Source organism: Paracoccus ravus, assembly GCF_004522175.1.
Classification (GTDB): domain Bacteria; phylum Pseudomonadota; class Alphaproteobacteria; order Rhodobacterales; family Rhodobacteraceae; genus Paracoccus; species Paracoccus ravus.
Genome location: NZ_SDEB01000008.1, coordinates 1 through 52,820 on the forward strand (window position 1 = coordinate 1; position 52,820 = coordinate 52,820).

The following is a 52,820-nucleotide window of genomic DNA, read 5'->3' on the forward strand; positions in this document are numbered from 1 at the left end:
AGTTATAGGATTTCCAGTTCGTGGTTCGGTAGCGGGCAGGTGCGGAGTTCGTCATGCCGAGCGGATTAACCCACCAGAATCGCCGAGTGAATCCGTCAGATCCGAAAGTTCTGCAACAATGCCCATTTGATTGCTCCAGCCTTGCCGGACGCCCGACGGCTAGTCGGGCGCCCGCCAGGTCCTATCTCTTGAGATCAACCACCACTTCTTCAAGATCGCCCTGGAAGTCGAAGGGCGCCTTGTAATCGGTGGTGACTGTCGTGCCGGTATCCGTTCCGACATCCTGGTTTTCCGAGAGCGAATACTTGAACGGCGTCGTCTGCTCGATGGCACCCGATCCGGCAGCTTGACCGTCGATCGACAGCGTCACCGTGCCGTTCTTGCCCATCTCCTTGCCGCCCTCATAGGCGAAGTCCATCTTCAGCTCATGCTCGCCAGCAGGGACAGCGCTGTCGCTTTCGACTGAATAGACCGCGACGTCGATATAGTTATGCGCGGCCTTCAGCTTGCCGTCCTTGAGATAGAAGGCCCAGCCGCCGGTATTGCCGCCCTGGGTGAAGATCATGCCATTGGCATTCTCCTCGACCTTGACCTTGGCGGTGACGCTGAAGGACTTGTTCTTCAGGTCCGGCGCCGAGGATTCCGGCAGCCCGGCAAGCACGCCGGTATAGGTGAAGCTTTCGCGCCCGCCCGCGAGGTTCGGCTTGCCGGTCCCCTCGGCGCTGAAGCGCTCGGCCCCGCGCCAGTCAAGCGGCAGCGCCTTGTTCTTGGACGCCTCGGCCCACCACAACGCCTTCAGCTCTTCCAGCTTGTCGGGATTCTCGGCTGCAATGTCCTTGGCCTGGGAGAAGTCCTCGTCGAGGTTATAGAGCTCCCACTTGGCCTTCAGCGGGTCGAATTCGCCGCGGACCGGGTCCCAGGGCTCGAAGGACAGCGAGGCTGCCCACCAGCCTTTGTCATAGATGCCGCGGTTCACGAACATCTCGAAATACTGGCTGGTGCGGACCTCATCGGCCTTGGCATCATCCAGAACGCTGAGAAAGCTCTTGCCCTGGATCGGGGTCTGGGCTGTGCCGTTCACGCTGCGCGGTTCGGGGATATGGGCCGCCTCCAGGATGGTCGGGGCGATGTCGATGACATGCAGGAACTGGGTGCGGATCTCGCCAGCCTTCTGGAAGCGGGCGGGCCATTTCACGATCATCGGGTTGCGAACGCCGCCGAGGTGGCTCGCGACCTGCTTGGTCCATTGGAAGGGAGAATCGACCGCCCAGGCCCAACCTGCCGGGAAGTGGTTGAAATGCAGTTCGGTCCCGATCTCGTCGATCCGGTCGATCATGTCCTCGGTCTTCATCAGATAGGCGTTGAAGAAGGCGTTCTCGTTCAACGTGCCATCGAAACCGCCCTCCGCCGAGGCGCCGTTGTCGCCGACGATATAGATGATCATCGTGTTGTCGGCATCGGGCAGGGTCTTGACGTAGTCAAGCACGCGCCCGACCTCATAATCGACCTGCTCGCCGTAAGCGGCGAAGACCTCCATCATCCGCGTATAAAGCTTCTTCTGGTCGTCGTTCAGGCTGTCCCAGGCCGGCAGGCTGGCAGGGCGCGGGGTCAGCTCGGCATTGGCCGGGATGATACCGCGTTCTTTCTGACGCTCGAAGGTCTGTTCGCGGTATGCATCCCAGCCCATGTCGAACTTGCCCTTGTATTTGTCGATAAGCTCCTTCGGAGCCTGATGCGGGGCATGGGTCGCTGCGGGCGCAAGATAGGCAAACCAAGGTTTGTCGGGCTGAATTGCCTCGAGCTTCTTCAGCCAGTCGATGGTGTGATCGGCAAGATCGGTGCTCAGATAGTAGTTCTCGCCATTGGGCGTGCCGATCGGGGTCTGGTTCTCGAAGAGATAGGGGCGGATCTGGTTCGTGTCACCGGCCATGAAGCCGTAGAAATAGTCGAAGCCCAGTCCGTTCGGCCAATGGTCGAAGGGCCCAGCGGCGCTGGTCTCGTAGATCGGGGTGTTGTGGTTCTTGCCGATCCAAGCAGTGACATAGCCGTTCTGGCGCATGATCTCGGCAACCGAGGCCGTGTCCTTGGGAATGACCCCGGTATAGCCGTCATACCCGGTGGCCAATTCAGTAATGACCCCGGTCCCGGCGACATTGTGGTTGCGCCCGGTCAGCAGCGCCGCCCGCGTAGGCGAACACAGCGCCGTGGTGTGGAACCGCGTGAAGGTCAGGCCCTCCTTGGCCAGCTCGTCCATCTTGGGCGAGGGAACCGCACCGCCGGTCACGTCGAACTGCCCGAAGCCCACGTCGTCGAGCAGCACCAGCAGGACGTTGGGCGCGCCTTCCGGGGCCTTGATCGGGGCCGGGAAGACGGCGGGATCGGCATTCAGATAGGTGGTGCCGACATTGCCGCTGAATTTCTGTTCTGCATAGGGCAGCGTGACCTGCCCGTTCTGGGCACCGATCGGCACATCCGCCGACTGGGCATGTGCAGAGATCCCGAAGCTCGCGGCCATGAATGGCAGCGCAAGCAGGCATCGGGATAGTCCGAGCTTCTTCATCAGATGACTCCGTGGTTTCAGGCGGGCCTGGAAAGCCCGTCGGCTTCAATCGGGGTAATTCATCTTGGGCACGCAAAGGCCTGCCCTTCAGGTCGCAGGGAATGGAGCAAATGCCGAAGCAAAAGATTGTCTCCTGTCAGCACTTTCGGCGTGATAGCGAGACCCAGGGTCGAACTTCTTTGGTGCCGCTCCACCTCAATTGACTAACATGTGCCTCAGGCATAACTTGCACAATTAAGTGCAAATTGGAAAAATTTTGAATGACCGAGCATGACCTGCAGGGAGTATTTCACCGCAGGGGCTGGCTTGCCGCCCAGCCCGAGGAATTCCGCAAAGCCTGGCTCAATCTCGCCGAGTTCAGCGAGCTTTCCGTCGGAGAACTGCTCTTTTCCCTCGGTGGCCCGCCCGGTGGCGTTTACGGCATCGCCGAGGGTTACGCCGATGTTCTCATCGCCTCGGGCTATATCACCCCCGCCCTGGCGCATATTGCCCGCCCCGGCTGGTGGGTCGGCGAAGCAACCGCGCTCACTGGTTCACCGCGCCGCGTCGAGATCCGCGCCCGCACCGACCTGAAGGTCTGCTGCGTCTCTCTGCAGGGAATCGAAAGCCTCGAGGCGCAGTTTCCCCGCCTGTGGCGCACGCTTGCGCAGCTGACCGTGCTGCATCTCGACAATGCGCTGATGTATGCCTCGGCTGTGACCAAGGGGGACGCACGGACCAAGATCTTGAGCACCCTGATCAGGCTGGCGGGGCCGGAAATGACGAGCGACGCGGTCATCTCGGTCCCTTGCACGCAGCAGGAACTTGGCGAGATGGCTGGCCTGCACCGAAACAGCGCAGGACCGGTCCTGCGCAGCCTGGAACGCGACGGCCTGATTGCGCGCGTGACCTACAGTCAAATCGCATACAACCCTGTGCGACTGGCCCATATCAGCGAGAAGGAGCTGAGCAGCGGAGCACGGTGATTTCCCTCCGATCGCATCGTACGAATGTCGGCTAAGGGCTCTTCGCGACCGCACCGACCGTCACAGTTTGCGCTGCGTTGTCAGCCCATCTACGCCACGGCGAGGTCGGCTCCAGCTTTATAATCAAGCTTTATGGGCGATGAGGCGCCATTTAAGTGGTACTTATAATTCGTGGGCAAGGAGCGGCTGGCTCGCCAGGCGCCCTATATCGGAACGAAGTCTGCCTATAGGAGCGCTCGCTCTTTTATGGGTAATTGATTTTATTAAATAATTTACGGAGATCAGGTTTCGGGACGCGCAACTTTATGCGCTACGCGCAACGTTATGTGCGTCCCTACAAACAATCAAATATCCAAATTCTCTACGCTCAAAGCATTCTGCTGGATGAAGTCGCGACGGGGTTCCACGACATCGCCCATCAGCTTGGTGAAGATGTCGTCGGCCTCGCTGAGGTCCTCGATGCGGACCTGCAGCATGGTGCGCGCCGCAGGATCCAGCGTGGTCTCCCAGAGCTGCTCTGGGTTCATCTCGCCCAGACCTTTGTAGCGCTGCAGCGACAGGCCCTTTTCCCCTTCGAGGAAGATCGCCTGCAATAGCCCGAGCGGGCCGTGGATCGGGATGTCGCGGTCCTTGCGGATCAGATGCGCGGTCTCGCCATAGACATCCTGAAGGCTGTCTGTCATCGCGCCGAGGCGGCGGCTTTCGCCGCTGCGCAGCATGATGCCGTCAAGGGTGCGGGATTCCTCGACGCCGCGCAGGGCGCGGGACAGGCGGATGCCGCCGTCCTGCGTCGGGCGGCCGGACCAACCGCGCTCATACTCTTCGGCGATCATGTCGAGGCGTTTGGCGACGGCCTCGGCCACGCCTTGCGCATCGGCATCGACCCGGCCCTGCACCAAGGCGCCCGCGATCGCGGCCTGCTCGGTGATATGGCTCGGGTAATGGGTGGGATAGGCGCGCAGGATGCGGCGCGCAGTGCGGGCCTCATCGACCACGCGGGCAAGGTCCGCGCCCGAGATGTTCTCGCCATTGCCGAGGCGCAGCGAGGCCCCCTCGACGCCCTGCTGGATCAGGTAATCTTCGAGCGCGGCCTCGTCCTTCAGATAGACTTCGGAGCGGCCCCGGCTGACCTTATAAAGCGGCGGCTGGGCGATGTAGAGATGCCCGGCCTCGATCAGCTCGGGCATCTGGCGGAAGAAGAAGGTCAGAAGCAGCGTCCGGATATGCGCGCCGTCCACGTCGGCATCTGTCATGATGACGATCTTGTGGTAGCGCAGCTTGCCGAGGTTGAACTCGTCGCGGCCGATCCCGGTGCCGAGCGCGGTGATCAGCGTGCCGACCTGATCGCTGCTGAGCATCCGGTCGAAGCGGGCGCGCTCGACGTTCAGGATCTTGCCGCGCAAAGGCAGAACGGCCTGGTTCTGGCGCGAGCGGCCCTGCTTCGCTGAACCACCTGCCGAGTCACCCTCGACGATGAACAGCTCGGAGAGCGCCGGGTCCTTTTCCTGGCAATCGGCGAGCTTGCCGGGGAGGGAGGCCACATCCATCGCGGTCTTGCGGCGGGTCAGTTCGCGGGCCTTGCGGGCGGCCTCGCGGGCCAAGGCCGCCTCGATGATCTTGCCGACGATCTGCTTGGCCTCGGCGGGGTTCTCTTCGAACCACTCGCTCAGCTTCTCGTTGACGAGGCTCTCGACTGCGGGGCGCACCTCGGAGGAGACCAGCTTGTCCTTGGTCTGGCTCGAGAATTTCGGGTCCGGCACCTTGACCGACAACACGCAGGTCAGGCCCTCGCGGGCGTCGTCGCCCGTGAAATCGACCTTCTCGCGCTTCGCTACGCCGCTGGTCTGCGCATAGCTGTTGATGACGCGGGTCAGCGCGCCGCGGAAGCCCGCCATATGCGTGCCGCCATCGCGCTGCGGGATGTTGTTGGTAAAGGGCAGCACCGTCTCATGGTAGCTGTCATTCCACCACATCGCGACTTCGATGCCGATGCCGTTCTTTTCGCCCTGGATGAAGATCGGGTCGGACATGACCGGGCTTTTCGAGCGGTCGATGAATTTCACGAATTCGCGCACGCCGCCTTCGTAGAAAAGCTCGGTGCGCAGGGGCTCGGCGGGGCGCTCGTCCTCGAGGATGATGCGCACGCCCGAGTTCAGGAAGGCCAGTTCCCGCAGCCGATTTTCCAGCGTCTTGTAGACATAGTCGAGATTCGAGAACGTCCCATTGCCGCCATCGGCCTTGGACGAGGCCAGGAAGCGCACCTCGGTGCCTTTTTCGTCCGGCGCTTCGCCCACGACGCGCAAATGCTCAACCGTGTCGCCATGCTCGAAGCGAGCGACATGTTCCTTGCCATTGCGCCAGACGCGCAATTCCAGCCAATCCGACAGCGCGTTCACGACCGAGACCCCGACGCCGTGAAGGCCGCCCGAAACCTTGTAGCTGTTCTGGTCGAATTTCCCGCCCGCATGCAGTTGGGTCATGATGACTTCGGCTGCCGAGACGCCCTCGGTCGGGTGCATGTCGACCGGAATGCCGCGCCCGTTGTCGCGCACCGAAACCGAGCTATCGGCATGGATCTTAACGCGGACGAAATCGGCATGACCGGCCAGCGCCTCGTCGATGCCGTTGTCCACGACCTCATAGACCATGTGATGCAGGCCCGACCCGTCGTCGGTATCCCCGATATACATGCCGGGGCGCTTGCGCACCGCTTCCAAGCCCTTGAGAACCTTGATGGAATCGGCACCATATTCGGAGGTCTGAAGGGCGGGTTCGGTCATGGTTTTCTTATCCTGCCTTGGGTCCCCATCTTATAGTGGGTCGCGGTCGGAATGTCACGGGAAAGCCACAAGATTTGGTGGCTTTAGGGGGGGTCAGACCAGCCCCGGCTGATCCAGCAGGGTGGTCCCGTCGCGGCTTTCGATCTCGATCACCCAGAGGTCAGGATCGCGGCCGGAATGGCGGGCGATCTCGGTGTCGATCTCGGGCTCGGCAGCCTCGGAGAGCCGCACCCATGGGCGCAGATCGGTCTCGAAATCCCATTCCCGCGCCCAGAGGCTCGCCCGCCCGTTCAGCGTCGCGCATTTGACCATGACGGCCCCCGCCGTGTCATCGCCATGGCGGAGGACATAGGCGGGGATATCGGCAAGCTGCAGCCGCTTGAGATAGGCCGAGACCCAGATCCCGGCCGCCAGTCTTGCTTCAGGCATCGCCGTCTTTGAAATCGAGGCCCATCTCGTTGTAACGCTCGGCCTCGTCGAGCCAGTTCTCGCGCACCTTCACCTGCAGGAACAGATGAACCGGGCGGCCCATGAATTCCGTAAGCTCGGCGCGGGCGGCCTGACCGACGGCCTTGATGGTCTCGCCGCCCTTGCCAAGGACGATACCCTTATGGCCGGGACGGGCGACATAGACGATCTGATCGACGCGGGCCGAGCCGTCCTTCTTCTCTTCCCATTTCTCGGTCTCGACCGTGAGCTGGTAGGGGATTTCCTCGTGCAGGCGCAGGGTCAGCTTTTCGCGCGTGATCTCGGCTGCGATCATGCGCATCGGCAGATCGGCCACCTGATCCTCGGGGTAAAGCCACGGGCCTGCGGGCACTTCCTGCGCCAGCCAATCCATCAGGTCCCCGCAGCCATAGCCTTTTTCCGCCGAGATCATGAAGGTCGCCGCGAATTCGAAAGCTGCGTTGACCTTTTCCGACAGGGCCAGAAGCTGCTCGGCCTTGACGCGGTCGATCTTGTTGATGACCAGCGCGACCGGGGTCTTGCCGGCATGTTCGCGCAGATTGTCGATGATCGACTGTGCGCCATCGGTCAGCCCGCGATGGGCCTCGATCAGGAACAGGATGACGTCGGCATCCGCAGCGCCGCCCCATGCGGCCTTGACCATCGAGCGGTCCAACCGGCGGCGCGGACGGAAGATGCCGGGCGTGTCCACGAAGACGATCTGCGCGTTCTCATGCATGGCGATGCCGCGGATGCGGGCGCGGGTCGTCTGCACCTTGTGGGTGACGATCGAGACCTTGGCCCCGACCATCTGGTTCAGGAGGGTGGATTTCCCGGCATTGGGTTCGCCGATCAGGGCTGCGAAGCCCGCGCGCGTTTCGGTCATGTGGTTCCTTCGATCTGCCCGAGCAGGGCCGTGGCGGCTGCCTGTTCGATGCTGCGTTTCGTGCCCTGGCCACTCGCGACGGCTTCGCGCCCATCGTCCAGCCGGACAGTGATTTCGAATTCCGGGGCATGGTCCGGCCCCGAGCGGGAAGTCTGGACATAGCGCGGCGGGCTCATGCCATTGGCTTGCGCCCATTCCTGCAAGGCCGTCTTGGCGTCGCGCGAATCGTCGTCGACGTTCTTCAACCTTTCGGCCCAAAGCGCCAGAATAACCTCGCGTGCCTTGGGGAAACCGGCATCCAGATAGACGGCGGCCAGCACCGCCTCCATCGCGTCGGCAAGAAGCGCCTCCTTGCGCCGCCCGCCGGTCTTCATCTCCGAGCGCCCGAGCTTGAGCACCTCGCCAAGGCCGATCTCGCGGGCGACGGAGGCGCAGGTCTCGCCCTTGACCAGCGCATTGTAGCGCGGGGCCATCTGGCCCTCGGTCGCGGCGCGATCCGCCGAGAACAGCGCCTCGGCCATGGTCAGGCCGAGGACGCGGTCGCCGAGGAATTCGAGGCGCTGGTTGTCGGGACGCGTGGCCGTCGAGATCGAGCCATGCGTCAGCGCGCGTTGCAGCAGTTCGGGCCGGGCGAAGTCATGGCCCAGTCGCTCGCAAAAGGTTTGCAGTTCGGCAGAAATCTTCATGTTCCGATCCTGCCACGGCCCCCCTTCCGCGGCAATTCTTCCTTAATCGACGGCCTTGAAGAAGCGGTCGGCCCGCCAGGTCCAGAAATACAGGAGCGACTTGCCCGCCGAGGAGAACATGATCCGGTCGGCGCGACCGATCAGATATTCCGCCGGGACCATGCCGACGCCGCCTGCCGAGGCCGGCCAGCGCGAGTCGCCCGAATTGTCGCGGTTGTCGCCGAGGAAGAAGTAATTCCCCTCGGGCACGGTGAATTCCGGCGTATTGTCGCCCGGACCGTTATCGGCAAGGTTCAGCACGTCGTGGCTCACGCCATTCGGCAGGGTCTCGGTCAGACGCTCGGAGACGCATTGGCCGTTATCGGCGGCGCGGATCTGGCTGGGGCAGGGCAGGCTGCCTTGCGGGCCTTGCGGGGCCTGCGCCTCGATGAAGTCGCCACTCGGGGTCTGAGGGACTTCTTGCCCGTTCAGATAGACGACGCCGCCCTTGATCTGCACGCGATCGCCCGGCAGGCCGATCAGGCGCTTGATGAAGTCATCGCCGCGCGTCGGGTGGCGGAAGACCACGACATCGCCGCGCTCGGGCTCCGAGCCCAGCAAGCGCCCCGAGATCGGGCAGATCGAGAACGGGCAGGAATGCGCGGAATAGCCATAGGCCATCTTGTTCACGAACAGGAAGTCGCCGATCAGCAGCGTGTCCTTCATGCTGCCCGAAGGGATCCAGAAGGGCTGGAAGAAGAGCGTGCGGAAGATACCCGCGATCAACAGTGCCCAGAACACTGTCTTCACGGTTTCCCAGATGCCGCCATCCTTGCGGGCTTCGCTTTTGGCCATTCGCCTGTCCCTTCATGCGGAAGTCGCGCGTTCATGGGACGTGCGACGGGATAAAGTCAAGCCGGAGCGCCCGGAATCGGCGGCTCGGGCATATCCTCGGGAAGGGCTTCGATCAGCACGAAAGCCTGCGCCCAAGGGTGGTCGTCGGTCAGCGTGACATGGACGCGGGCGCGATGGCCGGGCGGGGTCATCGCGGCCAGACGCGCCGCGGCCCAGCCCGTCAGTTCCATCGTCGGCATGCCCGAACGCAGGTTCCTGACGGCCATGTCCTTCCAGCTGATCCCCATCGCAAGCCCGGTGCCGAGCGCCTTGGAGCAGGCCTCCTTGGCGGCCCAGCGTTTCGCCAAGGTCGCGGCTTCCAGCTTGCGCCGCGCGGCAAGGGCCAGTTCTGTCTCGGTAAAGACACGGTTACGGAAGCGATCGCCGTGGCGTTCCAGCACCCCCGCGATACGGTCGATATTGGCCAGATCCGAACCGATCCCCAAAATCATGCGCGGGCGGCGTCCATGCGGGCGCGCATTTCGCGAATGGCGTCGTCCAGACCGACAAAGACGGATTCCGCGATCAGGAAATGGCCGATGTTCAGTTCCATGATCTCGGGGATCGCCGCGATCGGGCCAACCGTGTCGAAGGTCAGGCCGTGACCGGCATGAACCTCAAGGCCAAGACCATGCGCCAAGGCCGCCGCCTTGCGCAGCGCCGCCAGCTCGGCATCGCGTTCGGCAAACCGCCCCTCGGTGTCGAAATCGCAATAGGCCCCGGTATGCAATTCAACGACTGCCGCGCCGATCCGGGCCGCGGCCTCGATCTGGCTGCGCTCATGGCCGATGAACAGCGACACACGGCAACCCGCTTCGCGCAAAGGCGCGATGAAATCGGCCAGATAAGCCTCGTTGCCGGCGACATCCAGACCGCCCTCGGTCGTACGCTCTTCGCGCTTTTCGGGCACGATGCAGACCGCGTGGGGACGATGGCGCAGCGCGATGGCCTGCATTTCCGCCGTTGCCGCCATCTCGAAATTCAGAGGCAGGCGCAAGGCAGCCATCAGATTGTCGATATCGGCGTCCGAGATATGGCGGCGGTCTTCGCGAAGATGGGCAGTGATACCATCGGCCCCGGCGGCTTCGGCCAGTTCGGCGGCGCGCACCGGATCGGGCCAAGGCGTGCCGCGTGCATTGCGGATTGTAGCGACATGGTCGATGTTCACGCCAAGGCGAAGCATGGGTTTTCCTCCGGGATTCTCACGCGTTCTAGAATGTCTGCGGCACAGGCGCGAGTCCCGATGCGATGACCCACCAGCCGGGACGAGTGGCAGAGATCGCGGCCTGAGCGGCCTGCGCGGCCTGCGCGCTCTCAAAGATCCCGAAACAGGTCGCGCCCGAGCCGGACATCCGCGCCAATTCCGCCCCGGCTTGCTCCAAAGCGGCCAGGCAGGTGCCGATCTGGGGCATCAGCGCAATCGCCGGGGGCTGCAGATCATTGCGGCATTCCCGTAGGAAGTCGATCAACGCCGCCGCATCGGGGAAAGCGGGCAGGGTCTCGGGCATGGGCGCATTGTCGCGCCGGGTCAGCGCGCGAAAGACCGCAGGGGTCGAGAGGCCCTGCAGCGGGTTGACCAGCACGAGATGCAGGTCCGGCAGCGCGGGCAGCGAGTCGAGGATCTCGCCCAAGCCGCGCATCCGCGTCGGACGTCCGGCCATGCAGACCGGAACATCCGCCCCCAGCGCCTCGGTTCCGGCGGCGGGTGCCCCGAAGGCGCGCAGGACAGCCGCCGCATCGGCAGAACCCCCGCCAATGCCCGAAGCGACCGGAAGGTTCTTTTCCAGAGTGATCGCCGCCTCGCGCCCCGCCAGACGGGCGGCGCGCAGGCAGAGATTGTCGGGATCAGCGGCCAGACCAGGACCGAAGGGACCGGTCAGGTCCAGCGAAAGCGGGCCCTCGCGCAGGGTCAGCACATCGCCCATGTCCAGAAACACCACCAGCGAGTCGAGCAGGTGGAAGCCGTCGGCGCGCTGGCCGGTGACATGCAGCGTCAGGTTCAACTTGGCGGGCGCAAGCTCGCGCCGGGGCAGCAGCATGTTAATTCTTGGCCGGCTCCGGGACCGCGGGCTGAGGTGCGCCGCCGGCGGATTGTTCTTCGGCCAGAATGGCATCCAGTCCCCGCTCGAGCTTGGCGCGGATACGCGCGGCATCGCTTTCCTTTTCCGGCTTCAGCGACAGGGCGCGCTGCCATTGAATCTCGGCCTCGCGATGGCGACCGACCATCCAGTAGATGTCGCCCATATGATCATTGACCAGCGAATCCGCGGCCATCGCGGCCACGGCGCGCTCCATCGGGGCGACGGCCTCGTCATAGCGACCCAGCCGGAAATAGGCCCAGGCGAGCGAGTCGACGATATAGCCGTCATCGGGGCGCAATTCGACCGCGCGCTGGATCAGGTCCAGCGCCTCGTCGAGCTTCTCGCCGCGATCTACGAGGCTATAGCCCAAATAGTTCAGGATCTGGGCGGAATCAGGCCGGATCTTGAGCGCCTCGCGCAGGTCCTTTTCGGCCTTGGGAAACTGGCCCGACCGTTCAAGCGCGATGCCGCGGGCGTAAAGCGGGAACCAGCGGGCCTCGGCGGATTGGTCGCCGATAAGATCCAGTGCCTTGTCATAGGCGGGCACGGCCTGTGCGAACTTGTCCTGCTGGCGCAGCAGGTCACCCAGCGCAATCCAGCCCTGCGCCATGTCGGGCTGCGCGGCGGTCAGGGCCAGAGCGGCTTTTTCCGCGTCATCCAGTCGCTCGGCGCGGGCAAGCGCGTCGATGCGCGACAATTGCGCGATCGGGCGCATGTCCCCAAGATCGCGCAGCGCCTCGAATTCGCGTTCGGCCAGATCGAATTGGCCAAATCCCTGCAGCAATTGCGCGGTCAGCAGCCGCGCCTCACCCAGATGCGGCGCAAGATAGGCCGCAAGCCGGGCATGGATCAGGGCGATGGGATCGGGCTCTTCGGCGGTGGCCAGCACGCCGGCAAAGGTCAGATAGGCCTGGGCGACACCGTCGGCCGGATTGCGCACCGAGTCAAAGGGCAGGGTCTGCCCCTGTTTCAGCCGGTCGCGCATGGCGACAAGCTGCGGCTCTTCTGCGAAGCCCGGCGTCGCCTCGAGCATGGCGACGGCATCGGCATTGCGCTCCAGTTGCGACAGGATCTGCGCGCGGGCGGTGACGCCCATCAGATGCGAACCCGTCTCGGGATCGGCCAGCAGCGCCTCGGCCCCCTCGTAATCGCCGACCACGGCCTTGGCGAGCGCGAGATGATAATTCACCATGGGCCTCGCGCCGCGGATCTTGCCCAGATCCTCAAAGGCGGTCAGCGCCTGACGCGCATTCCCCGCCCCCAGCAGGGCCCAGGCCCGCATCAGCCGATCCAGAAGCATATTCGCCGCAGCACCGGGGTCGTTGGGCGTCGCGCCCCGACCGCTTTCCCTGTCGATATCGCCGATCAAGTCCTGCCAGCGCTCGGTGCGGGCAAGCTCGGTGCGCTGCATCAGCTTGGCAAGCTCGGTTGCCCGCCCCTGTTCGGACATGGTCGATGAGAGTGCCGCCGCGCGCTCCATATTGCCGGCCGAGATCAGGGAAACCAGCGCGGAATCCTGAAGGAAGGGGTCGGTATCGTCCTGCGCCATCGCCTGAAGATAGTAATTGGCGGCGCTGCTGTAATCATTGCCGATCGCGGCCTGCCTTGCCGCCAGATAGGGACCGGCCAGGCCGCGTATCGCGGGGGCGGCCGGGACCGGGTTCGCGGGGTTTGCGGGGCCGGTCGTGGTGTTTTGGGCCAGAACCGGCGCTCCGATGGCCGGAGCGGCAATCAGCGGCGCGGAGGTCAGCGCGATCAGCGCCAGCGGGATCAATCTTTTGGTCACGGCTTTGGCCCAGTCCTTGGCAATACGCGTTCAGACCCTAGCTGTCCCGGCGACAATGGGCAACGCCGCTGCAAGCCACGGCATGGCCCGGCCGGATCACATATTCGGGTAATTCGGCCCGTCGCCGCCCTGTGGCGTCGTCCAGTCGATATTCTGTGACGGGTCCTTGATATCGCAGGTCTTGCAATGCACGCAGTTCTGGAAATTGATCTGGAACTTTGGCCCGTCCTCGCCCTCGAGCACTTCATAGACCCCGGCGGGGCAGTAGCGCTGCGCGGGCTCGGCATATTCCGGCAGGTTCACCCGGATCGGCACCGAGGGATCCCTGAGCCGCAGGTGGCAGGGCTGGGATTCCTCGTGATTGGTGAAGCTGAAACTGACATTGGTCAGGCGGTCGAAGCTGAGCTTCCCGTCCGGCCGGGGATAGTCAATCACCTTGAAATCCGCGGCCTTGCCCGTCGCTTCGGCATCGGTCTTGCCGTGTTTCCAGGTGCCCAGAGGATTCCAGCCGGTCAGGTTCGCGACCCACATGTCGAAGCCGCCAAGCGCGAGGCTGGCAGTCAGTCCAAGGCGCGACCAGACCGGCTTGACGTTGCGCACGGGCTTGAGGTCGCGCGCGACGTCGCCGGAGCGGATCTCGGCCTCATAGGCGGCAAGCTCATCGCCCTCGCGGCCCGCGGCGATCGCCTCGGCCGTGGCTTCGGCGGCGGCAATTCCAGAGAGCATGGCGTTATGGTTGCCCTTGATGCGCGGCACGTTCACCAGCCCCGCCGAGCAGCCCAAAAGCGCTGCGCCGGGCACGATCAGTTTCGGGATCGATTGCCAGCCGCCCTCGGAAATCGCTCGCGCACCGTAAGCCACGCGCTTGCCGCCTTCGAGCAGATCCGCGACCAGCGGGTGATGCTTGAAGCGCTGGAACTCCATATAGGGGTAAAGATGCGGGTTGGCGTAGTTCAGGTGCACCACAAAGCCGACCACGACCTGATTTCCGCCCATGTGATAGATGAAGCTGCCGCCGCCCGCATTCTTGCCAAGCGGCCAGCCCATCGTATGGGTCACGGTGCCGGGCCGTGCCTTGGCGGGGTCGATCTCCCAGATTTCCTTCATGCCGAGGCCGAATTTCTGCGGCTCATGCCCGGCGGAAAGATCGTATTTCCCGATCAATTCCTTGGCGAGCGATCCCCGCACGCCCTCGGCGATCAGCACATATTTGCCGCGCAACTCCATGCCGGGCTCGTATTGCGGGCCAGGCGTGCCGTCGGGCTCCAGTCCCATTTCGCCGGCGACGACGCCCGCGACGCGGTCGCCTTCATAGACCAGCTGCGAGCAGGCCATGCCGGGAAAGATCTCTACCTCCAGCGCCTCGGCCTGTTCCGCCAGCCAGCGGCAGACATTGCCCATGCTGACGATGTATTTGCCGTGGTTCGACATCAGGGGGGGCATCGGCCAGTTCGGGACACGCATCTGCCCGCCTTCGCCGAGAATGTAGAAATTATCCTCGTTCACCTCGGTCTCGACGGGCGCGCCGCGTTCCTTCCAGTCGGGGATGAGCTTGTCCAGTCCGGCGGTGTCGAGCACCGCGCCGGACAGGATATGCGCCCCGATTTCCGAGCCTTTTTCCAGCAGCACGACCGAAAGCTCGGGATTGACCTGCTTGAGCCGGATTGCCGCCGACAGCCCCGCCGGGCCGCCGCCAACGATTACGACGTCATATTCCATCGACTCGCGGACGATCTCGGTCATGGCTCGGCCCCTTGCTCCCTGGCTCATTCTCTGCGGTCACAGGTAGCGCGTCGTCCGGCTGCGGGCAATGCTGACCCGACGGGCGGCAGAGCATGAAAATCCGGGCACCGGCAAATGATCGCAGGCGATTTCCGCGGGACTTGAAACGCGAAGCCAATCGCGCCACGATGCCGCAAAATTCGATGAACGCCCTCGGCCCAAGGTCGGGGGCGTTCCAACGCCTTGTTATCGCGAAAGACATGCAGCCGCTGACGCGCGGCCGGAAGGACGAGATGGAAAAGATACCGATGACCCGTGCAGGTTTTGACCTGCTGGACGAGGAACTGCGCGAATTGCGCGCAGTCGATCGCCCTGCCGTCATCCGCGCCATTGCCGAGGCGCGAGAGCATGGCGACCTGTCTGAAAATGCCGAATATCACGCGGCCCGCGAAAAGCAGAGTTTCGTCGAGGGCCGGATCAAGGAACTCGAGGGCATCATCTCGCGCGCCGAGGTCATCGACCCGTCGAAATTCTCGGGCAGCGTCAAGTTCGGCGCGACCGTCACGCTGGTCGACGAGGATACCGAGGAAGAGCGCACCTATCAGATCGTCGGCGAGGCCGAGGCCGATCTGGAACGCGGTCTTTTGAATATGCGCTCGCCCCTGGCGCGGGCGCTGATCGGAAAGGACGAAGGTGACAGTGTCGAGGTCGTCACGCCCGGCGGCGGGAAATCCTATGAGATCATTTCCATCCGTTTCATCTGACGGGGGATCGGGCGCGTGAATGCGCTCGATTCCCTGCGCCGGGTCGCGGCGGAGCAGTCCCGCGCCCGGCTTCCGGCAATCGGTGCGCTGGCCAGTCTGGTCTGGCTGGCACTGGTGGCCCTGTTCGCCTGGCTCGATCCCAGAGAGGCGTCGGATGGCCTGACCGGCTGGCTGGTCTGGATTCTGGGCGCGGCGCTGCCCTTGGGGCTGATCTGGTTCGCGATCTGGTCCGCCCGCAGTCTGGCCCTGCTGCGCCAGGAAGCCGAGGATCTGCGCGCGAGCCTGCGCGAGATCAGATCGGGCACTTCGCCCGCGCATGAGCCGCGACTGGCCCCCCGCAGCAAGATGGCGTCCCTTCCTGCATCGGCATCTCGGCCACGTCCCGCGAACGATATGCGGCAGGCACCGCTGGATCTGGGGGGCGAAGCTGCTCCCGAACTGACGCCCGACGAGCTTTTCTTTGCCCTGAACTTTCCCGACGGTCCGGATGACCGCGAGGCGATTCGCTGCCTGCGCCTTGCTCTGGCCGATCCCGGCCTTGCCCGGCTGATCCGTGCCGCGCAGGATGTCGTCACGCTGCTGGCGGGGCAGGGGGTCTATATGGACGATCTGGACATTCCGGCGACCCTGCCCCTGCTGTGGCAGCGCCTTGCCGAGGGCAAGCGCGGCCCGGATCTGGCCGGGCTTGCCGTGATCGAGGATCGGGATGCGACGGCAAAGACGGCGGCCATGATGCAGACTGATCCGGTCTTTCGTGACGTCGCGCATCATTTCCTACGCCATTTCGACCGGCTTTTGTCGCGCCGTGCCGAAACCGACCCGCCCGAGCTTCTGGCGATCATGTCGGAAAGCCGCTCCGGGCGGGCCTTCCTTTTGCTGGGTCAGGTCAGCGGTCTGTTCGGCAGGGCCGGACAAGAGCCGGGCTAGATTACCCGCCGCAGGACATGGGCGGGCGGATGCCATGGCCAGCCCAGCCTTTGCCGCCCGGCATGATGGAAGCCCAGGGCGAGCCACGCGGCGAGGGCCGCGTGATTGCGCGCCTCGACCTCGGCCATGAGCGCGGGGTGGCCCAGGTCGCGGGCCTCTTGCAGGGCCGCTGCAACAAGCGCCCGGGCGACGCCCCGGCCGCGCCAATGCGGACGCACCGCGACACCGTCCAGGATCAGGTCGGGGGTCTCGCGGCCGGGCCGATGCAACCTGCTACCCAGATGCCGCATCCCGCCGCGGACGCCCCCGAACACCTGATGGAAATCCGCGGCTGCGGGCGAGAGAAAACCGCCCTGCGCGCCGCGCAAGCCGGCAATGCCGACCAGCGTGCCACGATCGCTCACCGCCGCGAGCGCGCGGCTCGCGACCATGACGGCGGCGATCAACGCTGCGCCGTCGCGCGGATGGGTTGGCACCGGCTGAAGGCCCCCGCCCAATCCGCGCCAGTAAAGCCGCGCGGCCGCGCCGCGCAGATGCGTCGGCACGCCTCGATGGATGGTAAAGACCGCGTTCCGGCTTGCCGTCAAATTTCGCCCACCCTTGCACCTGCGCTCGGCTTTGGCCAATCTGGCGCAACCTTCCAGCGCAAGTCGATACCGTTTCCACCATGACCTATCCAGACAGTCCTTTGGCGATGACGCCCGAGGCCAAGCCCGTCCTGACGCCCGAGCAGCAGAGGGTCCTGGCTCGCAGCCCGGCGCAATGCTTTCGGCATGGCATCGTGCAATCCCTGCCGTTCCTGCTGGTGCTGGTCCCGTTCGGCCTGCTTTTCGGGGTTCTCGCCGCCGAGGCGGGGCTGGATCTGGCGCAGGTCATGGGCTTTTCGGTGCTGGTGCTGGCGGGAGCTTCGCAATTCACGGCGGTCCAGCTTTTGACGGATCATGCGCCGGTGCTGATCGTGATCCTCTCGGCGCTGGCGGTGAACTTGCGCATGGCGATGTATTCGGCCTCGCTCGTGCCCTGGCTGGGGAATGCGAAACCAAAGCAGCGCGCCATGGTGGCCTATCTGCTGATCGACCAGACCTATGCCCTGTCGATCAGGCAGTTCGAGGACAATCCTCGCTTGCGCATGGATCAGCGCATCGCCTATTTCGTCGGAACGGCGGTCTGCGCCTGCACGCCTTGGCTGATCGCCAGCGCCTTGGGATTTCTGGTCGGCCGCGCCATCCCGGAAAGCTGGGCGCTGGATTTCGCGCTGCCGATCACCTTTCTTGCGATGATCGCGCCGATGCTGCGTTCGCTCGCGCATATCGCGGCGGCGGGCGTTTCCATCGTCGCGGCGCTGGTCTTCACGGTCTTGCCCTCGGGGCTGGGTATCCTGCTGGCTGCGCCGCTTGCGATGGCGACCGGGGCCTGGGTTGAAAAACGCACGGAAGGCCTGCGGGCGGAGGCACGGACATGAGCGGCTTTGACCTGAAGATCTGGTTCGTGATCCTTGTGCTGGGGATCGGCACCTATCTGATCCGCTGGTCGTTTCTGGGTGCCATCGGCAATCGCGAGATCCCGGAATGGGCGGCGCGGGCGCTGCGCTACACGCCCGTGGCGGTGCTGCCCGCCATTGCCGCGCCGCTGGTGGTCTGGCCCGCCGCAACCGGGGGCGAACCCGATCCGGTGCGGCTGACGGCGGCGGCGGTCACGCTGGGCGTGGGGCTTTTGACCCGCAACACACTTCTGGCGATCGTTGCGGGTCTGATCGCGCTTTTCGGGATGCTTTATCTCTGGGCGTGAAGCTGACCGTCATTGCCATAGCCCATGACCACGCCGTCCTTCTGGCGCAGCAGGACATCGTGGTTATTGGCCGGATCGCCGTCCATGTGCTTTTTCGACGTCACGCCCGGCAGCGTCAGGAACCAGTTGCGCAGGTTCAAGGGTGAAAAGCCCGTTGGCGCGCCCTCAAAGCCCGGCACGCGGCTCAGCGCCGTGCCGGTATTGACCGCGCAGAAGCTCTTGTTCGAGGCCCCTTGCCGCTCGACCGAGCGGATCGCGGCCTCGGCCACTTCCAGCGGAACCTGCACCGTGTCCTCGGCCACCCAATAGGTCTGGCGGGCGTGGTAATCGATGTAGAAATTCTTGAAATTCGGAGTGATCCCGTAAAGCACGTCATGCCGTTCCGGGATCGAGGGGTGTCTCCAGCTGCCTGCGGGATCGTAGATCACGCGCTGCGTGCCGTTGATCATCACAGCCGAATGGCCGCCTTCGCCGCGCGGAATGCCGATCACCGTCAGAAGCGTGATCGAGGGCGGCTCGTTCGACACATAGCGGGCCCTGCGGACGGCCTCGTCGCTGGCCCAGTTATTGTCGGCACCGCAAGCCGCAAGCGCAGCCGGCAGCGCCAGCGCGAGGAAGGCACGCCTTTGCATTCTTATTCTCCGAGGATTGTGTCAGGCGTTCGCGAGCGCGAGAAAGACCAGCACGGCGATCGACAGCCCGACCACCCAGGTCGAGACCTTGATGAAGCCGGCAAAGGTCTTTTGATGGACCGAGATGTCCATCTCACCATGCCGGTGTTCGGTGACTTCGTGATGCGAGGCCATGTGTTCCCCTGTTCGCAACGCCGCTCTGGGCACAGGGATAGCCCAAGCGTCGCGCCCTGTCACGCCCCCCAGAGTATCGCGCCTTGATCGGTCTTGCCTCGGGGCCACACCTGTCCCCGGGCGCGCAGGTGGTTGATATGGCCGACGGCCTCGGCCAAGGCCAGACCGAATTCGGGCTTCGAGATCATCCGGCGATAAAGCAGGTCGAAACAGCCGACGGTTGTGCGCGGTTCCTCGCGCAGACCTGCCAAAAGGCGCTCCAGCGCGGCGTTCTGGTTCTCGATCAATTGGCGCAAGCGGGTCGGCAAGCCGCGATAGGGCAGTTTGTGACCGGGCAGGACAAGTTGTTCGGGCCGGGCAAAGGCTTGCAGGCGGCGGCACGACTCGATCCATGCGCCCACGGTGTCTGCGTCGGGCTCATTCGGATAGACCCCCAGATTGGGCGAGATCGAGGCCAGCAACTGATCGCCGCCAATCACCAGATCATCGTCCATCGACCACAGGGTGACATGTTCCGGGGCATGGCCCTCACCCATGCGGATGGTCCAGCGTCGGTTGCCAAAGCGGACCTCGCCGCCATCGACAAGCCGCAGATAGCCCGGCGGCATCGGCGCGCTGGCATCGGACATGTTGAACGGGCGCTCGGCGGCGCGCTCGGCGATCATCGCCGCGTCCATCCCGGCCGCGCGCCAGAAGGCCAGGGCCTGAGGTGTCGGACGTTCCTGCACGTCGAGGATGCTCATCCGCGCCATCAGCCAGGCCGTGCGCGAGGTCCATAGCTCGGCCCCCTGCGCCTGAAACCAGCCCGCGAGACCGATATGGTCCAGATGATGATGCGTCGCGATCAGGCGGTTGACCGGGGCGCCGCCCAAGGGACCGGCAAGCAACCCTTGCCAGATCTCGCGGGTATCGGGGGTGTCGATCCCGGTATCCACCACGGTCCAGCCGTCCTCGTCGCGAAAGGCATAGACATTCACGAGGCTGGGCTTGAAGGGCAAAGGCATCTGCATCCACAGCACGCCCGGCGCGATTTCATGCGCTGTGCCCGCGGTGGGGCCGGTATCTGTCAGAGTCTTGATCACCCCGCCATCTGGCCAAGGAACAGGCTGTCGTCAAGGGCTTCCAGATCCGCAACGCCCGCCTTTGCCACCGCGAGATCGGCCGCGAATTGCGGCAGGACGCGGGTGATGTGGATGCGCGCCAGCGTGACGCTGCCACCTCTGGTCGCGGCACGCAGATGGTAATGCGCGCCCAGCACCCGGGCAAAGGCCATCAGATAGGGCACCGCCCCGGCGAAACGGTCGGGCAAATCGCGCTCGATCAGATCCAGCGTCACCTCGCGCAGGGTTTCGGCCGCCTGCCAGACCTGATTGGCCAGTTCGGGCAATGTGGCCTGCGCCAGTTTCGCGCCGTCGAGGATCTCGTCCAGAAGCGCGGTCGCCGCCGCGCCGCCATCGCCAAATTTGCGGCCGACGAGGTCCATGGCCTGAATGCCGTTGGTTCCCTCATAGATCGAGGTGATGCGGACATCGCGCAGATATTGGGCGATGCCGGTTTCCTCGACATAGCCCATGCCGCCATGCACCTGCACGGCAGTATCGGCGACGCGGGTGCCCGTCTCGGTGCCATAGGCCTTGGCGATCGGCGTCAGGAATGCCGCGCGGGCGGCCCAATCGGCGCTGCCGGTGGCGCGGGCCATGTCGATGGCGACCGCGCAGGACAGGCACAGTGCCCGGGCGGCAAAGACTTCGGCGCGGGAGGTCGCCAGCATCCGGCGCACATCAGGATGGCGGATGATCGGGCCCATCTGGTTGCGCTCGGCGGCATAGGCGCTGGCCTGTTGCAAGGCCGCCTCGCCCTGTGCCACGCCTTGGATACCGACCCCGAGCCGGGCGCAGTTCATCATCGTGAACATGGCGGCCATGCCCTTGTGCTCTTCGCCGACTAGCCAGCCTTGCGCGCCCTCGAAACTCATCACGCAGGTCGGGCTGCCATGGATGCCCAGCTTGTGTTCCAGGCTGACGACGCGCAAATCGTTGGCGATGCCCGGCTTGCCTTCGGCATCGGGGATGTATTTGGGGACCATGAACAGGCTGATGCCACGCGTGCCCGGCCCGCCATCCGGCAGGCGCGCCAGAACCAGATGGCAGACATTCGCGGTCACGTCGCTGTCGCCCCAGGTGATGAAGATCTTTTGCCCCGAGATGCGGTAGGTGCCGTCCTCGGCGCGCTCGGCCCGCGAGGTCAGCGCGCCGACATCCGAGCCCGCGCCCGGTTCGGTCAGGTTCATCGTGCCCGACCATTCCCCGGAATTGAGCTTGGGCAGATAGAGCGCCTTCAGCGCCTCGCTGCCATGATGCTCCAAGGCCTCGATCTGGCCCTGCGTCAGCAGCGGGTTCAGTTGCAGCGCCAGACAGCCCGAGGCGACCATTTCCATGACGGCCATGTTCAACGCCTGCGGCAGGCCCATGCCGCCATGTTCGGGGCTGGCGGCAAGGCCGATCCAGCCGCCCTCGGCCAGCGCGCGGAAGGCATCGGCAAAGCCGGGCGAGGAGCGCAGCGCGCCGTTTTCCAGCCGCGCGGGGGTCAGGTCGCCGGCGCGATTCACCGGGGCGATGATTTCCGTGGCCAGTCGTCCGGCCTCGGTCAGAATGGCGTTGACGGTTTCGGGCGTGGCCTCGGCAAACAGGTCGGAACGGCTGACTTCGGGAAGTCCCGCGACCTCGTTCAGGATGAACGCGATCTGCTCGACTGGCGCGGTATAAGGCATCTTCCCCCCTTGCGCCTTGGCAAATCGTGATCGGGCGCATAACTGATCCTCTTGCGGGCCGATCATATGGGCGGGCCGGATCCCATCAACCACAACCCGACGTAACAAATGCACACGCGCCTGCTTTCACCGGATGATCAAGGCCTTGCCATAGCCTGTGACTGGCTTTCGCAGGGCGATGTCGTGGCCATGCCGACCGAGACGGTCTATGGTCTGGCGGGAGATGCGCGCAATGCGACCGCCGTCGCGCGCATCTATGAGGCCAAGGGCCGGCCCAGCTTCAACCCGCTGATCGTGCATCTGCCCGATCAGGTCGCTGCCGAGCGGATCGCGCATTTCGACGAGTCGGCTAGGGCTTTGGCGCGGGCCTTCTGGCCGGGCGCGCTGACCATGGTACTGCCGCTGCGCGAAGAGGCGGGGATCGCCTCTCTGGTGACGGCGGGGCTTGATACCGTGGCGCTGCGGGTTCCGGCGCATCCGGTGGCCCATGCGCTGCTTGAACGCTTCGGCGGACCTCTGGCGGCGCCCTCGGCAAATCCTTCGGGGCGGATCAGCCCGACCTCGGCGGCCCATGTCGCAGATGGCGAGACGGGTCTTGGCGGGCGGATCCCGGCCGTTCTGGATGCCGGGTCCTGTCCGGTCGGCGTCGAATCGACCATTATCGGCTGGATCGGCGGCAAGCCTGCATTGTTGCGCCCCGGCGGCGTGGCGGTCGAGGATATTCAGGCGGTTCTGGGCAGGGAGGTGGTCCTGCCCGAGATCAATCCCGATGCCCCGAATGCGCCGGGCCAGTTGACCAGTCATTATGCGCCGCGCGCCAGTTTGCGGCTGAATGCCGATGAGGCGCGGCCGGGCGAGGTGCTGATCGGCTTCGGGGAGGTTGACGGCGACCTGTCTCTCAGCCCGTCCGGAGATTTGACCGAGGCTGCCGCCCGACTTTTCGATCTACTGCGTCAGGCGGATGCCATGGGCCGGCCCATTGCCGTCGCAACGATTCCCGAGCGGGGGCTGGGTGCTGCGATCAACGACCGGCTGCGCCGGGCAGCAGCCCCGCGCTAGGCGCGTCCGGCGCTCGGTGAAAGTACCAGCGGGTCGATGCCCATGCCCGCCAGCGCGGCGCGCCACTTGTCGGAATTGTCGGGGCCAAAGATCAACTCATCCAGCCGGTCGCTGGTCAGCCAGCCATTGGCAAGAATCTCGCTGTCCAATTGGCCCGGTCCCCAGCCGGCATAGCCAAGCGCGAGAAGCGCGGGTTGCGGTCCCCGGCCATGCGCGAAATCTTCCAGAATGTCACGGGTGGTCGCCATGGCCAGATCGCCGTCGATCAGCATCCGGTTCTCGTCCACCCCGTCGCCGCGCCGGACGCGGTGCAACACGAAGCCGCGGCCCGGCTCGACAGGGCCGCCAAAGCGGACGGGAATATTGAAGGCGTTCTCGGCGGGATCGATTCCCAATTGGGCCAATAGATCCGAGAATTCGATCTCGGGCATGGGACGGTTGATGACCAGACCCATCGCCCCTTCTTCGGAATGCGCGCAGACCAGAATGACCGAATGCTCGAATCTCGGATCACGCATGCCGGGCATGGCGATCAGCATCTTTCCGGTCAGGTTCGCGGATGTATCCAAGAGTTGCTCCTGTTCTTTCCTTTCAAAGATCGGGACTGACGCTGGGTTTCGCAAGAGTGCAATGGCCTGTGTCGGGAATGTGACTTCACGCATCCCCCCTGTGCCAACTATGAAAGCAGGCATGAAATGGTGTGCTTTCCTTTTGCTTTCAGTCGGTCCTGCGCTTGCGCAGGAAACGGCGGCTGCGTCCGATCCGGCATTTGCGCAACAGCCGCCCGGCCTTGTCTCGGCCGAGCTACTGCCGGGTTGGATCACACCCGAGGGCCATCGCATGACCGCTCTGGCGCTGCGGCTCGAGCCGGGCTGGAAGACCTATTGGCGCAGCCCGGGCGATACCGGCGTGCCTCCGGAATTCGACTGGCAGGGCTCGGTCGCGGCCGGTCAGGTCACGCTGCACTGGCCGAGACCCGAGGCGATCGAATCGGGTGGCGAGCGCACGCTGGGCTATCACGACATGCTGGTCCTGCCGATCGAGGTGGCCTCGGGCGCGGAAGAGGCGCGGCTGAGCGCGGTGATCAATTTCGGGCTTTGCGACGATATCTGCGTGCCCGCGCAGGTCAGCCTGACAGCGCCGCCGCCGGGGCAGGGGCCCGATCCCTTGATCGAGGCCGCCCTTGCAGAGGTCCCCGAGATTTCCTCCGACCGGCCCGAATGCCGCGTCGAGCCGATCCCGGACGGGATGCGGGTCACGGCCGAATTCGCGCGCGAGGACGCACCGGAAGTGGCGATGGAACTGGAAAATGACAATGTCTGGGTCTCGCAGCCCGAACTGACGCGCGCGGGGACCAGCCTGATCGCGCAGGCGGATTTTGTCGACGAGACCGGCAAACCCTTTGCGCTGGATGCCGAAGAACTACGCCTGACCCTGATCAGCCCGGATGACGCGACCGAGTTTCGGGGCTGCGAAATATCCTTGGACTAGGGCTTTTCGCCGACTTCGAGCCTCGCGGCAAGCGACAGCAGATCGCTCCAGGCCTCGCGCTTGGCAATGGGTGTGCGCAGCAGATAGGCCGGATGGGTCATCGGCAGGGCGGGCAGGCCAAAGGCCGTGTCCCAGACGCCCCGCAGCTTCAGGATACCCTGACGGTTCAATCCCGCGATGCAGGGGGTATTGCCCATCAGCACCAGAATTTCGGGCTGCGCCAGTTCGATATGGCGGCGCAGAAAGGGCAGCATCAGCGCGATCTCTGCGGCTTCCGGGCGTCGGTTTCCCGGCGGCCGCCAGGGCAGGACATTGGTGATGTAAAGCGCTTTGTCCGCATCCACGGCGTCGCGCGCAAGCCCGATCGCCCCGAACATCCGGTCGAGCAATTGCCCGGCGCGTCCGACAAAGGGGCGGCCCTGAAGATCCTCTTCCTCGCCGGGGGCCTCGCCGATCACCATGACGCGCGCGCCGGGCCGGCCATCGGCGAAACAGAAATTCCGCGCGCCCTTGCGCAATTCGATCGCTTCGAACGCCTCCTGCGCCTCGGCCAGCGCGGCCAGCGTCGTGGCCGCGGCTGCGATGGTTTCGGCCATGGCGACCAGATCGCGGCCCGCGTCGCGCGGCGGCAGTGGCGCGGGCTTTGCGGCTGCGGGCCCGGCCGGAACGCGGTCGGGCAGGTCATAGCGGTCGAGCGGATCGTCAAGGCAGGGCTCATCCGCGCCCAGCTCTGCTTGCCATTGCAAGAGCGCCAGCGCCGTTTCCGCGTCCAGCGCGATGCCACGATAGGTCGGATCAGCCATCATGCCCGCAAGCTAAGGCGCGCGGCGGGCGTCGGCAAGTCGCCGCAGTCAGGGCGACTGGGTCAGAGGGGTGGTTCCGCCCCCCATGCCGACGAGTTTCTCGATCAGCGGCTTTGCCTTCGGACCGATCCGGTCGCAGGCCTCGGGGTCGTCGAGCAGCTTGAAGGCGGGCCCATAATATGTCCGGTCATAGCTTGTCGCGTCCAGCCCAAGCCGGGCCGCCAACTTGTCGCCGGTGCCGGTGATCAATGTCCATTCGCCATTGCTGATTTCATATCCTGCGCAGTTCGAGGTGATGACATTCACATTCGCAAGTTCGGCAATGAGCGACCGGGCCTCGTCATCCTCAAGGCCCGAGATGTCGGGCAGCTGGACGGTGACGCCTCCAGCCAGCGCCGCGCCAGCCATGACGGCCAACGCACCGGCAAGTGCCGTGAATGCCTGCATGGGTTCCCCCTCGTTCCGTTTGCCGGGCCATCCCGCCCCAAGGTGACATCGCGTGCAACCCAATTCGCCGTGAACTTGACGGGGCCGACCCGCCCCGCTACGCGGATTGCCGAACGTCGAGTAGCACGAGAGGATGCCCTGCGATGACCACCCATTCCCTGTTGATCCTGCCCGGTGACGGCATCGGTCCCGAAGTCATGACCGAGGTCCGCAAGGTCATCGGCTGGTTCCAGACGAACAAGGGCATCCAGTTCGATGTCAGCGAGGATCTGGTGGGCGGCGCAGCCTATGACAAGCACGGCGTCCCGCTGGCCGACGAGACCATGCAGAAGGCGCAGGAAGTCGACGCGGTCCTCTTGGGCGCGGTCGGCGGCCCGGCCTATGACAATCTGGATTTCTCGGTGAAGCCCGAGCGTGGGCTGTTGCGCCTGCGCAAAGAAATGGACCTGTTCGCGAACCTGCGCCCGGCGCAATGTTTTGATGCGCTGGCCGATTTCTCGTCGCTGAAGCGTGAGGTCGTCGCCGGTCTCGATATCCTGATCGTGCGCGAACTGACCTCGGGCGTCTATTTCGGCGAGCCTCGCGGCATCCATTCCGACGACAACAACCCGCAGAACGAGGGTGGCCGCGTGGGCATCAACACCCAGCGTTACACCTCGGGCGAGATCCGCCGCGTTGCCCGCGCCGCCTTTGAACTGGCCAAGAAACGCGGCAACCGCGTCTGTTCGATGGAAAAGGCGAATGTCATGGAATCGGGCATCCTGTGGCGCGAGGAAGTGCAATGGGTCCATGACAACGAATACCCCGAGGTCGAGCTGTCGCATATGTATGCCGATAACGGCGCGATGCAGCTTGTCCGCCGCCCGAACCAGTTCGATGTCATCGTGACAGACAACCTCTTCGGCGACATCCTGTCCGATGCGGCGGCGATGCTGACCGGCTCGCTCGGCATGCTGCCCTCGGCCAGCCTCGGCGCGCCGATGGCGAATGGCCGTCCGAAAGCCATGTATGAGCCGGTCCACGGTTCCGCCCCCGATATCGCGGGGCAAGGCAAGGCCAACCCGATCGCCTGCATCCTGAGCTTCGCCATGGCGCTGCGCTACAGCTACGATCTGGGTGCCGAGGCCGATCTTCTGGAGAAGGCCATCGAGAAGGTTCTGGCCGACGGCGTGCGCACCGCCGATCTGATGGGCCCCGAGGGTGGCACGCCGGTCACCACCTCGCACATGGGCGACAAGATCGTCGAGGCCCTGTCCGCTCTCTGAGCCAATCAAGCGCCCGCCTTTCCCGGCGGGCGCTGTCTTTTCTGGCTTGGGGGAGCGATGCCGGGAAATCTCAAGGGCGCGCTTTTGGCGCTGCTGTCGATGGGGATCTATTCGACCCATGATGTGATCATCAAGCTGCTGGGCGGGGGCTATCCGGCGCTGCAGATCCTGTTCTTTTCGGCTCTTTTTTCCTTTCCGCCCATCGCTGTCCTGCTTCTGCGCGACCCGACGCATGGCACATTGCGGCCGCGCTCGCCCTTCTGGGTGGCGCTACGCTCGCTCTGCATCGTGAACTCGGGGATTTGCGGCTTCTACGCCTTTTCGGTCCTGCCGCTGGCGCAGGTCTATTCCATCCTCTTCGCCTCGCCGCTGGTCATCACTCTGCTTTCCGTGCCGATCCTGGGCGAGCGTGTCGGTCTGGCGCGCGGGGGTGCCGTCGCCATCGGGCTACTGGGCGTGCTGGTCGTTCTGCGGCCCGGTTATGTCGATCTGGGGCTGGGCCATTTCGCGGCCATGCTCGCGGCCTGTTCCAGCGCCATGGCGGCGGTTTCGGTGCGTAGGCTCGGGCGCAGCGAGCGGACGGTGATCCTGATGCTTTGGCCGATCATCGGGAATTTCATCCTGACCGGCATGTCGCTTGGTCTTGCCTATCGCCCGATGGAGGGTCTGGACCTGGCCCTGACCGGGTTGATCGCGCTGCTGGGACTGCTTGCGGGTTTCCTGTTGATCCAGGCCTATCAGGCGGGCGAGGCCGCCAATGTCGCGCCGATGCAATATTCCCAGATGCTCTGGGCAATCGCCTATGGCTGGCTGTTCTTTGATGAAAGCCCCGATCTGGCGACGCTGGCGGGTGCGGCGCTGATCATCGGCTCGGGCCTGTTCATCCTGATGCGCGAGCGCAGCGGTGCCTCGCGTTTGCGACCGGTCACCGAGGCAAGGCTGCGCAGCGAAACCGTGACCGCGCCGCGGGCCGCATTGTTGCGTCGTTTGCTGCGCCGCGAGTGACGCGCGCAGAAATCCTGAATTAGCCCCTTGCATTCCTCTGCGCCACAGGCTACCTGCCAGCCCACGGTCGGAGCGTAGCGCAGCCTGGTAGCGCACCTGCTTCGGGAGCAGGGGGTCGGAGGTTCGAATCCTCTCGCTCCGACCATATCAAAAATCCCGAAAATTCAGTCTATAGCAATACGGATGGCATCGTGTCCGGGGACATTTGCCCCGGCCGGAAATGCGTTGCCTGTCCTGTTTGGTGCTGAGCGCTTGCCGCAGCGCGCGATCAGGAATTCAAAGGTTGACCCCGAGGATACGGCAAGCGCGGCTTGCCCGACGCGGGAATCGGTCTGCCGATCGATCCTCGTCGCGCGCGCGGCACCTGCCGATATGCAGCGGAACAGTGTCGATGACAGGCTCGAAGCCTGTCACGATGCCGTCGGCAGATCCCGTATCCGGGATCTGCGCCTTGCTGTTTCGTCAGTCCAGACTGACATTCGCGGCCTTCACCACGGGTTCCCATTTCGCCATTTCGGCAGTCACATGCTTGCCCAGATCCTCGGGCGAAGAGGCGACGATGGTGGCCGAGAACTCGCCCATGCGCTTGGCGACCTCGGGATCGGCCATGGCCTCGAGCGCGGCCTTGTTCAACGCGGCAATCGCCTCAGGCGGTGTGCTCGCCGGGGCGAAAAGCGCGTTCCAGCTATAGGTCTCATAGCCGGGCAGGGTCTCGGCAATGGCTGGGACATCGGGGAAGGACGGCGCGCGCTCCTTGGTCGTGACGCCCAATGCCTTGAGCTTTCCGCTGGCGATATGGCCCGAGGACGAGGGCAGGTTGTCGAAGATGATCGGCACCTGATTGCCCAGAACATCGGTCAGCGCCGGACCAGAGCCCTTATAGGGGATATGCGTGATGTCCACGCCTGCCATCGACTTGAACAGCTCGCCCGAAAGGTGCAACGGCGTGCCATTGCCCGAGGAGGCATAGGCAAGCTGCTCTTTCTTCGCGAGGTCGATCAGCTCCTGCACAGTGTTGACCGGCAGGTCCGGATGGACCGCCAGCACGTTCGGGACCAGCACCAAAAGCGAAACCGGCGCGAAATCCGTCACCGGATCATAGGGCTTCTGCTTGAGGATCAGCGGATTCAGGGCATGGGTCGCGACCGTGCCCATCAGGATCGTGTAGCCGTCTGGATCGGCCTTGGCCACTTGCTGCCCGCCCAGGCTGCCGCCCGCGCCGCCGACATTCTGAACGATCACCTGCTGGCCCAGAGACTTGCTCATCCGGTCGGCGACGATGCGCCCGACCACATCGGTCGAGCCTCCGGCGGCAAAGGGAATGACCAGCGTGATCTGGCGTTCCGGAAATTCCGCCGCTGCGGTGCCTGCCAGTCCCATGGCCAGGGCCGCGCCCAAAAGCAGACGGCGGGGCAGTGTCATCTTCATCTTCTTCCTCCCTTGGTGGTTCATGCGTCGCTTTCGGTAAAGACCTCGTCCCGGCGTCGGCGGATCTGCGGCGTAAAGACCAGAACCAGAACGCCAAGGGTCAGCAAAAGCAGGATCGCGCTGATCGGACGGGTGACGAATGTCGTCGGATCGCCGCGCGACAGGATCATGGCGCGGCGCAGGTTTTCTTCCAGCAGCGGGCCAAGGACGAAGCCCAGCAGCAAGGGCGCGGGCTCGCAGCGCAGCTTGGACATCAGGTAGCCGAGCAAGCCGAAAAAGGCGACGGCGAAGAGATCATAGGTGTTCGAGGCGACCGAATAGACCCCGATCGAGCACATCGCCATGATGATCGGGAACAGGACGTAATAGGGCACCGTCAGCAGCTTCACCCAAAGCCCGATCAGCGGCAGGTTCAGGACCACGAGCATCAGATTGCCGATCCACATGCTGGCGATGATGCCCCAGAACAAGGCGGGCTGCTCGGTCACGACATTCGGCCCCGGCACGATGCCCTGAATGATCATCGCGCCGATCATCAGCGCCATGACGGGGTTAGCCGGTATGCCCAGCGTCAAGAGCGGGATGAAGCTCGTTTGCGCGCCCGCGTTATTGGCGCTTTCGGGGCCTGCGACGCCCGCCAGCGCCCCCTTGCCGAACTCGCCGGGATTGGTCGAGAGCTTCTTTTCCACCGTATAGCTCGCGAAACTGGCAAGGATTGCGCCGCCCCCCGGCAGGATGCCCAGGACCGAGCCGACCGCCGTGCCGCGCAGGACCGGGCCGACCATCTGGCGCAGTTCATCTCTGGTCGGGAGAAGCCGATTTATGGACTTGGTCATGACCTCGCGGTCATGTTCGTCCTCGAGATTGCGCAGGATCTCGGCGATGCCAAAGACCCCCACGGCCAGCGCGACGAAATTCAGCCCGTCGGAATATTGCGTGATCCCCAGGGTGAAACGCGGCGTGCCGGTATAGATGTCGGTGCCGACCAGACCCAGAAGCAGGCCCAGAACGACCATAGCCAGCGCCTTGAGGACCGAGCCATGCGCCAGCGCGACCGACATCACCAGCCCCATGACCATAAGGCTGAAATATTCCGCCGCGCCGAATTTCAGCGCGATGGTGGTCAGCGGCGGGGCGAAGATCGCGACAAGAAAGGTCGCGACCGTTCCGGCAAAGAACGATCCCAGCGCGGCGGTCGCGAGCGCGGTTCCCGCGCGGCCCTTGCGGGCCATCTGGTAGCCGTCGATCGCGGTCACGGCGGACGAGCTTTCGCCCGGCATGTTGATCAGGATCGCCGTGGTTGATCCGCCATATTGCGCGCCATAATAGATCCCCGCCAGCATGATGAGCGAGCTGACCGGTTCAAGCTGAAAGGTGATCGGCAGCAGCATGGCAATGGTGGCGGTGGCCCCGATGCCGGGCAAGACCCCGATCAGGGTGCCAAGGATCACCCCGATCAGGCAAAAGGCCATATTGGCCAGCGACGAAGCGACCGAGAAGCCCAGGGCGAGATTGCTCAAAAGATCCATCTGTCGCCCCTCAGAATTGCAGCCAGGGGCCGAAGCGACGGAACGGCAGCCCTAGCCCGTAGCTGAAGATCAGCGTCGAGGCGATGGTCACGACGATAGCCAGCAGCAGCGAATAGAGCGGTTTCATCCGGCTCGATGCCTGGGCCGCGATCAATGCAGCCAGAAACAGGGCGGGAACGAAACCGAGGCCCCGGACCGTCAGGCCGAAAAACACCGGCGCGGGCAGGATAAAGGCCATGCCACGCCATGCGATCTTGCCAAAGGGCTCGCCCTCGCGGCCGAATGCCTTGATCAGCACCAGCGCCCCCAGCAGAAAGAGAAGGCCCGAGAGGACCATCGGAAAATAGCCCGGCCCCATGCGCAGGGATGTGCCGATCTCAAGCGTCCGGGTCTGCCAGCCGAAAAAAGCGGCCGCTGCCATCAGCAGCAGGCCGGTGGCGATATCGGTCTTGTCCTTGGGTTTTGTGGACATGTTCTTCCCCCCGTCATGCAGGACCCCGCCGCAAAAGCTGCGCCGGGGTCAAGGCGATCAGTCGGCGTAGGTTCCCGCCGCGTCGATCACCGGCTTCCAGCGCGTGATCTCGGATTCGAGCTTCGCCTTCAGTGCAGCGGGGGTCGCATCCTCGGCCGAGGAGGGCGCGGTTCCCAGATCGGCCATGGCCTTGGCGACGCCAGGGTCGGCCAAAGCCGATTGAAGCGCTTTGGACAGGCGTTCATTCGCCTCGGCGGGCGTGCCCTTGGGCGAGTAGATGCCGTGCCAGATCGCGAATTCAAGGCTGTCCAGACCCGATTCCTTGGCCGTCGGCAGGTCGGGGAACAGGGTCAGGCGCTCGGGCGTGGTCACGGCATAGGCTTTGATCGTGCCGCCCTGGATCTGCTGGGTGGTGTTCGTCGTCTGGTCGCACATGATATCGACCTGTCCGCCCAGCAGGTCGGTCATGGCCGGGCCGGTGCCTTTATAGGGAACGGTGACCAGCGGTGTCCCAAGCGCCTGCATCAGCAGCATGCCGCACAGATGCGAGGCCGCACCGATCCCGGCATTGGCCAGCGTCAGCTTGTCGCCATTTGCCTTGACATGTTCCATGAAGCCCGCGAAATCCGCCGGCTCGAAATCCTTGCGCGCGACGACCACCATCGGCACTTCGGTGACGAGGCCGACATATTCGAAAGCGTTCAGCGTGTCATAGGCCAGATTGCGATAAAGCGTTGCCGAAGTGGCCATGCCGATATGGTGCAAGAGCACCGTATAGCCATCTGGCTCGGCCTTGGCGACCTGACCCGCCCCGAGCGTGCCGCCCGCGCCGCCGACATTCTCGACCACGATCTGCTGTCCGAGATCCGTCGACATTTTCTCGGCGACCAGACGCGCGACGGTATCCGTCGGCCCACCGGCCGAGAAAGGCACGACCATCGTGATCTGACGTTCCGGATAGCCCTGCGCAAAGGCTGGCGCAGTGACCAAGGCGGCAGCGACGAACGTGCCGAAAAGCTTCTTGAAAGCCATCTTACCCTCCCAAGGAATAGGACCGGCGGTCTCCTCTCTTGCCGCCGCTGGGACGAGATTGCGCCGGCCTTGGCGAATCGGACAATGTAAATCCGCTGCAGAGGGGCCAGTTCGGTATCCGGGCGGCAATAATGGGTGGAAAAGGTAACATCACCGGGAAAACCTGGGTGGAAACTTACCCATCCTTGCCAGTATCGACGATCAGCCGTCGGTCGAGTGCGTATTTCTGCATCTTTTCGTAGAGCGTCTTTCGCGAGATCCCCAGAGTCTCATAGACCGGGCGCAGCCTTCCTCCATTGGCGGCGATCGCCCCGGCGATCACACTGCGCTCGAATTCGGCGACGCGCTCGGACAGCCGCGCGCCCAGAACAGGGAGCGGGTCAGCGCCTTCCAGTCCCAGGACGAAACGCTCGGCCAGATTGCGCAATTCGCGCACGTTTCCGGGCCAATCGCGGGCCGCCAGACCGGGCAGCATCGCGGCCGGGACGCTGCGTTCGCCGAGATTGTGCCGGGCGGCGGATTCGCGGACGAGTTGCAGGAAGAGCAGGGGAATATCCTCGCGCCGGGCGGCCAATGGCGGGACATGCAGCACGGCGACATTGAGCCGCCAGTACAGGTCCTCGCGGAATTCGCCGCGCGCGACTGCCGCTGCCAGATCGACCTTGCTTATCGCGATAAAGCGCAGATCCAGTGGCACGGGATCGTTCGAGCCAAGCCGGGTGATGACGCGCTCTTGCAGCACCCGCAGCAGCTTGGCCTGCAGATCCAGCGGCATCGAGCCGATTTCATCCAGCAGCACCGTGCCGCCCCGGGCATGTTCGAACTTGCCGTAGCGGGGCCGCAAGGCGCCGGGGAATGCCCCTGCCTCATGCCCGAACAATTCGGATTCGATCAGCGATTCGGGCAGGGCCGCGCAGTTGATCGCAAGGAATGGCCGCCCCGAGCGCGCCGAGACATCGTGGAGCGCCCGCGCGACCACCTCTTTTCCCGCACCGGTCGGGCCGATGATCAGCGCGTCGGCATCCGAGGATCCGATGGCGCGCAGCCGGTAGCGCAGGTCCACCATGACCTGCGTTCGGCCGGGAAGCCGGGCCTCGACATCGTCGCGCTTGCCGGCCACCGCCCGCAGGCGGCGGTTTTCCAGTACCAGCCCGCGATGTTCCAGCGCGCGGCGGATCACCGTCGCGAGTTCCTGAACGACAAAGGGCTTTTCGATGAAATCATAGGCCCCGCCCCGGATCGCCTCGACCGCCAGCGGAACCTCGGCATGGCCGGTGACTAGGATGACCGGGATCTCGGGATCGATCTCATGGAGCCGCCCCAAGAGGGTCATCCCGTCCATGCCCGGCATACGGATATCGCTGACGACCGCACCCGCGAAACCCGGCCCGGCCAGCGCCAGCGCCTCATCACCCGAGCCGAGCGCCTCGACCGAAAACCCGGCGAGTTCCAGCGCCTGCGCGGTCGAGTTGCGCATCTGCTCGTCATCTTCGACCAGAAGGACAGGCCCCGTCACGCCGCCGCCTCGCGGTTTTGGGCCCGGGGCAGGCGCAGGACGAATTCCGCGCCCGGTGCCGCGTTGCGGCAGGTGATCTCGCCGCCGAAATCGCGCACGATATTGGCGCTGATCGACAGCCCAAGCCCCAATCCCGCGCCCATGCCCTTGGTGGTGAAGAAGGGATCAAAGATCCGGGCGGCGATGGCATCCGGGACGCCCGGACCGCGGTCACGGATGCGGATCACGACGTCTTCGCCCTCGGACCGGGCGGAGAGTGTGATCCGGCGGTCGGGGCCGTTTTCGACCGCGTCTGCAGCATTGGTCAGCAGGTTCACCAAAACTTGCTGCAGCCGAGTCGGACCGGCCCGCAGCATGGGCAGGTCGGCGGGGATGTCGATCTCCAGAAAGGCCCCGCTCGCGGCGAAACGCGCCTCTGTGATGGTGCGCGTCTCGGCCAGAAGCGGCGGCAGGGCGACCGCGCCCAGAATATCATCCGGTTTGCGCGCGGCCTGACGAAGATGCTTGCCGATTGCCGCCATGCGATCCACCAGCAACAGGATCTGGCCGATATTCTCACGCGCCCGGCCCAGCTCGCCCCGTTCGATCAGGACCTGGGCGCTGTCGGCATAATTGCGCGCCGCCGCCAGAGGTTGGTTGATCTCATGCGAAAGCGAGGCCGACATTTGTCCCAGAGCGGCCAGCTTTCCGACCTGCACCAGACTGGCCTGCGCCGCGCGCAGCTCTGCTTCGGTGGCACGGCGCTCGGCGATTTCCTGTTCCAACTGCCCGTTGGCGCGGGCCAGGGCGGCGGTGCGCTCGACCACGCGGCGTTCCAGCTCGGCATGGGCGAAACGTTCCAGCGCGAGCCGCTCGGCCGCTTGCGCCCGGCGCTGGCGCCACATCAGACCGGCGATGCCCCCGGCCGACAGCAGCAGCACAAGGCTCGCCACGGCAAGCTGGGCCTCGGCACGCAACTCGGCGCTGTCAAGCAGCACATGCACCGTCCAGCCCGCATCGGGCATTTCGTCCGAGGCGACGATGTAATCCCGCGCGCCCCGGCGATCGGCCAGATGCAGGACCGCGACGCCATGCTCGCTGTCCCGTTGCAGGGCGAATTCGGCCAAGGGCGTCTCGGCATAGCGCCGCGATGCCGCGCTGCGCGCCAGCCTGTCCGGGGTCAGCGGCTCGAGGCTGTGATAGAGCCAGCCCGGTTCGGAGGACAGGAACACCGTCCCGTCCGGATCGGTCACCAGCACGCGATATTCACTGCCGCGCCATGACGCCTCGATCCGGTCGACGCCGATCTTGACCGCGACGACGGCGGTGATCCGGCCCAGATCATCGCGCACCGGGGCAGAGAAATAGTAGCCCCGCACCCCCGAAGTCGTGCCGACGCCATAGAAACGCGCAAGCCTGCCGGCCATGGCGTCGAGAAAATAGGGGCGGTAGCTGAAATTCTGCCCGATGAAGCTCTGCGGACCCTGCGGCGTCGAATGCGCGATCGTGTCGCCATTGGGCAGGATCAGATAGATGTCCGAGGCCTGTACGGCGCGGTTCTGTTCGGCAAGCCAGTCGTTGGTCTGCTTGCGCAGGACCGGATTCGCCGGATCGGCGGCGAGTTGATGGATCAGGTCCAGATCGCCGACCAATTGCGGCACGACCTCGAACCGGGCCAGATCTGCCTGCAATGCATTCACCGTCAGCCTCAGGGCCGTCGCCGCGCGCCCTTGCCCTGCCATGAGGTAATGCTGAAACGAAAGCGTCGCGCCCAGCCACAGGATGGCCGCCAAAGCTGCCGTTACCGCACCCGCATGCCAGCCCAGCCGCATCGCCATGCCGATCACCTCCGTTCCTCCGAGGGGAAATGTGACAGCGGGCTTGCGGCGGCGCAATCTCAGATCACGAGAACGCCGGAATGCTTGGCCTTGTGTTCTGGCTCGACATGGATGGTGATGAGCGCCTCGGGCAATTGGCGCTTGAGCGCCTGCTCGACGCGGTCGCAGATGTCATGCGCCTGTTCGACGGTGGTCTGGCCGTTCACCACCAGATGGAAGTCGATGAAGGTCTTGGGGCCGGCATGGCGGGTGCGCAGGTCATGGGCTTCCAGTGCTCCTGTCGCATGGTCCGAGATCGTGTTTCGAATGCGCTCGAGCGTTTCCTCGGACACGGCCTCGTCCATCAGCCCGGACAGCGAGGCTTTCATCACCCGCCAGCCCGACCACAGGATATTGACCGCCACCAGCGCGGCCAGCGCGGGGTCAAGGATGGCCCAGCCGGACAGCACCGCCAGCGCCACGCCGATCACCACCCCGCCCGAGGAGATCACGTCAGAGAGCAGGTGATGCCCATCCGCCACCAGCGCCGGAGAGCGCAGCTTCCGGCCGCGCGAGATCAGCACCCAGCACCACCAGCCATTGAGGCAGCTTGCCGCGATATTGATCAAGAGCCCCTCAAGCGGCGCGTCCAGCACGCGCGGGTTCTGAAAGGCATGGAAGGATTCGCGCAGGATCAGCAGGGCGGCGACGATGATCATCACCCCCTCCAGCACGGCGCTGAAGAACTCGGCCTTGTGATGTCCATAGGGATGCTCGCGATCGGCGGGGCGTGCGGCGACGCGGATGGCGATCAGCGCGGCCAGTGCCGTCGCCACGTTCACGATACTCTCCATCGCGTCCGACAGGAGCGCGACCGATCCGGTCAGCCACCAGGACAGGGTCTTGAGGGCAAGGACCAGAAGTCCGACGAAGATGCTGCCGATTGCGATTCTTTCGGTGGCAGGCATGCGCGCTTCCCTGTTCGAATCTGCCGAAGGGGTGGTTTAGCGGGGATTGTCGGGATCGCCAACTGTAGAGGTGAAGATTGGCTGCTCCGCGAGCTGCGTGGAGGTTCAACGGCGTGGTGAACATATGCCGGTGATCATTCGTAAGACCTGCGCATAATTCTAGATGTGCTTTTGCCTGGATTGCTTTTCCGTTTTTGCTCGGAGATTAGATAGAGCTGTGGATCTGTTTAGTCGGTTGAAGGTTCGTCTAAGTTGGAAATTACAGCTCTCATAGTGCTCGCCGCATTTGCTGCGGTATTAATGTTTTGGCGTCTCAGCCGATCGCGCATGCGGCAAGAGTTGGAAGACGAGATCGCGCGTGCATTCCCAGCAAATCGCGAGGAGGAGTCAGTCAGGTCGGGCACCAAAGCTGTAGAGCACGTTCCAACTCGGAAGGTACTTCAAGGGGCCGCCTATGTTGTGGACGGCGATACCATCACTATTAAGAAGACCCAGATACGTCTTTTCGGCATCGATGCCGCTGAATTGGACCATCCTTACGGAAAGAAGGCCAAGTGGGCTTTGACTTCGCTTTGCAAAGGCCACTCCGTCCGGGCCGAGGTCACCGAACAAGATACCCATGGGCGGACTGTGGCAAGATGTTACCTGCCGGATGGCCGTGATCTCTCCGCTGAAATGGTCAAGCTGGGCTTGGCTATCGACTGGCCGAAGTTTTCGGGTGGGCAGTATCGAACGCTCGAAACTGCTGATGCACGGAAGAAGCTATGGCTTGCCGACGCTCGGCAGAAGGGGCGGTTGGACGTGTGGGAGAGGTTCGAAGCCAAACAGGGCATGCGCAAGTCCGAAACGTAGCCTGGGCTCAAGGGCTTAGGCGGCTCGTGGAATGCCCCTCGCAGTTCCTGTTCGGGCGCCCTCACCTCACCTCACCTCACCTCACCTCTGCGCCAAGGCGCTCCCGTCACGTGGCCGTGGCCTGCCCGTTTGATCCAAGCAAAACACGGGTGACACTTGATAGCTTGGAAAGGGCACATACTGCCTTTCTCAAAAATAGAAACGGGGGCCAAGTGGCCCCCGCTCCTTTATCTTCACTCCGCCGGCACCGCCGCCAGATCCTCGACATCCGCGATCGGATGCTTGAGATGCGGAAGCATCTCCTTCGGGCAGACCTGCAGGAAATTGGCTTTTTCTTCGGCCCAGTTCTGCAGGATATCGGCTGCCCGACGCGAACCCGTTTCCTTGAAGTGGCGCTCGACCAGACCCTTCACCTCGGCTTCCCAATGGTCTTGGGTGACGGGGCACAGGATCAGCGTCTCGGGGTTGATATAGTCGCGTGCCAGACCTTCGGGATCGTAAAGATAGGCCATGCCCCCAGTCATGCCAGCGCCGAAGTTCGCGCCAATGCGGCCAAGGATCACGGCAACACCGCCGGTCATGTATTCGCAACCGTTCGAGCCGCAGCCCTCGATCACGACTTTCGCACCCGAGTTCCGCACCGCGAAACGCTCACCCGCACGACCCGCCGCGAACAGGTAGCCATCGGTCGCACCGTAAAGCACGGTATTGCCGATGATGGTGTTGTCCGCTGCGGTCAGCGGGCTCGCCATCGGCGGGCGCACGGTGATCGTGCCGCCCGACAGGCCCTTGCCGACATAGTCGTTGGCATCCCCCGAAACCTCGATCTTGAGGCCCGGCGCGGCAAACGCCCCCAGCGACTGGCCTGCCGAACCCGTCAGACGCACCGTCAGGTGGTCGGGCTGCAGGTTGTTCCGCATCCCGAAGGTCTGGACGATCATCGACGAGGTCCGCGTTCCGACGGTCCGCAGGGTGTTCCGCACCGCATAGGACAGCTGCATCTTCTCACCATCCGAGAAGAAGCGGCTGGCGTCACGGATGATCTCGGCGTCCAGCGTGTCCGGCACCGCGTTGCGCGGCTTGGAGCGGTCGTAGACGATCTTTTCCGAGCCATCGACGGTGATCAGCAGCGGGTTCAGGTCGAGGTCGTCGAGCGACTTGTCGCCCCGGCTGACCTGGGTCAGCAGATCGGCGCGCCCGATCACCTCATCCAGCGAACGGGCACCGATGCTGGCAAGGATCTCGCGCACTTCGGTGGCGTAGAAGGTGATCAGGTTCACCACCTTATCCGCCGAGCCGTTGAACATGGCGCGCAGCTTCTCGTCCTGGGTGCAGACGCCCACCGGGCAGGTGTTCGACTGGCACTGACGGACCATGATGCAGCCCATCGCGATCAGCGCGGCGGTGCCGATGCCATATTCCTCGGCCCCCATCATCGCTGCCATGACGATGTCGCGGCCGGTGCGCAGACCACCATCGGTGCGAAGCGTGACGCGGTCGCGCAGACGGTTCATCGCCAGAACCTGATGCGCCTCGGTCAGGCCCATCTCCCACGGAAGACCGGCATATTTGATCGAGGTCGCGGGCGAGGCACCCGTGCCGCCATTGTGCCCCGAGATCAGGATGATGTCGGCCTTGGCCTTCGCCACACCCGCCGCGATCGTGCCGACGCCCGAGGAGGCCACCAGCTTCACCGTGATCTTGGCGCGCGGGTTGATCTGCTTCAGGTCATAGATCAGCTGTGCCAGATCCTCGATCGAATAGATGTCGTGATGCGGCGGCGGCGAGATCAGCGTGACGCCCTTGGTCGAGTGGCGCAGCCGGGCAATCAGGTCGGTGACCTTCATGCCGGGAAGCTGGCCGCCCTCGCCGGGTTTCGCGCCCTGGGCCACCTTGATTTCCAGCTCTTCGCAGGCGTTCAGGTACTCAGCGGTGACACCGAAACGGCCCGAGGCGACCTGCTTGATCTTGGCGCAGGGGTTGTCGCCATTCGGCAGCGGGTGGCTGTGCGCCGGGTCCTCGCCGCCTTCGCCCGAGTCCGACTTCGCGCCGATCCGGTTCATGGCGATGTTCAGCGTCATGTGGGCTTCCGGGCCAAGCGCCCCCAGCGACATGCCCGGCGTTACGAAGCGCTTGCGGATCGAGGTGATGCTCTCGACCTCTTCCAGCGGCACCGGTTTGCCGAGCGACTTGATGTCCAGCAGATCGCGCAGGTGGATCGGCGGGTTCGCCCGCATGGTTGCGGTGAACTGCTTCCAGACGTCATAGGACGCTTTCTCGCAGGCGAGTTGCAGCAGGCGCATGGTATTGGCTTCCCAGGCGTGCTTCTCGCCCGAGCGGCGCGCCTTGTAGAAGCCGCCGACCGGCAGCAGGTCGGTGGTTTCGCTTTGGAAGCCCTTGGCGTGGACGTCTTCCAGCTTGGCTTGCAACCCGTGCAGACCGATGCCCGAGATGCGCGACTGCATGCCGGGGAAATATTCCGCGACCATCGCACGGGACAGGCCCACGGCCTCGAAGTTCAGACCACCGCGATAGGAGGACAGGACCGAGATGCCCATCTTGGCCATGATCTTCAGCAGACCGCCGTCGATCGCCTCGCGGTAGTTGCGCATGTTCTCGATCAGCGAGCCGGTCAGCAGGCCGCGCTCAAGGCGTTCCGAGATGGTGTCCTGCGCGAGATAGGGGTTCACCGTGGTCGCGCCGCAGCCGATCAGCACCGCAAAGTAATGCGGGTCGATACATTCCGCCGAGCGCACGTTCAGCGAACAGAAGGTCCGCAGGCCCTTGCGAGTCAGCCAGCTATGCACCGCGCTGGTCGCAAGGATCATCGGCAGGCCGATGCGATCGGGACCCAGATGCTCGTCGGTCAGGACCAGATGGCCCGCGCCGGAGCGCACGGCATCTTCGGCCTCGGCACGGATACGGGCAAGGGCTTCGCCCATCGCCTCATTGCCTGCGCCATCGGCAAAGGTGCAGTCGATCTGGGTCACGGTCTCGCCGAAGAGCTTCGTCATCTCGGCAAATTCGCCATTCGCGACGAAGGGCGATTCCAGCACCAGAATCTCGGTCTGGGACGAGGATTCGTCCAGCACGTTCTTGAGGTTACCGAAGCGCGTCTTCAGGCTCATCACGCGGGTTTCGCGCAAGCTGTCGATCGGCGGGTTGGTGACTTGGCTGAAGTTCTGGCGGAAGAAATGCGACATCGGGCGGTATTGCCCCGACAGAACCGCAGGCGGCGTGTCGTCACCCATCGAGGCGAGGGCTTCTTTCCCGTCCTCGGCCATGGGGGTCAGCATGGTCTCGATTTCTTCAATCGTGTAGCCAGCCGCGATCTGGCGGCGGCGCAGCTCATCACCGGCAAAGGCAACCTGCTCGGGCAGGTCCTTCATCACTTCGGAAAGCTGGGTGACCTTTTCAAGCCACTCGCCAAAGGGCTGGCTGTTCGCCAGACGGTTCTTGATGTCGCGGTCGTGGTAAAGCTTGCCGTGCTTCATATCGACGGCGATCATCTGCCCCGGCCCGAGCGCGCCTTTTTCACGCACCGTGGTCTCATTGACCGGAACCATGCCCGCTTCCGAACCCGCGATCAGCAGGTTGTCGCCGGTCACGACATAGCGCAGCGGGCGCAACCCGTTGCGGTCCAGACCGCCGCAGACCCAGCGGCCATCGGTCATCGCCAGCGCGGCCGGGCCGTCCCACGGCTCCATCACGGCGTTGCAATAGGCGTACATGTCGGCCCAGACCTTGGGCATGTCGGTCGTGGCTTTCGACCACGCTTCCGGCACCAGCATGGTCTTGGTCATAGGGGCCGAACGGCCCGAGCGCACCATGACCTCGAAGACTGCGTCGAGCGCCGCCGAGTCCGACGAGCCCGCCGGGATGATCGGCTTGATGTCCTCGGCCATGTCGCCGAACGTGCGGCTGGCCATGCGGATTTCGTGGCTTTTCATCCAATTGGTGTTGCCCCGCAGCGTGTTGATTTCGCCGTTATGGGCAAGCATGCGGAACGGCTGGGCCAGCCACCATTGCGGGAAGGTGTTGGTCGAATAGCGTTGGTGATAGATCGCGAAGGCCGATTCAAATCGCTCGTCCTTGAGGTCGGGATAGAATTCCGCGACCTGCTCGGCCAGCATCATGCCTTTGTAGATGATCGAGCGACAGGACAGGGTGCAGAGGTAAAGCCCGGCAATCTGCGCGGCGATGGCGGCTTTCTCGATCCGGCGGCGGATGATGTAAAGCTCGCGCTCGAACTGCTCTTGATCGATGTCCTTTTCGCAGCGGATCAGGATCTGCTCGATCTCGGGACGGGTCGCATTGGCCTTCTCGCCAAGGACCGAGGTATTCACCGGGACATGGCGCCAGCCATAGATATAATGGCCCATGCGCAGAACTTCGGATTCCACGATGGTCCGGCAGGCCTCTTGCTGGGCGAAATTGGTGCGCGGCAGGAAGCATTGGCCGACGGCGATCAGCTTGGACTGATCCGGCTCATGCCCGGTGCGGCGCACTTGGTCATAGAAGAAGGGGACGGGGATCTGCACATGGATGCCCGCGCCATCGCCGGTCTTGCCGTCGGCATCGACCGCGCCGCGGTGCCAGATCGCCTTGAGCGCATTGATGCCGGCCTCGACGACCTTGCGGCTGGATTTGCCATCCAGATTGACCACCAGACCGACGCCGCAGGACGAGTGCTCGTCCTCGGCACGGTAGAGCGAGTTCTCCGCCATCCAGTCGCGGCGTGCCTGTTCCTCTTGTTCCCAGTTCATCACGTCCGTGCCTCCTTCAAGATCATAAGCTGCCTGTTGAGGTCGGGCTTTCCGCCCCGGACCATCTGCAGGTCGCAATCATATTCCGGCTTGGTCGAGCCAAATCCGGGCTGGCCCGGAAAGGAAAAGCTCACCGGACTGTCATTCGTGTTCTCGCTGGCGCCGCTCCAGTCCGAGGATTTCTCGACGCCACCGTAAAACCGCCCTTGCGCGCGGCTGATGAACTGCTGACCTTCGCGTTCGATCAGCACGTCACCGGACTCGTTGCGGGTGGTCAGATGGAACTGGGTGATTTCCAGCTCTACCCCGTCCATGTTGACCTTTTCACCGGTCAGCCGGTCGCTGCCCTGATGGTGAAGCCGCTCGCCCGAATTCGACGAGGTCCAGAAGTCGAAATCATCCGCCCCCGTCTTGAGTAACGTCGAGAAGGACGCGTGGTCCTTGGCATCCGGTTCCAGCGTGTCGATGATGCCGGTCGTCAGGTCGGTGCTTTCCAGCCAGCGCGTCTCGCTGTCGATGCGCGACTTGTAGGACTGCCCGTCGGGCGTGAAATAGGTCACCCATTGATCGCCCGGCGCATCTCCGCTGCAACGGTAGTGCTGCGAGACCGTGCAGCCACGGTTTTGTACCGTGACTTCAAGCTTGCATCCTTGGGGCGGCGTGAAATTTGCCGCACTCGAGGGCAGGGCCGAGAGGGTCAGCACGGCTGCCCCTGTCGCCACTCCGCGCGCAAATGCCCGCTGCCGGTTTACGCGCGGTGTACAGCCAGTGATCGGCATGTGCACCATGGTCACGTCTCCTATTCGGCCGCGACGCGGGCTGCGCCCGACAGGTAGCCGACGATGCTGTCGGCGGCCTCGCGGCCGTCGCGGATCGCCCAGACCACGAGGCTTGCGCCGCGCACGATGTCGCCGACGGCGAAGACGCCGGGCAGGCTGGTCTGATGGGTCTGGAAATCGGCTTTGATCGTACCCCAGCGGGTCACGTCGAGGCCCTCCACGCCCCAAAGCTTCGGCAGTTCTTCCGGCTCGAAGCCAAGCGCCTTGATGACCAGATCGGCGGGCTCGTCGTAATCGGCACCTTCGATGAGTTCCGGCGATTGGCGACCCGAGACATCGGGCTGGCCAAGGCGCATCTTCTGGACGCGGACGGCGCTGATGGTGGGCACGTCGCCGACCTCGTCCATGTCGCGCTCCTGCGCTTCCATGGCCTCGCCGGTGACATGGCCGCTGAACGAGCCGGGGGCGGAGAGCCACACGAATTCAACGCCTTCTTCCTCGGCATTCTGCACTTCGCGCTGCGAACCCGGCATGTTCGCACGGTCGCGGCGATAAAGGCATTTCACCGATTGCGCGCCTTGGCGGATCGCGGTGCGGACGCAGTCCATCGCGGTGTCGCCGCCGCCGATGACGACGACGCGCTTGCCCTTGGCGTTCAGCTCGCCATCCTCGTAATCGGGGATCTCGTCGCCCAGGTCGATCCGGTTCGAGGCGGTCAGGTAGTCCAGCGCCCGCACCACGCCCTTGGCATCGGCATTGTCGATGTCGAGATCGCGGGTCTTGTAGACCCCGGTCGCGATCAGCACCGCGTCATGCTTGCCGCGGATCGCGTCGAAGCTGATATCCTCGCCGACATTGGCGTTCAGGACGAACTCGACCCCGCCATCGGCCAGAAGTTGGTTGCGGCGTTCGACGACATGCTTCTCCAGCTTGAAGCCGGGGATGCCGTAGATCATCAGGCCGCCCGCGCGGTCGTGACGGTCATAGACCGTGACCTGGTAGCCCATGCGGCGCAGCCGGTCGGCCGCGGCGAGGCCACCCGGACCCGCACCGATGATCCCGATGGATTCGGGGCGCTCGACGAGCGGGACGATGGGCTGAACCCAACCTTCTTCCCAAGCGGTGTCGGTGATGTATTTCTCGATCGCGCCGATGGTGACGGTACCATGGCCCGATTGCTCGATGACGCAATTGCCTTCGCAAAGCCGGTCCTGCGGGCAGATGCGGCCGCAGATCTCGGGGAAGGTGTTGGTCTCCTGGCTGCGCAGATAGGCTTCCTGGGTCCGGCCCTCGGCGGTCAGGCGCAGCCAGTCGGGGATGTTGTTGTGCAGCGGGCAATGCGACTGGCAATAGGGAACGCCGCATTGGCTGCAACGGCTCGCCTGTTCCTTGGCCTTGGCTTCGGCGAATTCACGATAGATCTCGTGGAAATCCTCCGAGCGGGATGCCGCGTCACGTTTCTCGGGCATCTCGCGACCGATGGTGACGAATTTGAGCATCTTTTGCGTGGCCATGGCTGCGCATCCCCCCGGAGAACTGATTGGTCAATGCGTGATAAATCAGGGCGAAGGTGATTAAAAGTCAGCAAAGCTGACCTATTTTGCGATTTCTGCCGCCAAACCGTCAATTTTCATTCTGGCAAGCCCGGAAAATAGGTCAGCAAGACTTACCAACCTATCGTCAGGGCTGCCAAAGCAACTGCGCCAAGGATGATTCTCCACCAGGCAAAGACCGCATAGCCATGCTGAGAGACGTAGTTCAGCAGCACCTTGACAACGACGAGCGCCGAGAGAAACGCGCAAATGAACCCGATGACGATATTCCCAGCCGAAGCTGCATCGAGAATGTCGCGATTCTTGTAGAGATCATAGACAAAAGCGCCCAGCATCGTGGGCATGGACAGGAAGAAGCTGAACTCGGCGGCAGAGCGCTTGTCCGCGCCCAAGAGCAAGGCACCCGTGATGGTCGCGCCGGATCGCGAGACGCCGGGGATCATGGCGAGGCATTGGATCAGCCCGATCCCGAAGGCGCGGCCCAACGGAATGTCTTCGGCTGCATGATAGCGGGGATTCTTCGCCATCCGATCGACGAACAGCAAGACGACGCCGCCAAGGATCAGCATCGAGGCAATCAGGATCGGCGTCTCGAACAGGACTTCCTTGATGAGGCGATGTGCCAGCACGCCGATCACCGCGGCCGGAAGAAAGGCCAGCAGCACTGACATAATGAAGCGTCGGGATCTAGGATCATGCGGTGCGGTGGAAAAGATCCGCCACAGCCGCGTCGCATAGACGCCGAGAATGGCCAGGATCGCACCGAACTGGATCAACACCTCGAAAGCCCGACCCGGAGAGTCGAAGCCCAGGAAATGCCCCGCAAGCAGGACATGACCAGTGGACGAGACGGGGATGAACTCGGTCAGCCCTTCCAGCAGACCGAGAAGGGCGGCAACGATCGTGTTATGTTCCATCAGCTCCGGCGCAGGTTCTTCGCGGTTGCGGTCATCGCTTCATACTGACCCGAGGGACGGAAGCGCCACAGGTATTCATTGATGACCGAAGGAGCCGAGATCGGCTCGATCCCCAGATCAGCGAAGGTCCTGGCACCCTCTGCGACCTTGTTCGGCCGCTTGAGCATACGCAGCTGATCGCGGGTCAGGATGCGGTTCGTCAGGAGCCCGCCGGTGATCCATTGCAGGCCATCCAGCACTGAGGCGAGAATCTTCGCGAAAAGCGAAGGCATGCCGATCACCAGCTTGCGGCGGTCGATCGCGGTCAGGACCTGACCGGCCAGTTCGCGCATGGTCACGACATCCGGCCCACCCAGTTCATAAATCCCGGGCTGGGCCTCGCCCGTGGCGCCCTTGGCGGCGGCGGTGGCGACGTCCAGCACATGGACGGGCTGCATCTCGGCATTGGCGCCGGGCAGCGCCATCACCGGTCCGAAACGCGACATCGAGGCGATGCGATTGTAGAAATTGTCGTCCGAGCCAAAGACCACCGAGGGGCGCAGGATCACCGCATCGGGTCGCGCGGCAAGCACCTCGGCCTCGCCCCGTGCTTTCGAGGCGGCGTAATGGCTGTCCGAATCCTTGTCCGCCCCCAGTGCAGAGACATGAACGAAATGCGCCACGCCCATCTGTGCCGACATGCGGGCTAGTCGGCCGGCGGCCTCTTCATGGACGGATTTGAAGCTGTTCTTGCCCTCTTCGACGAGGATGCCCACGCAATTCACCACGGCATCGGCATCGGCCATGCAGGCCGCGACCGAGCGGTCGTCACGGACATTGCAGGGCACCGGCTCGATCTGGCCCGGCGCGCCATAGGTGCGCACGATCCCCGCCTCGTTCGGGCGGCGGACGGCGACGCGGACGCGCCAGCCCTGCGCTGCCAGGACCTTCGCAACCTGACGGCCGACGAATCCGGACCCACCGTAGATGGTGACAAGCTTTGCTGCGGACATGGCTTTCGCTCCTTCGTGGCGTGCTTCCCGCTCATTACCCAAGCCAGCCGACAGCGGCAAGCCGTGGGTACGCTTTGCGCGGGCTCCTTGGCGATCAGGTGGCGCTTTGGGCGATCAGACGTGCCGCGGCCTCGATCCCGCCGGGACCGTGGGCAATCCCAAGCGCATCCATTCCGGCCTCGATCACCGCGAGCGTACCCAGAAGCTGGTGCGCGCTCACATGACCCATATGGGCGATGCGCAAACCGGCCTCGGGGTCCGCCGCGCCCAGACCGATCCCCAGCGTCAGGCCAGCTTTTTCCTGGGTCCAGATTCGCAGCGCCGTGGCATTCGGAATCGTGACGGCGGTGACCGAGCGCGCCCGCCCCGCAGCAGAGCCGATGACCGGCGAAATGCCCGAGCCGCCCGCGCCCCAGGTCTCGATCGCGGCCCAGGTCGCGCGGGCCAGCGCCTCGTGTCGCGCCCAGGCGGCGGGCAGGGTCTCTTCCTCCAGAAGCAGGCTCAGTGCCTCGTTCATGCCATAGATATGCTGGACCGGAGGCGTGCCGCCCCAATATTGCCACAGAGCCTCGGCCTCGGCGCGGGGCGTCCAGTCCCAATAGGGAGTCGCAAGATCGGTGCGGCCGCGTTGTTTCAGCCGGTCAGAGAACCAGACCAGTGCCACGCCCGGCGGCACCATCAGCCCCTTCTGGCTGGCCGAGACCAGCAGATCGAGCCCCCATTCATCGAAATGCATCGGCTCGCATCCCAGCGAAGCAATGGCATCGACCGCGAAATAAGCCGGATGATCGCCCATCGCCTTGCGCAGCGCCGGAATATCGGCGCGGGCCGAGCTTGCGGTATCGACCTGACAGACCAGCACGGCCTTGATGCGGCCCTCGCGGTCATCTGCCAGCCGGGCTGCCAGCCGCTCCGGATCGGGCGGCTCGAGGCCGAAATCCAACTCTTCGACCTCGATCCCGAGGCCCCTCGCGGTCTGCGCCCAGCCGCGCCCGAAATGGCCCGAGGTCAGCACCAGCGCCAGATCGCCCCGGTTGAACAGGTTGACATTGGCAGCCTCCCACCCGGCATGGCCATTGCCGATATAGGGCGCGAGATGGGCCTCTGTGCCTACCAGCCGCTTGAGTCGCGCGACCATCTGGCGGTTTTCCTGGGCAAGTTCGGCCCCATAGATATCGGGGGAGGGACGATGCATCGCGCGCAGCACGCGATCGGGAACGGGCGAGGGGCCGGGAATGGCGATGACCGGACGCCCAAGGGCAAAGCTCATGACGTGACGCCTTTCAGACTGACGCGCCATCGGTAGGCCCGGGCCCGAGCGAGGTCAACGGCCCCCGACGTGTTGCTGCGACAGCTGCCCGCGTCAACGGCCCCCACTTGCCCCGAAAGGCCGTGCGGCTTATCCCTTGGCCAGTTTCACGCGGGGCCCCGATGGCGGATAAAATACAGAAAACAGCCAATCTGTTCTCGCGGATGTGGCGCGACTACCTGCATCCCTATTGGGCACGGATCGGGCTCGCGATGTTCTTCCTGATCCTCGAAGGCTCGACGCTGGGGCTGCTCAGCTGGATGCTGAAGCCGCTTTTCGACCGTGTCTTCGTCGGCGGCGAGAGCGACGCGATCTGGTGGGTCGGAGGCGCGATCTTTGGCCTGTTCCTGCTGCGCGCCGCGACCTTCGTGATCAATCGCAGCCTGATGACCTCGGTCTCGCTGGCGGTCTCGACCCGGATGCAGACCGACATGCTGCGCCACATCATGTCGCTCGATGGCAGCTTCTTCCAGAAGAACCCGCCCGGTGCGATGATCGAGCGCGTGCAGGGCGATTCCATCGCTGTGCAGGGGGTCTGGTCCACCTTCATCTCGGGGGCGGGGCGGGATCTGGTCTCGCTGGTCTCGCTGTTCGGCGTGGCGATTGCGGTCGACCCGGAATGGACGCTGGCGGCGCTGATCGGCGCGCCGCTTCTGATCCTGCCAATGGTGCTGGTGCAGCGCTACATCCGGCGCAAGATGCGGCAGAACCGGCAGAATGCGAGCCAGCGCGCGACGCGGCTGGACGAGGTGCTGCATGGCATCAACGCGGTCAAGCTGAACCGGATGGAGGATTACCAGGCCGGGCGCTTCGCCCAGATCGTGGACCGCATCCGGATGGGCCAGATCAAGATGTCGGCAATCGGCGCGACCGTCCCGGCGCTGGTCGACATCGTCACCGGCGTGGGCTTCATGGGCGTCCTCTGGCTCGGCGGCGCCGAGGTCATGTCGGGCGAGCGCACGGTCGGCGATTTCATGTCCTTCTTCACCGCCATGGCGCTGGCCTTCCAACCGCTGCGGCGCTTGGGCAGCCTCGCCGGCACCTGGCAGACGGCGGCGGCGAGCCTCGAGCGGATCTACGAGATCCTCGACATGCGGCCCTCGATCGTGTCGGGGCCGCGCCGCGACATGCCGGCGGACACCACGATCCGCCTGCAGGACGTGCGTCTGTCCTATGACAATCACGCCGTGCTGAACGGGCTGAGCTTCACCGCCGAGGCCGGCCAGACCACCGCCCTGGTCGGGCCCTCGGGGGCGGGGAAATCGACCGTCTTCAACCTGCTGACGCGGATGGTCGATCCGGCCTCGGGCAGCATCACCCTGGGCGGCGTGCCGCTGGCCGAGTTCGACCTCGCGGCGCTGCGCGACCAGTTCTCGACCGTGAGCCAGGATGCCGCGCTGTTCGACGAGACCCTGCGCGAGAACATCCTTCTCGGCCATCCCGAGGACGAGGAGCGCCTGCGCGCCGCGATCGAGGCCGCCCATGTCGCCGATTTCGTCGATCCGCTGCCGCACGGGCTCGACACGCCCGCCGGGCCGCGCGGCTCGGCTCTGTCGGGCGGGCAGCGCCAGCGCGTCGCCATCGCCCGCGCCATCCTGCGCAATGCGCCGATCCTGCTTCTGGACGAGGCGACGAGCGCGCTCGACGCGCAGAGCGAGCGGCTGGTGCAGCAGGCGCTGGACGGGCTCTCGGTCGGGCGCACCACGCTTGTCATCGCGCACCGGCTCTCGACCATCCGGCAGGCCGACAAGATCGTCGTCCTCGAGGCGGGACGGGTTGTCGAAGAGGGCAGCCATGACCAATTGATGGCCAAGGGCGGCGCCTATGCGGCGCTGGTCAAATTGCAATTCGGAGAAGAATGATGCGGCGGATTCTGGCGATTTCGGGTCCGGATCGAGTGCAGTTCCTGCAGGGTCTGGTGACGAACAAGGTCGGCGACGTGCCGGTCTGGGCGGCGCTGCTGACGCCGCAGGGCAAGTATCTTTCGGACTTCCTGATCGTTCCCGAGCATGAACGACTGCTGATCGATGTTGATGAGCGGCTGGCCGGCGATCTGGCGAAGCGGCTGATGATGTACAAGCTGCGCTCGGCGGTCAGCGTCGAGCCGACCGATCTGACTGTTTCACGTGGCGTAGGCGACATGCCCGACGCGGCCATTGCCGATCCCCGGCATGAGGCCCTTGGCTGGCGGCTTTACGGTGGACAGGCCGAAGATGGCGCGGATTTCGACGCCATCCGGGTCGAGCATTGCATCCCCGAAAGCCTTGTCGAACTGATCCCGAACGAGACCTTCATCCTCGAGGCCGGGTTCGAGCGGTTGCATGGCGTCGATTTCCGCAAGGGCTGCTATGTCGGGCAGGAGGTCACCGCCCGGATGAAGCACAAGACGGAGCTGCGCAAAGGGCTGGTGACCATCGGGATCGAGGGCGAGGCCCCCGTGGGCACGCCTATCCTGATGGCCGACGGTCGCGAGGCCGGGACGCTTTTCACCCAATCCGGCGGGCGCGCCATCGCCCATATGCGCTTCGACCGCATGGGCGAAGGTTTGAGCGCGGGGGATGCCCGCATCAACGCGTGAGCGAGGGCGACGCGCGCATCCGCCGCATCGTCCATGTCGACATGGACGCGTTCTTCGCCTCGGTCGAGCAGCGCGACAATCCCGACCTGCGCGGCAAGCCCGTCGCGGTCGGCGGCATCCAGAGGGGAGTCGTCGCGGCGGCCAGCTACGAGGCGCGGCGTTTTGGCGTGCGCTCGGCCATGCCCTCGATGCGGGCCAAGCGGCTATGTCCCGACCTGATCTTCGTCAAGCCCCGCTTCGAGGTCTATACTGCCGTCAGCCGCCAGATCCGCGAGATCTTCGCCGCTTACACGCCTCTGATCGAGCCGCTGTCGCTCGATGAGGCCTATCTCGACCTGACCGATTACCTCGAGGGTCGCACCGCCACCCGCATCGCGCAGGAGATCCGCGCCCGCATCCGCGCGGCGACCGGGCTGACAGCCTCGGCCGGGGTCAGCTACAACAAGTTTCTGGCAAAGCTGGCCTCCGACCAGAGAAAGCCCGACGGGCTGTTCGTGATCCCGCCCGAGGCCGGGGCGGAATTCGTGCAATCCCTGCCCATCGGCCGCTTCCACGGCGTAGGGCCCGCGACCGCCGCCCGGATGGAGGCGCATGGCATCCTGACCGGGGCCGATCTCGCGCGGCAAAGCCTCGAATTCCTGACCGCGCGCTTCGGCAAGTCGGGGGCCTATTACTGGAATATGGCGCGCGGCATCGACACGCGCGAGGTGCGGCCCGACCGCATCCGCAAGTCGATCGGGGCCGAGAACACCTTCTTCGATGATCTGCGAGATATCGACGCGGCCCATGCCGAGCTTGCGCCCTTGGCTGACAAGGTCTGGCGTCACGCCGAACGGGCGCAGAAGGCCGGGAGGACGGTTACACTCAAGGTCAAATATGGCGATTTCCGCCAGATTACGCGGGCGAAATCCCTGCCGCGCCCGGTTGCAAGCTGCGCGGAAATGCTGGAGATCGCCCGAGAACTGCTGGACCCGGTCTTTGCGGACCGGCATGGGGTGCGGCTCTTGGGGATCACCCTCTCGGCGCTCGAGGCGGCGGGGGCGGGCGATGCCCCACGCCAGCTTGGTCTTTTTGATCAGGCGTAAAGATTGGTCGCGCCGACCTTTTCATGGATGCCGTTGACCGTGGCCTTGTCGAGGCCAAGGGCGGTCGCGAAAGTATGCAGGTATTCCGCTTCGCTGCGGCTGTCGAAGTCAATGGCGAGCAGCGACATCATATAGACCTGCGGCCCAAGACCCTGCGGTACCTCTTTGGCGAGAGCCGCCGCATCGACAGGGGCGTCCATCTGCGCCTTGATGAAGGCGCGCTCCTCGTCGTCGAGCTCGCCGAATTCCTTCGTCAGCCGGGCTTGCTCGGCCTCGTCGATCTTGCCGTCGGATTTTGCGGCCTGGATCATCGCTTTGAGGATCAGCCCTGCGACCGCATTCTGTTCGGGTGTCGGCTTGATCGAGGGTTCGCCGCCATTGACCAGCGCATCGTTTAGGACTTCGCCGAAACTCGCGTCGCTGCTGGGTTGCGCATCTTTCTGTGCCAGCCCGCCTCCGGGACCGGCATTGGCCTGCGATCCGCCCAGAAGCTCGCCCAGAATGCCGCCAAGGCCCCCAGCCGCCGCGCCGCCGCCCAGGATCTGTCCGAGGCTTCCGCCCAGGCCGCCGCCGCCGCTGCCGGCGGTCGTGTTCGTAGCGCCGCGTCCGGCGGTCAGCTGGTCGAGAATGCCGCCCAGCCCGCCGCTGGCGCGCCCGGTGGGGGAATGCGTGCCGCCATAGGGCGATCCGCTACCCATGCCAGATCCGCGACCGCCAAGGACCTGGCCGAGGATCTCTCCCAGCCCGCCGGAACCCGCTCCGGGCTGACGGCCCGCGCCGCCGGTCCTGCCAAGGATTTCGTCCAATATGCTTCCCGAGGGCGCATTGCGCGCCTGGGTGGAACCGCCGGGCGCGGCGCTGCCGCCTTGGGCGCCTTTCATCATGGTACCGATACCCTTTGCCAGCATGATACCGGCCGCAACGCGGGCAAGTGACTTCATCAGGCTCATCTCGTCCTCCGACGTGAAAAGGCACCCGCCTCCCTGACGGGTCACCGACAGAGCCTCAAGCATTCTCGGCCGGGCTTGGTTCCAAGCGAATTCCGGCGGCCACGCCTTGCGGCGAATTCGCTGGCACTGCCCGGCTGCCCTTGATTTTTCTCCAGCGCAAATATAAGTCGCGGCGGATGTTTCACGGTGGGGGCTGTCGCGCGGGTGGCCCTCTCGCATAGGAGGCCATGATGGCAAAGGCAAAGTTTGAACGTAACAAGCCGCACGTCAACATCGGGACCATTGGTCACGTTGACCACGGCAAAACGACGCTGACGGCTGCGATCACCAAGTATTTTGGTGACTTCAAGGCCTATGACCAGATCGACGGCGCCCCGGAAGAGCGCG

At 64.5% G+C, this 52,820-nt stretch carries 47 protein-coding genes and 1 tRNA gene; 15 read left to right on the forward strand and 33 right to left on the reverse strand.

Annotation, left to right across the window (positions count from 1 at the left end; translation table 11 throughout):
* Positions 1 to 181 precede the first annotated feature (181 nt).
* Complete coding sequence (locus ESZ60_RS08480) at positions 182 to 2,560, reverse strand: arylsulfatase (protein WP_134680149.1); 2,379 nt, start codon at positions 2,558 to 2,560, stop codon at positions 182 to 184.
* Positions 2,561 to 2,820: 260 nt separating this feature from the next.
* On the opposite strand from ESZ60_RS08480, the gene ESZ60_RS08485 reads away from it, so the two are divergent.
* Positions 2,821 to 3,525: a Crp/Fnr family transcriptional regulator gene (locus tag ESZ60_RS08485; RefSeq protein ID WP_134680150.1), complete on the forward strand. Its 705-nt coding sequence runs from the start codon at positions 2,821 to 2,823 to the stop codon at positions 3,523 to 3,525.
* Positions 3,526 to 3,869: 344 nt separating this feature from the next.
* On the opposite strand, the gene gyrB is transcribed toward ESZ60_RS08485, so the two are convergent.
* The 10 genes from gyrB to ESZ60_RS08535 form a co-directional block, all read right to left on the reverse strand.
* Positions 3,870 to 6,305 carry a DNA topoisomerase (ATP-hydrolyzing) subunit B gene (gene gyrB / locus ESZ60_RS08490; RefSeq protein WP_134680151.1) on the reverse strand — a complete coding sequence of 812 codons (2,436 nt, stop codon included), beginning with the start codon at positions 6,303 to 6,305 and terminating at the stop codon, positions 3,870 to 3,872.
* Positions 6,306 to 6,398: 93 nt separating this feature from the next.
* Entirely contained in the window at positions 6,399 to 6,734 is a 336-nt protein-coding gene (locus tag ESZ60_RS08495; RefSeq protein WP_134680152.1) for a DUF1491 family protein, read from the reverse strand.
* Positions 6,727 to 7,638 (reverse strand): GTPase Era, encoded by a 912-nt coding sequence (gene era, locus ESZ60_RS08500; RefSeq protein WP_134680153.1) that lies wholly within the window; start codon positions 7,636 to 7,638, stop codon positions 6,727 to 6,729. Before era ends, ESZ60_RS08495 begins: the two co-directional genes overlap by 8 nt.
* Entirely contained in the window at positions 7,635 to 8,324 is a 690-nt protein-coding gene (rnc, locus tag ESZ60_RS08505; RefSeq protein WP_134680154.1) for a ribonuclease III, read from the reverse strand. Before rnc ends, era begins: the two co-directional genes overlap by 4 nt.
* A gap of 42 nt (positions 8,325 to 8,366) precedes the next feature.
* On the reverse strand, positions 8,367 to 9,158 hold the full coding sequence (lepB, locus tag ESZ60_RS08510; protein ID WP_134680155.1) for a signal peptidase I: 792 nt from the start codon (positions 9,156 to 9,158) through the stop codon (positions 8,367 to 8,369).
* Between the two features lie 56 nt (positions 9,159 to 9,214).
* Positions 9,215 to 9,649: a holo-ACP synthase gene (gene acpS, locus ESZ60_RS08515; protein WP_134680156.1), complete on the reverse strand. Its 435-nt coding sequence runs from the start codon at positions 9,647 to 9,649 to the stop codon at positions 9,215 to 9,217.
* Complete coding sequence (locus ESZ60_RS08520) at positions 9,646 to 10,380, reverse strand: pyridoxine 5'-phosphate synthase (RefSeq protein WP_134680157.1); 735 nt, start codon at positions 10,378 to 10,380, stop codon at positions 9,646 to 9,648. The genes acpS and ESZ60_RS08520 overlap by 4 nt, the downstream gene beginning before the upstream one ends.
* Before the next feature lie 28 nt (positions 10,381 to 10,408).
* Positions 10,409 to 11,236 carry a 4-(cytidine 5'-diphospho)-2-C-methyl-D-erythritol kinase gene (locus ESZ60_RS08525; RefSeq protein ID WP_134680158.1) on the reverse strand — a complete coding sequence of 276 codons (828 nt, stop codon included), beginning with the start codon at positions 11,234 to 11,236 and terminating at the stop codon, positions 10,409 to 10,411.
* A gap of 1 nt (position 11,237) precedes the next feature.
* A complete protein-coding gene (locus tag ESZ60_RS08530; protein ID WP_245155629.1) occupies positions 11,238 to 13,064 on the reverse strand; it encodes a tetratricopeptide repeat protein in 1,827 nt (608 codons plus the stop codon).
* A 96-nt stretch (positions 13,065 to 13,160) separates the two neighbouring features.
* On the reverse strand, positions 13,161 to 14,807 hold the full coding sequence (locus ESZ60_RS08535; RefSeq protein WP_134680159.1) for an electron transfer flavoprotein-ubiquinone oxidoreductase: 1,647 nt from the start codon (positions 14,805 to 14,807) through the stop codon (positions 13,161 to 13,163).
* A gap of 272 nt (positions 14,808 to 15,079) precedes the next feature.
* On the opposite strand from ESZ60_RS08535, the gene greA reads away from it, so the two are divergent.
* Positions 15,080 to 15,550 (forward strand): transcription elongation factor GreA, encoded by a 471-nt coding sequence (gene greA / locus ESZ60_RS08540; protein ID WP_134680160.1) that lies wholly within the window; start codon positions 15,080 to 15,082, stop codon positions 15,548 to 15,550.
* A 15-nt stretch (positions 15,551 to 15,565) separates the two neighbouring features.
* Complete coding sequence (locus tag ESZ60_RS08545) at positions 15,566 to 16,477, forward strand: hypothetical protein (RefSeq protein WP_134680161.1); 912 nt, start codon at positions 15,566 to 15,568, stop codon at positions 16,475 to 16,477.
* Here ESZ60_RS08545 and ESZ60_RS08550 read toward each other — a convergent pair.
* On the reverse strand, positions 16,474 to 17,064 hold the full coding sequence (locus tag ESZ60_RS08550; protein WP_134680162.1) for a GNAT family N-acetyltransferase: 591 nt from the start codon (positions 17,062 to 17,064) through the stop codon (positions 16,474 to 16,476). The two genes, ESZ60_RS08545 and ESZ60_RS08550, sit on opposite strands and share 4 nt — an antisense overlap.
* A gap of 80 nt (positions 17,065 to 17,144) precedes the next feature.
* Here ESZ60_RS08550 and ESZ60_RS08555 point away from each other — a divergent pair, with 80 nt between their 5' ends.
* Positions 17,145 to 17,939, forward strand: a complete 795-nt coding sequence (locus ESZ60_RS08555; RefSeq protein ID WP_245155630.1) for an AzlC family ABC transporter permease — start codon at positions 17,145 to 17,147, stop codon at positions 17,937 to 17,939.
* Positions 17,936 to 18,265, forward strand: a complete 330-nt coding sequence (locus ESZ60_RS08560; protein WP_134680163.1) for an AzlD domain-containing protein — start codon at positions 17,936 to 17,938, stop codon at positions 18,263 to 18,265. Before ESZ60_RS08555 ends, ESZ60_RS08560 begins: the two co-directional genes overlap by 4 nt.
* On the opposite strand, the gene ESZ60_RS08565 is transcribed toward ESZ60_RS08560, so the two are convergent.
* From ESZ60_RS08565 to ESZ60_RS08580, 4 genes are read right to left on the reverse strand one after another with little or no spacing between them, the layout of a single operon-like run.
* A complete protein-coding gene (locus tag ESZ60_RS08565) occupies positions 18,250 to 18,897 on the reverse strand; it encodes a hypothetical protein (protein ID WP_134680164.1) in 648 nt (215 codons plus the stop codon). The two genes, ESZ60_RS08560 and ESZ60_RS08565, sit on opposite strands and share 16 nt — an antisense overlap.
* A 21-nt stretch (positions 18,898 to 18,918) precedes the next feature.
* Positions 18,919 to 19,071: an aa3-type cytochrome c oxidase subunit IV gene (locus ESZ60_RS08570; protein ID WP_134680165.1), complete on the reverse strand. Its 153-nt coding sequence runs from the start codon at positions 19,069 to 19,071 to the stop codon at positions 18,919 to 18,921.
* Positions 19,072 to 19,130: 59 nt separating this feature from the next.
* Positions 19,131 to 20,153, reverse strand: coding sequence for an MBL fold metallo-hydrolase (locus tag ESZ60_RS08575; RefSeq protein ID WP_245155631.1), 1,023 nt, complete (start codon positions 20,151 to 20,153; stop codon positions 19,131 to 19,133).
* Positions 20,150 to 21,841 (reverse strand): acyl-CoA dehydrogenase, encoded by a 1,692-nt coding sequence (locus ESZ60_RS08580; protein WP_134680166.1) that lies wholly within the window; start codon positions 21,839 to 21,841, stop codon positions 20,150 to 20,152. Before ESZ60_RS08580 ends, ESZ60_RS08575 begins: the two co-directional genes overlap by 4 nt.
* Positions 21,842 to 21,949: 108 nt before the next feature.
* On the opposite strand from ESZ60_RS08580, the gene ESZ60_RS08585 reads away from it, so the two are divergent.
* A complete protein-coding gene (locus ESZ60_RS08585) occupies positions 21,950 to 22,900 on the forward strand; it encodes an L-threonylcarbamoyladenylate synthase (protein ID WP_134680167.1) in 951 nt (316 codons plus the stop codon).
* On the opposite strand, the gene ESZ60_RS08590 is transcribed toward ESZ60_RS08585, so the two are convergent.
* Complete coding sequence (locus ESZ60_RS08590) at positions 22,897 to 23,469, reverse strand: YqgE/AlgH family protein (RefSeq protein WP_134680168.1); 573 nt, start codon at positions 23,467 to 23,469, stop codon at positions 22,897 to 22,899. The genes ESZ60_RS08585 and ESZ60_RS08590 overlap by 4 nt on opposite strands.
* 121 nt (positions 23,470 to 23,590) lie before the next feature.
* Here ESZ60_RS08590 and ESZ60_RS08595 point away from each other — a divergent pair, with 121 nt between their 5' ends.
* Positions 23,591 to 24,391, forward strand: coding sequence for a protein-disulfide reductase DsbD domain-containing protein (locus tag ESZ60_RS08595; protein WP_134680169.1), 801 nt, complete (start codon positions 23,591 to 23,593; stop codon positions 24,389 to 24,391).
* Here the strand turns inward: ESZ60_RS08595 and ESZ60_RS08600 are convergent.
* Both ESZ60_RS08600 and ESZ60_RS08605 read right to left on the reverse strand, forming a co-directional pair.
* Complete coding sequence (locus ESZ60_RS08600) at positions 24,388 to 25,197, reverse strand: uracil-DNA glycosylase (protein ID WP_134680170.1); 810 nt, start codon at positions 25,195 to 25,197, stop codon at positions 24,388 to 24,390. The two genes, ESZ60_RS08595 and ESZ60_RS08600, sit on opposite strands and share 4 nt — an antisense overlap.
* Before the next feature lie 45 nt (positions 25,198 to 25,242).
* Entirely contained in the window at positions 25,243 to 25,641 is a 399-nt protein-coding gene (locus tag ESZ60_RS08605; RefSeq protein WP_134680171.1) for a hypothetical protein, read from the reverse strand.
* Positions 25,642 to 25,784: 143 nt separating this feature from the next.
* Here ESZ60_RS08605 and leuB point away from each other — a divergent pair, with 143 nt between their 5' ends.
* The 3 genes from leuB (at position 25,785) to ESZ60_RS08620 (ending at position 28,056) form a co-directional block, all read left to right on the forward strand.
* Entirely contained in the window at positions 25,785 to 26,906 is a 1,122-nt protein-coding gene (gene leuB, locus ESZ60_RS08610) for a 3-isopropylmalate dehydrogenase (protein WP_134680172.1), read from the forward strand.
* Between the two features lie 57 nt (positions 26,907 to 26,963).
* On the forward strand, positions 26,964 to 27,911 hold the full coding sequence (locus ESZ60_RS08615) for a DMT family transporter (RefSeq protein ID WP_134680173.1): 948 nt from the start codon (positions 26,964 to 26,966) through the stop codon (positions 27,909 to 27,911).
* 68 nt (positions 27,912 to 27,979) lie between these two features.
* Positions 27,980 to 28,056 (forward strand) — tRNA-Pro (locus ESZ60_RS08620).
* A 317-nt stretch (positions 28,057 to 28,373) separates the two neighbouring features.
* On the opposite strand, the gene ESZ60_RS08625 is transcribed toward ESZ60_RS08620, so the two are convergent.
* The 7 genes from ESZ60_RS08625 to ESZ60_RS08655 all read right to left on the reverse strand — a co-directional run bounded on the left by ESZ60_RS08625 (position 28,374) and on the right by ESZ60_RS08655 (position 36,652).
* Positions 28,374 to 29,339: a Bug family tripartite tricarboxylate transporter substrate binding protein gene (locus ESZ60_RS08625; protein WP_134680174.1), complete on the reverse strand. Its 966-nt coding sequence runs from the start codon at positions 29,337 to 29,339 to the stop codon at positions 28,374 to 28,376.
* A gap of 20 nt (positions 29,340 to 29,359) precedes the next feature.
* A complete protein-coding gene (locus ESZ60_RS08630; protein WP_134680175.1) occupies positions 29,360 to 30,868 on the reverse strand; it encodes a tripartite tricarboxylate transporter permease in 1,509 nt (502 codons plus the stop codon).
* A gap of 10 nt (positions 30,869 to 30,878) precedes the next feature.
* Positions 30,879 to 31,340, reverse strand: coding sequence for a tripartite tricarboxylate transporter TctB family protein (locus ESZ60_RS08635; RefSeq protein ID WP_134680176.1), 462 nt, complete (start codon positions 31,338 to 31,340; stop codon positions 30,879 to 30,881).
* 57 nt (positions 31,341 to 31,397) lie between these two features.
* Positions 31,398 to 32,372 carry a tripartite tricarboxylate transporter substrate-binding protein gene (locus ESZ60_RS08640; RefSeq protein WP_134680177.1) on the reverse strand — a complete coding sequence of 325 codons (975 nt, stop codon included), beginning with the start codon at positions 32,370 to 32,372 and terminating at the stop codon, positions 31,398 to 31,400.
* A 175-nt stretch (positions 32,373 to 32,547) separates the two neighbouring features.
* Positions 32,548 to 33,888: a sigma-54-dependent transcriptional regulator gene (locus ESZ60_RS08645; protein WP_134680178.1), complete on the reverse strand. Its 1,341-nt coding sequence runs from the start codon at positions 33,886 to 33,888 to the stop codon at positions 32,548 to 32,550.
* On the reverse strand, positions 33,885 to 35,705 hold the full coding sequence (locus ESZ60_RS08650) for a sensor histidine kinase (RefSeq protein WP_134680179.1): 1,821 nt from the start codon (positions 35,703 to 35,705) through the stop codon (positions 33,885 to 33,887). The genes ESZ60_RS08645 and ESZ60_RS08650 overlap by 4 nt, the downstream gene beginning before the upstream one ends.
* 59 nt (positions 35,706 to 35,764) lie before the next feature.
* Complete coding sequence (locus ESZ60_RS08655; protein ID WP_134680180.1) at positions 35,765 to 36,652, reverse strand: cation diffusion facilitator family transporter; 888 nt, start codon at positions 36,650 to 36,652, stop codon at positions 35,765 to 35,767.
* A 252-nt stretch (positions 36,653 to 36,904) separates the two neighbouring features.
* On the opposite strand from ESZ60_RS08655, the gene ESZ60_RS08660 reads away from it, so the two are divergent.
* Positions 36,905 to 37,504, forward strand: coding sequence for a thermonuclease family protein (locus ESZ60_RS08660; RefSeq protein WP_245155632.1), 600 nt, complete (start codon positions 36,905 to 36,907; stop codon positions 37,502 to 37,504).
* A gap of 233 nt (positions 37,505 to 37,737) precedes the next feature.
* On the opposite strand, the gene gltB is transcribed toward ESZ60_RS08660, so the two are convergent.
* The 6 genes from gltB to ESZ60_RS08690 all read right to left on the reverse strand — a co-directional run bounded on the left by gltB (position 37,738) and on the right by ESZ60_RS08690 (position 47,781).
* The gene (gltB, locus tag ESZ60_RS08665; protein ID WP_134680181.1) at positions 37,738 to 42,270 is read right to left on the reverse strand and encodes a glutamate synthase large subunit; all 4,533 of its coding nucleotides are present in this window, start codon (positions 42,268 to 42,270) and stop codon (positions 37,738 to 37,740) included.
* A complete protein-coding gene (locus ESZ60_RS08670; RefSeq protein ID WP_134680279.1) occupies positions 42,270 to 42,974 on the reverse strand; it encodes a hypothetical protein in 705 nt (234 codons plus the stop codon). Before ESZ60_RS08670 ends, gltB begins: the two co-directional genes overlap by 1 nt.
* A gap of 95 nt (positions 42,975 to 43,069) precedes the next feature.
* Positions 43,070 to 44,563 carry an NAD(P)-dependent oxidoreductase gene (locus ESZ60_RS08675; protein WP_134680182.1) on the reverse strand — a complete coding sequence of 498 codons (1,494 nt, stop codon included), beginning with the start codon at positions 44,561 to 44,563 and terminating at the stop codon, positions 43,070 to 43,072.
* A 152-nt stretch (positions 44,564 to 44,715) separates the two neighbouring features.
* Complete coding sequence (locus ESZ60_RS08680; protein ID WP_134680183.1) at positions 44,716 to 45,519, reverse strand: undecaprenyl-diphosphate phosphatase; 804 nt, start codon at positions 45,517 to 45,519, stop codon at positions 44,716 to 44,718.
* On the reverse strand, positions 45,519 to 46,511 hold the full coding sequence (locus tag ESZ60_RS08685) for a complex I NDUFA9 subunit family protein (RefSeq protein ID WP_134680184.1): 993 nt from the start codon (positions 46,509 to 46,511) through the stop codon (positions 45,519 to 45,521). The genes ESZ60_RS08680 and ESZ60_RS08685 overlap by 1 nt, the downstream gene beginning before the upstream one ends.
* 94 nt (positions 46,512 to 46,605) lie before the next feature.
* Entirely contained in the window at positions 46,606 to 47,781 is a 1,176-nt protein-coding gene (locus ESZ60_RS08690; RefSeq protein WP_134680185.1) for a pyridoxal-phosphate-dependent aminotransferase family protein, read from the reverse strand.
* A 161-nt stretch (positions 47,782 to 47,942) separates the two neighbouring features.
* Between ESZ60_RS08690 and ESZ60_RS08695 the strand changes: the two genes are divergently transcribed.
* The 3 genes from ESZ60_RS08695 to dinB are packed head-to-tail and all read left to right on the forward strand — an operon-like array spanning position 47,943 to position 51,483.
* The gene (locus ESZ60_RS08695; protein ID WP_134680186.1) at positions 47,943 to 49,682 is read left to right on the forward strand and encodes an ABC transporter ATP-binding protein; all 1,740 of its coding nucleotides are present in this window, start codon (positions 47,943 to 47,945) and stop codon (positions 49,680 to 49,682) included.
* Positions 49,682 to 50,398: a CAF17-like 4Fe-4S cluster assembly/insertion protein YgfZ gene (gene ygfZ, locus ESZ60_RS08700; RefSeq protein WP_134680280.1), complete on the forward strand. Its 717-nt coding sequence runs from the start codon at positions 49,682 to 49,684 to the stop codon at positions 50,396 to 50,398. The genes ESZ60_RS08695 and ygfZ overlap by 1 nt, the downstream gene beginning before the upstream one ends.
* Entirely contained in the window at positions 50,395 to 51,483 is a 1,089-nt protein-coding gene (dinB, locus tag ESZ60_RS08705; protein ID WP_245155633.1) for a DNA polymerase IV, read from the forward strand. The genes ygfZ and dinB overlap by 4 nt, the downstream gene beginning before the upstream one ends.
* On the opposite strand, the gene ESZ60_RS08710 is transcribed toward dinB, so the two are convergent.
* The gene (locus tag ESZ60_RS08710; protein WP_134680187.1) at positions 51,474 to 52,433 is read right to left on the reverse strand and encodes a DUF533 domain-containing protein; all 960 of its coding nucleotides are present in this window, start codon (positions 52,431 to 52,433) and stop codon (positions 51,474 to 51,476) included. The genes dinB and ESZ60_RS08710 overlap by 10 nt on opposite strands.
* Before the next feature lie 230 nt (positions 52,434 to 52,663).
* On the opposite strand from ESZ60_RS08710, the gene ESZ60_RS08715 reads away from it, so the two are divergent.
* The coding region (locus tag ESZ60_RS08715) for a GTP-binding protein (RefSeq protein ID WP_245155636.1) at positions 52,664 to 52,820 on the forward strand (157 nt) is incomplete at its 3' end.

Coding starts and splice junctions, on each gene's coding strand:
- ESZ60_RS08480 (WP_134680149.1), bottom strand. CDS start 2,560: ATGAAGAAGCTCGGACTATCCCGATGCCTGCTTGCGCTGCCATTCATG.
- ESZ60_RS08485 (WP_134680150.1), top strand. CDS start 2,821: ATGACCGAGCATGACCTGCAGGGAGTATTTCACCGCAGGGGCTGGCTT.
- gyrB (WP_134680151.1), bottom strand. CDS start 6,305: ATGACCGAACCCGCCCTTCAGACCTCCGAATATGGTGCCGATTCCATC.
- ESZ60_RS08495 (WP_134680152.1), bottom strand. CDS start 6,734: ATGCCTGAAGCAAGACTGGCGGCCGGGATCTGGGTCTCGGCCTATCTC.
- era (WP_134680153.1), bottom strand. CDS start 7,638: ATGACCGAAACGCGCGCGGGCTTCGCAGCCCTGATCGGCGAACCCAAT.
- rnc (WP_134680154.1), bottom strand. CDS start 8,324: ATGAAGATTTCTGCCGAACTGCAAACCTTTTGCGAGCGACTGGGCCAT.
- lepB (WP_134680155.1), bottom strand. CDS start 9,158: ATGGCCAAAAGCGAAGCCCGCAAGGATGGCGGCATCTGGGAAACCGTG.
- acpS (WP_134680156.1), bottom strand. CDS start 9,649: ATGATTTTGGGGATCGGTTCGGATCTGGCCAATATCGACCGTATCGCG.
- ESZ60_RS08520 (WP_134680157.1), bottom strand. CDS start 10,380: ATGCTTCGCCTTGGCGTGAACATCGACCATGTCGCTACAATCCGCAAT.
- ESZ60_RS08525 (WP_134680158.1), bottom strand. CDS start 11,236: ATGCTGCTGCCCCGGCGCGAGCTTGCGCCCGCCAAGTTGAACCTGACG.
- ESZ60_RS08535 (WP_134680159.1), bottom strand. CDS start 14,807: ATGACCGAGATCGTCCGCGAGTCGATGGAATATGACGTCGTAATCGTT.
- greA (WP_134680160.1), top strand. CDS start 15,080: ATGGAAAAGATACCGATGACCCGTGCAGGTTTTGACCTGCTGGACGAG.
- ESZ60_RS08555 (WP_245155630.1), top strand. CDS start 17,145: ATGACCTATCCAGACAGTCCTTTGGCGATGACGCCCGAGGCCAAGCCC.
- ESZ60_RS08560 (WP_134680163.1), top strand. CDS start 17,936: ATGAGCGGCTTTGACCTGAAGATCTGGTTCGTGATCCTTGTGCTGGGG.
- ESZ60_RS08565 (WP_134680164.1), bottom strand. CDS start 18,897: ATGCAAAGGCGTGCCTTCCTCGCGCTGGCGCTGCCGGCTGCGCTTGCG.
- ESZ60_RS08570 (WP_134680165.1), bottom strand. CDS start 19,071: ATGGCCTCGCATCACGAAGTCACCGAACACCGGCATGGTGAGATGGAC.
- ESZ60_RS08580 (WP_134680166.1), bottom strand. CDS start 21,841: ATGCCTTATACCGCGCCAGTCGAGCAGATCGCGTTCATCCTGAACGAG.
- ESZ60_RS08585 (WP_134680167.1), top strand. CDS start 21,950: ATGCACACGCGCCTGCTTTCACCGGATGATCAAGGCCTTGCCATAGCC.
- ESZ60_RS08595 (WP_134680169.1), top strand. CDS start 23,591: ATGAAATGGTGTGCTTTCCTTTTGCTTTCAGTCGGTCCTGCGCTTGCG.
- ESZ60_RS08600 (WP_134680170.1), bottom strand. CDS start 25,197: ATGATGGCTGATCCGACCTATCGTGGCATCGCGCTGGACGCGGAAACG.
- ESZ60_RS08605 (WP_134680171.1), bottom strand. CDS start 25,641: ATGCAGGCATTCACGGCACTTGCCGGTGCGTTGGCCGTCATGGCTGGC.
- leuB (WP_134680172.1), top strand. CDS start 25,785: ATGACCACCCATTCCCTGTTGATCCTGCCCGGTGACGGCATCGGTCCC.
- ESZ60_RS08615 (WP_134680173.1), top strand. CDS start 26,964: ATGCCGGGAAATCTCAAGGGCGCGCTTTTGGCGCTGCTGTCGATGGGG.
- ESZ60_RS08625 (WP_134680174.1), bottom strand. CDS start 29,339: ATGAAGATGACACTGCCCCGCCGTCTGCTTTTGGGCGCGGCCCTGGCC.
- ESZ60_RS08630 (WP_134680175.1), bottom strand. CDS start 30,868: ATGGATCTTTTGAGCAATCTCGCCCTGGGCTTCTCGGTCGCTTCGTCG.
- ESZ60_RS08635 (WP_134680176.1), bottom strand. CDS start 31,340: ATGTCCACAAAACCCAAGGACAAGACCGATATCGCCACCGGCCTGCTG.
- ESZ60_RS08640 (WP_134680177.1), bottom strand. CDS start 32,372: ATGGCTTTCAAGAAGCTTTTCGGCACGTTCGTCGCTGCCGCCTTGGTC.
- ESZ60_RS08650 (WP_134680179.1), bottom strand. CDS start 35,705: ATGGCGATGCGGCTGGGCTGGCATGCGGGTGCGGTAACGGCAGCTTTG.
- ESZ60_RS08655 (WP_134680180.1), bottom strand. CDS start 36,652: ATGCCTGCCACCGAAAGAATCGCAATCGGCAGCATCTTCGTCGGACTT.
- gltB (WP_134680181.1), bottom strand. CDS start 42,270: ATGAACTGGGAACAAGAGGAACAGGCACGCCGCGACTGGATGGCGGAG.
- ESZ60_RS08675 (WP_134680182.1), bottom strand. CDS start 44,563: ATGGCCACGCAAAAGATGCTCAAATTCGTCACCATCGGTCGCGAGATG.
- ESZ60_RS08680 (WP_134680183.1), bottom strand. CDS start 45,519: ATGGAACATAACACGATCGTTGCCGCCCTTCTCGGTCTGCTGGAAGGG.
- ESZ60_RS08685 (WP_134680184.1), bottom strand. CDS start 46,511: ATGTCCGCAGCAAAGCTTGTCACCATCTACGGTGGGTCCGGATTCGTC.
- ESZ60_RS08690 (WP_134680185.1), bottom strand. CDS start 47,781: ATGAGCTTTGCCCTTGGGCGTCCGGTCATCGCCATTCCCGGCCCCTCG.
- ESZ60_RS08695 (WP_134680186.1), top strand. CDS start 47,943: ATGGCGGATAAAATACAGAAAACAGCCAATCTGTTCTCGCGGATGTGG.
- ygfZ (WP_134680280.1), top strand. CDS start 49,682: ATGCGGCGGATTCTGGCGATTTCGGGTCCGGATCGAGTGCAGTTCCTG.
- ESZ60_RS08710 (WP_134680187.1), bottom strand. CDS start 52,433: ATGAGCCTGATGAAGTCACTTGCCCGCGTTGCGGCCGGTATCATGCTG.